This is a genomic window from Sporosarcina sp. BI001-red (genome assembly GCF_003384035.1).
Classification (GTDB): Bacteria; Bacillota; Bacilli; order Bacillales_A; family Planococcaceae; genus Sporosarcina.
This window is the reverse complement of sequence record NZ_QQAK01000011.1, coordinates 1-57,671: the sequence shown is the minus strand read 5'-3', so window position 1 is coordinate 57,671 and position 57,671 is coordinate 1. Positions and strand designations below refer to the sequence as shown.

Below are 57,671 nucleotides of genomic sequence, written 5' to 3'. Positions count from 1 at the left end.
TTCTATTAAGTAACTTAGCAATCTTCTCGAAAATTGATATAGTAAAAGATGCTGATTTACCAATGCTTGCTATTATTAATGACATTTCACCAATCTTGGGCGTTCTGATGGCGGTTGTCTTGTATGGCATGATTTTCAATACGGCAGTCAGTATGTTTTATTCCTTTGGTGCACGATTTACAAAAAGGGGAACACCCCGATTTCGTTCGTTTGTAATCCTTGTCCTCATTATCGGGTTTGGGTTAAGTTTCTTTGGCTTCTCAGCATTATTGGACATCTTGTATCCGTACATCGGTTGTATTGGATTGTTCCTCATGTTGACGCTGTTAATCGCATCGTTCAGAATGCCTAAGAAAGCATTACGAAGTTCAAAATAGAAACAAAAAACAAGCCGTCATCGCAATAACGATGACGGCTTGTTTTAAATTATTAAGCGTTTGCGAGTTCAAGTTGTACTGCAGGACCGAAGAATTCAAAGTGAACTTTTTCTTTGTCGATGCCCATTGCATACAATTCATTAATCACTGCTTGCATGAATGGAGTCGGACCACATACGTAAACGTCGCTTCCTTCTTTAACGTTTTTCTCAAGGAATTCACGGTTGATGAATCCGTCACCTTCTTCAGAGTAAAGCGCTGCATAGCTCGAAGTTGCAAGGGATTCATCCATTTCACGAACGACTTTGTCAAAAGCTTGGTGACTACGAGTCCGAGCAGAGTGTAGGAATGCTACAGGTCGTTCAGGTGTTGTTGTAGCTATTGTTTCGTACATTGCCATCATTGGAGTCACTCCGACACCACCACTGATTAGTGTGACAGGTGTAGTGTTCGCTACGTCTAGGTAGAAGTCTCCTGCTGGAGCGCTAAGTTCTACGATATCTCCAACGTTCAACTGATCATGAAGGAAGACAGATGCTTTTCCATTTGGATTGTTTTCTCCTTCGCGTTTTACAGAGATACGGAATGATTCGCCGTTCGGTGCTTGGGAAAGGCTATATTGACGAATCAACGTATTTTTCTCCCCAGGGATTTCAAGTTTGATACTGATGAATTGTCCTGGTTTGTACGATGGTACATTCCCACCATCAACAGGTTTAAAGTAGAAAGAAGTAATAACATCGCTCTCTTTGATTTTATCAGCAAGGACAAAACCTTTGAACAATTTCCAGCCGCCTTCTTCAGCCTCCATCTCGTCATACATGGATTTTTCTACGCCGATGAATGCATCAGCAATTATTCCATATGCTTCTTCCCATGCTCCTAAGATTTCAGGAGTTGCTGCATCGCCAAGAACTTCTTTAATAGCACCAAGAAGGTACTTTCCAACGATTGGATATTGTTCTGGTACGATGCCAAGTGAAACGTGTTTGTTTGCGATTTGGACAACCGCTGGAATAATTGCTCCCAAGTTGTCGATATGTTTTGCTGCTGCGAGTACAGTATTTGAAAGTGCAGTTTGTTGCCGTCCTTGTGCTTGGTTAACGTGGTTGAACACGTTCAATAGCTCAGGATGCGCCTCGAACATATTTTTGTAGAACACAGTTGTAATTGTTTTGCCATGTTGTTCGAGAACAGGTACAGTGGATTTAATAATATCAATTTTTTCTTGGGATAACATAATTGACACGACCTCTCGTAGTTGATGAATTTATCATAATCCTAATGAATTAAAAAAGCTATATAAAAAATACATCTTTAAAGACAGTTCGAATTTTAGTCACATTTCATTCAAGGATTAGACAAAAATATAGGACCTCATAGAAGGAATGGTGAACGGGATGCGGTTAACGCTCTATACAGACTACTCGTTGCGTGTTTTGATTTTTTTGGCTGCTAAGCCTGAAGGTGAATTATCGACGATAGCAGAAATATCCGAGGCATTCAGGATTTCAAAAAATCATTTGACAAAAGTCGTGCATGAGCTCGGTAAGTCGGGCTTTATTGAAACTGTTCGCGGCAGGGGAGGCGGAATCCGTTTGAAAGTCCTGCCGAAGCATATTAATGTGGGACACGTTGTTAGGAAAACAGAAGACGACTTTCAATTGGTTGAATGTTTTAACCGAGAATCCAATATGTGTGTACTCGCACCCGCTTGTCGCTTAAAGGGCGTATTGCAGGAAGCCTTGCAAGCGTATCTTGCAGTGTTAGACCGGTATACGATTGAAGACTTTGTACAAAATAAAGATGAAATTGGATTGCTTCTGTTTCCGCCACCCTTGCCGTGATGGTAAGATAAGAAAGATGCATTAGGTATAGATATTAGGAGGAATTCACTTATGAACAAAGTACTTGTATTCGGCCACAAAAATCCTGACACGGATTCAATCGCTTCTGCGATCACATACGCTTATTTGAAACAACAAATTGGAGTGGATGCAGAAGCCGTAAGACTTGGCAGTATTTCTGAAGAGACTGCGTTTGCATTGGAAACGTTCGGTTTTGAATCACCGAGACAAATCGACCGAGCAGCGTCTGAATCATCAAAAGTGATTTTAGTCGATCATAACGAAAAGCAACAAAGTGTTGATGACATTGAGGATGTGCAAGTGCTCGAAGTTATTGACCACCACCGGATTGCCAATTTCCAAACAAGCGAACCTCTTTACTATCGTGCCGAACCAGTTGGTTGTACGGCGACAATTTTAAATAAGTTGTTCAAAGAACACGGTGTAACTATTCCGAAAAATATTGCAGGACTTATGTTGTCGGCAATTATTTCGGATTCGTTGTTGTTTAAATCCCCTACATTTACTGAAGAAGATCGGAAAGCAGCTGACGAACTTACAGAAATCGCAGGCGTGGACGCAAATGTTTACGGATTGGACATGCTTAAGGCGGGTGCAAATCTCAGCGACAAAACATTGGAAGAACTCATTTCACTTGACGCAAAAACGTTTGAGGTCAATGACGTGACGATGGAAATTGCGCAAGTAAATGCAGTGGATCTGAATGACGTCTTGAATCGTAAGGATGAGCTGACTGAGCTGTTGACGAAAGTAGTATCTGTGAAGAAGCTTGATTTATTCTTGTTTGTCATTACGGATATTATTAACAATGATTCGATTGCCATTGCAATTGGTGAAAAAGCATTCTCTGCTATGGCTGCGTTTAAAGTAGTACCAGCGAATGATATGGCCATTTTGAACGGAATCGTATCACGGAAGAAACAAATCGTTCCAGTTTTGACTGAAGCATTTAAGTGAGAATAACGAAAAGCTGCCGTATGAGTGATATGTTCACTCTTTCGGCAGCTTTTTTAATTTCATATTGGTCAGAGTTGACGTTTACTTCCGTGGATACGTTCAGGTAGCCTAAGTCTAGTCATCAGATAAGTGGGTTATGCGATAAAATCCATTGAATTGTATGAGAGTGGTGATTCCCTCTTTGAAAGTCCCGATTTCGAATTCCATATTGCCGATACGACTATCCAAATTACCGGTACCACCAGGGCAGTACCAAAAAATCCAAGTCACTCCTTCAAATTGAGTGGGCGTGTGGCCGGACCTTCCAGTACAGAACCATCCTTTCTGAAACGGGACCCATGGCAGGGGCAATCCCAGGTTTCATCACCTGTGTTCCAACGGGTACGGCATCCCATATGCGTACAAATGGGTGCGTTGGTACGAGTCAAGTGACCGCCGGTAAATTCCTTCAATACAAACCCTGTCGTTTTCAAAGCCTGAAGTAAAAGTGTCCCGAAGCCAGTTCGATCAGGTGCATATAGCGAGATGGCAGGGTTCGGTTGACCTGTAATCTGATCAGTGACGATTTGTGCGGCTGCAAGGGAATTTGTCATTCCCCATTTACGAAAGCCTGTACAAATATGAACATAGGGCATCGCAGCTGAAATCGGACCTGCGTAGGGGATTAAATCTGGAGTGGACGGATCTTGCGCAGACCAGCTATGGATCGGTTCGCCTAGATGATAGATAGATTGTAGCTCTTCCGCAAGGCGGTTGTAATGGATATCGGTTTCGCTTGTGACACCTGCTTTATGATCTTCACCCGCTAGTAAAAAATGGGGACGACCGTCAATGAATACTGTCCGGATCGAACGTTTTGGTTCATCCACGGATAAGTACTGGCTTTGCAATGGCATATCAGCAGGTGCAGAAACCAAATAGGAACGTTTTACTTCCAGCTTCATAATGTTCATGCCGCGCAGTGCTTCAATTGGATAATGTGTACACAACAGGAGTTCATCAAAGTTAATGACGATGCCGGATGCGAGTTGGAGAGACTTTTCTTTTAAGTCCATAGACCGGACGTCCGATTTCTCGCACAGCTGCGCTCCTTCAGAAACAGCGAGCTTTGCAATATGCTGACCAAATCGGACCGGATGCAGCTGTGCTTGATCCGTTAGTGTAAGTGTTTCTTTAACGGAGAGTGGTAATTCACAATTCAACCGCCGATCAAATGGGATTCCCAGTGTTTGATAGGCATCCGCTTCTTTCCTTAAAGAGGTCACTCCATTGTCAGTAGATGCAAATAATACAGAATTCGTTGAGCGCAGTTCATCACCTTCAGCAATGGATTGGGCGAACCGAATCGCATCATCGTTCGTCTTATAGTAGAGTTTTGCGGATTCTGCGCCGAATGTCTTTAATATGTCTGCATAGACTAAATCATGTTGCGTCGTTAGTTTACCGGTCGTATTTCCGGAAGCACCTTCAAGAATTCGATCCTTTTCAAGCAATAACACTTTTTTACCGGCTTTTGCTAACAAATATGCTGCGGTGAGGCCGCATAATCCACCTCCTATAATACAAACATCGCATGTTGTATCTGAAGAGGGTGGGAGATACGTATCCCGTGGATAGGCAGTTTCAAGCCAAAGTGAGTTTAGCATAGTGGTATCCCTCCGTGTTCTTTAAGTTCACTTAAGTCCATCTTCGCCAGAAATCATTGGATTTAACGAATGTCTCCAAAAATCCACGGATTCTCACTAATTGTTAATGTAAAGCGAGTACAATGAACCTATATGGAAAACATGTCCGTACCTCTTGTCAAATCACTAGATTCACACCATACTGTTATAAGGTACGTACATTGGAAAGGGTTGGGGAGAATGGCTAAGCAACAATGGCTTACTGATTTACAAACAACGATTACTAAAGGGCAGCTTTTGCTGGATGAATCCCTCTCAAATTATACAAAGACAGAACTAGGCGGACTTGCTGATTTACTGGTGATCCCTGAAACTGTTGAAGAAATGCAAGCAACTGTCCGTTACGCATATGAACAAGATATCCCGATATTGCTACTTGGAAATGGATCTAACATGGTCGTTCGCGACGGAGGAGTTCGTGGCATCGTGTTGCATCCTGTGAAGTTAGATGTGATTACTGTGAACGGAACGCATGTCCACGCTGAAGCCGGTGCGTATATTATTGATGTTTCAAAAGCCGCTGCAGCCGCTGGATTGACTGGAATTGAATTCGCTTGTGGAATTCCAGGTTCTGTCGGAGGTGCTATGGCAATGAACGCCGGAGCATATGGCGGGGAGATAAAAGACATCATCGTGAAGTCCACCCTTATGAATCGTAAAGGGGAAATCTTTGTGTTATCGAAAGAGGAACTGGAACTCGGTTATCGGAAAAGTATTATCGCCGACGAAGGGTATTTCGTTGTGTCTTCAGACTTCGATCTCCAGGTTGGTAACCAAGAGACAATTGATGCGAAAGTGGCAGAATTGACTTTTTTGCGTGAGTCGAAGCAACCGCTTGAGTATCCATCAGCAGGTAGTGTATTTAAACGACCACCCGGGTTTTTCGCGGGTAAACTGATCCAGGATAGCGGACTTCAAGGAAAAGGAATCGGTGGAGCAGAGGTCTCAACCAAACACGCGGGGTTCATCATCAACAAAAATCACGCAACTGCAACTGACTACATTCGTACAATTGAAATGGTTCAAGCAGAAGTGAAAAAGCGTTTCGGTGTAGATCTCGAACGCGAAGTGAAAATTGTAGGAGAGCCTGCTGAGTAAGTTTACTATAGCGACAAAACAAAAAGCAGGGAGCGCCGCGGCACTCTCTGCTTTTACCTATGGTTATACATCAATTTTACAACTGACTAAAGATGGATCTTCTACACGATCATCTGTAATTCTCACTTGACACATCTTTCCATCATGCATGAATTTAAAGATGCCATTATTGAAATCTGTTCCGGTCTCTTTAAAGAAGATCCCTTCAAACCGGGCATCTTTTGTATAGTTGAACGTAATGCGGAACCCGTCCCCATCATCCGTCAGATACGCCCGCAATCCTTTTTCGAACAACCCTTCGACATCATGCTTAATGGAACGTGCGACAGATACGACGTGGAAATCGACGAACGTAATTTCACGCAACAATACGTTCATGAACGAGCCCTTCGTGATTTCTTCCCATCGGCTTTGCGCCGTTTGTCCGATGATGATTTGAGTGACATTCCGATCATGTGCCACTTGTTTGATCACTTTTGCGGTGGGTCTACTTTCGTTATCCCGTATGATGAATTCATCTGCTTCCAATTGATCCGCAAGTTCACGCCATCTGTCAATGTAATCCGATTTAGCTGCATCCATATCATCTAACGGCCGTGGATCGACTGTTAAAATGTAAAGAGGGCAATCCATCGCGCTAGCCATCTGATGACCGCGACGAATGAGCCGCTCTCCGTTAGGTCCGTAATACACACAGACGAGGATGCTTTCATCCATGCGTCCTTTCACTTTCCCCATGTAGTCCTCCACCTCCATAGAATCTGAATACTAGGCAATCTCACACTCGTGCGCACCGCTTCAAGTGCGATTGATGTAAATGTTGTGTATACTTTAGGTTGAAACCAAAAACACAAACGCCATCGCTTGCACGTTCATCCTGAAACTAAAGAATAGTTTCAGGCTTGTTCACTGTACTCACATGGCACTCATTATCGCCGGCTTTTCCATCCGCGTCAAGCCGTCTCAGAAACTTTTCTGCGGATTTTGAAAACCCCGTACAAGTATTGCTGCGACTTTCCAAGCTTTCACCGTCCGTTAGAAGACTCTGATGATAGGACCCGTGTTTTCTTTTTTTTAGGGGGGGTACAACGAATTGATCATTCCGATACTTATATTGGTGCCGTTTCTGGCATCGCTTTTTGTTCCGTTTCTTTATACATATGTACGCAGTAAGAAAATCGGTTGGATGGTATTGCCAGTTCCATTGATTTTGTTTGTTATTCTTAGTCTTCAGGTACCAAAACTAGCTTCAGGCGAGAACCTATTCCACACCATCCGGTGGCTAAATGCCGCCGATATCCACTTCACCACTCATTTAGACGGTCTCAGTATGATTTTGGGATTGCTCATCACAGGCATGGGGACGCTCGTCGTTATGTACTCCATTTATTATCTATCTGAACGAGAAGCACTTGGTCGTTTTTATATGTATTTGTTGCTGTTTATGGGTTCCATGCTGGGGGTCGTCTTTTCAGATAACGTGCTGGTACTCTACGTATTTTGGGAGTTGACGAGTGTGTCGTCATTCCTGCTCATCGCTTTTTGGCATCAGCGGAAAAATTCTCGAGCCGGTGCGAAAAAGGCAATGCTCATCACAGTGACTGGCGGAATCGGCATGCTTATCGGATTCCTGATGATGCACCAAATGACGGGGACTTATAGTATTCAAGAGATGATTGGCATGGCGGAAACGTTACCGACAAATGATCTTTTCATCCCAGCGATGCTTCTCATTCTACTTGGAGCTTTTACGAAATCCGCACAATTTCCTTTCCATATTTGGCTTCCAGATGCGATGGAAGCCCCGACCCCAGTCAGTGCATATTTACACTCAGCAACGATGGTCAAGGCGGGGATTTACCTGGTCGCCCGCTTCATCCCGGTATTCGGTGAAAGTGAACTATGGTTCTATTCGGTGACGTTCATCGGGCTGTTGACCTTGTTGTGGGGCTCGTTCAATGCCGTCCGACAAAACGACTTGAAGGCGCTTCTTGCCTATTCTACGATTAGTCAACTTGGGTTGATTATGAGTTTACTAGGGATCGGTTCAGCCGCCATGCTGGACATACCAGGGGTGGACAAAACGATCTATACAGCTGCAGCGTTTGCAGGACTATTCCATTTGATAAACCACTCTACATTCAAAGGCGCGTTATTCATGATTATCGGAATCGTTGACCATGAACTTGGGACGCGTGATATTCGGAAACTCGGTGGGTTGGCTGTGTTTATGCCTATAACATTCAGCATTGCGCTTGCAGGTAGTTTTTCAATGGCTGGATTACCTCCTTTTAATGGATTTTTAAGTAAGGAACTGTTTTTAGAAGCGAGTCTCGCTGTGCGCCACTTGGGGTTGCCAGGTGTCCACACATGGATTCCGATTGTCGCATGGGTAGCGAGTGTCTTTACTTTCGTATACTGCATGATTATCGTTTTTCAAACGTTTTTCGGTCGCCAGCAGCAACAGCCCGCATGGGTGGACCGAGGCGCGCATGATCCGCGACCTGGGATGCTCGTTGCGCCGTCCATTTTAGGGGCTTTGATTGTAGGGTTGTTCTTCTTCCCGAATCTGCTAGGGAAATGGATACTCAAACCGGCCATGGCTGCGGTCTATCCGTCATTTGGGAATCCGGAATCGCTTGTTGTGCACATTGCTGCGTGGCATGGACTGAATCCGGCACTCTGGATGACGATTGGAATTATCTTCGTTGGAACCATTCTGTATATCTTCTTGCGCCAGTGGAGACGTATCTATACAGTCTCCCCGTTCAGTTGGAAGATTGATAACATCTATACGTTGTTACTTATTCAGCTCGAGGGAAACTCCTATCACCTAACAAATAAGTACATGACAGGACATTTGCATCGCTATTTCACGTACATTCTGCTGTTTTTCATTGCCATGATGGGAACGGCATTGACATTTGTTTGGCGACTTACTTTTAACTTTTCGGAAGATGCGGTTGTAACTATTAATGAGTACATTCTTGTCATGGTCATGATGGCTGCAGCGGTTGCCATTCTTTTCGTGAATTCTCGGTTGATTGCGATTCTATTAAATGGTGTCCTTGGATTTACAGTTGCTTTTCTGTTCGTCGTTTTGCGAGCACCTGACTTGGCACTCACGCAAATCGTTGTGGAAACGGTAACTACTGTGTTGTTCTTACTGACATTCCGCTTCATGCCAGATTGGAAGAAAGAGCGTCCACGTCGTCCGGTGAAAGTATTGAATGCGTTCATCGCAGTTGCAACAGGTCTGATCGTCATGATCACAGCGCTCATCGTACAAGGAAACCGCCTATTCGATCCGATCTCCAAATACTTTGAAGACGCGAAGACGCTTACGGGTGGAGGCAATATCGTTAACGCGATTTTAGGGGACTTCCGTGCGTTTGATACGATGCTCGAAATCGTGGTTCTTCTGATCGGTGGCCTCGGTGTGTATGTGTTGATCAAGTTGAAAGACAAAAAAGGTGGTGACGGCAATGAAAATCAATGACGTCATCTTGCGCACTGTCACGAAAATTATCGTGTTCATCATATTAACGTTCGGTGTCGAGCTCTTCATCTCTGGACATAACGATCCGGGTGGTGGGTTCTCTGGAGGACTCGTCCTCGCTTCAGCGTTGTTGTTGCTGTACATGACATATGATATTGAAACAGTACACAAAGGAATTCCGTTCGATTTCAAGAAAATTGCTGGGCTCGGCGTATTTCTGGCAGTGGCTAGTAGTGCAGTTCCCATGCTGTTTAGCAATCAATTCCTGACGCAAGAAAAAGGGGACTTTGCATTACCCGTTTTCGGGTTGACGGAACTCTCGATGGTGTTGGTGTTTGAAGCAGGTGTTGCGTTAACCGTTGTGGGCGTTGTCGTGACGATTCTGTTGACGATCAGTGAGGATGTGAGTTGAATGGAGACCTTAATTACATTACTGGTAGGCGTTCTCGTCATGGTGGCGGTCTATTTACTGCTGTCTCGCAATTTTGTGAGGATCATTTTAGGGACTGCCATCCTTTCTCACGCCATACACTTACTGATTCTTACGATGGGCGGTTTAAAAAAGGGAGGCGCTCCATTGCTGACAGAAGAAGGTTCAACGTATTCGGATGCACTTCCACAGGCGCTCATCCTTACCGCAATCGTCATCAGCTTTGCTGTCACTGCTTTTCTCTTAGTGCTCGCATACCGGATCTACAGAGAAACGGGTGCTGACAATTTGGATGACGTAAGGAGAGAATCCGATGACTAATGCACTCGTTCTGCCCGTCCTTATTCCTCTACTCACTGCAATCGTGCTGACATTCTTCCGCAATTCGTTCGTTTTGCAACGTATACTGAGCTTTTTAGCGACTGCAAGCTCTGCAGGAGTCGGTGTGTACTTGTTACTACGGATTCAATCTGAAGGAATTTTACGACTGGATTTTGGAGGATGGCAGCCACCATATGGCATTCTATTTGTGGGAGACTCGTTCGCATTGTTGCTAGTTACAGCTGCTGCGACCGTTACAAGTATTATTCTGCTTTACGCATTTTCAACAATTGGAGAATCGTTCGAGAAGATGTATGTCTATCCTTTTATGCTGTTCTTGCTAGCTGGCGTTAACGGTTCATTTTTAACAGGAGATGTCTTCAACTTATTCGTCTGTTTTGAAGTGATGCTACTTGCTTCGTATGCACTCCTCATACTAGGAGGACGCAAAGTCCAGCTCGTTGAAGCATTTACGTATATTACAATTAATGTACTAGCCTCATGGTTTTTCCTACTCGCAATTGCGTATTTGTATGGCGCAACAGGTACGCTTAACATGGCGCAATTAGCGGTACGTGTTACTGAAAATGGTCAAGGCCCTGTGTTGACGATTATTAGCTTAATCTTTTTACTCGTCTTCAGTTTGAAAGCCGGATTGTTGCTGTATTTCTGGCTGCCCGGATCCTATAGCGCGCCTCCTGCAGCAATCGCGGCGTTGTTCGGCGCATTGCTTACCAAAGTGGGGATTTATGCACTAATTCGTATGTTCACACTTGTGTTCCATCATTCTCCAGAAATTACGCAGTCGATTATTGGGATCATGGCTGCATTGACATTAATTGGCGGGAGTATTGGAGCGCTTTCATCGAGAGATATCCGACAAATCATATCTTACAACGTAGTGATTGCGGTGGGGTTCATCCTCGTTGGATTTGCAGCAGGAAATGAAGTTGCGCTGCAAGGTTCGATCTATTACGTATTACATGACATGGTCGTAAAAGCGATGCTATTTTTAGCAGGGGGTTTGATGATTTCGTTGACAGGTAAGGCGAAAATCGGAGAGATCAGTGGGTTGCTACGGAATTATCCTACGCTCGGATGGTTGTTTTTCATCGCAATGCTATCGCTTACTGGGATTCCTCCGTTCAGCGGATTCATCGGAAAAGTGTTGCTTGGTGAAGGTCTGATTGAGGCGGAAACGTATGTGTTGCTGACCTTAGCATTTGTATCGAGTTTGTTCGTGTTGTATTCGTTATTGCGCATCTTCCTCAACTGTTTCATGGGGGAAGCAATCATCAGTAGTGAAGAGCAAGTCGTGTTGAAAAAACGCACGCTGCTACCGATTGTGTTACTTGGCGTCTTGACGCTGGCAATCGGAATCGGTGCAGATGTGCTTGCACCCTTCGTGAATGACGCGGCGTCGACGTTGATCGACCCACAAACATATATTGAAGCAGTATTGGACAAAGAAGCGTTGCTGAAACGATAGCTCAGAGGAAAGGGGACGGGAGAATGCCGGGTCAACTGTTATTGAACTTGTTCATTGCATTTCTATGGATGCTGCTCATCGATGAAGACGAATTGCGTTTTTCCACGTTCTACGCAGGCTTCCTCGTAGGAATAGGAATCCTATTCTTCATGCACCGTTTCTTCGGCACACGCTTCTACTTAAGGCGCGTCTACGCGGTCGTAAGATTACTGTTCATATTCGTCTGGGAATTGATCCAATCGAGTGCAGTCGTCTTGAAGCAGATTTTAAGTCCACGTTTGAAGATTGAACCAGGAATCTTCAAGTATGAAACCATATTGCGTAGTGATGTGGAAATTACGATGCTCTCGATGTTGCTGACATTAACTCCAGGGTCTGTTGTAATGGAAGTAACGCCGGAAAGTGATGCCCTCTACATCCATGCGATGGACGTCCAAGAATCCCGTGATGGGTTGATCAAACAATTAAAGAACTTTGAAAAAGCGATTATGGAGGTGACCCGATAATGATTCAAACTATGCTTGCAATATCTGTTGTACTGTTCGCAATTACGATAGCGATAGCTGTCATCAGACTCATAATCGGCCCCTCCATGCCGGATCGAGTCATTGCAATGGATGTCATCGGTGTCAACTTGCTCGCAACAATCGGAGTTGTATCGATCATTTACGGAACGAAAGCGTATTTGGAAGTCATTCTGATCCTTGGGATTCTATCGTTCATCAGCACAATAGCCTTTTCAAAATATATCGAGAGGGGGGTTATCGTTGAACGAAAACGAGATCGGTGAATTCATTGCCGCCCTGCTCATCCTCTCCGGAAGTATTTTTAGTGTCATTAGTGTGTTCGGAATCATCCGCTTGCCCGATGTGTATACACGCTCCCATGCAGCAACGAAAAGCTCCACGTTGTCAGTCTTGTTGACGCTAATCGGCGTGTTCCTATACTTTTTGTTCCATGACCATTTCGTTAGTGTCCGCGTATTGCTCGGTATCGTTTTCGTATTCCTTACAGCACCAGTGGCAGGTCATCTAATCATACGTGCCGCCTACCGCTCGAAAGTGGGACTCGCAGATATTTCAGTGGAAGATGAACTGTATGAAGTCATCCATGGCAATCAAGATACAAAGATTGAGGAGAAGGCCAAGAATGAGGCTGAGCACTCATAAACCTGTGTGGATGTTAGTGGAAGCTGGAAGCTGGAAGTGCTAGAGAAGTGGTCATAAAAGTGGAGAAGTGCTCATAAAACTAGGGAAGTGCTCATAAAGTTAGAATAGTGATCATAAAAGGTGGAAAGTGCTCATAAAGCTAGAGAAGTGATCATAAAAGGTGGAAAGTGATCATAAAACTAGAAAAGTGCTCATAAAGCTGGGAAAGTGCTCATAAAGCTAGAGAAGTGATCATAAAAGGTGGAAAGTGATCATAAAGCTAGAGAAGTGATCATAAAAGGTGGGAAGTGCTCATAAAGCTAGAAAAGTGATCATAAAAGCTGGGAAGTGCTCATAAAGCTAGAGAAGTGATCATAAAAGGTGGAAAGTGCTCATAAAGCTAGAGAAGTGATCATAAAAGCTGGAAAGTGCTCATAAAGCTAGAGAAGTGATCATAAAGCTGGGAAAGTGCTCATAAAGTTAGAAAAGTGATCATAAAAGCTGGAAAGTGATCATAAAAGCTGGAAAGTGATCATAAAGCTAGAAAAGTGATCATAATCCCCATCAGTTTACTCACACAGGACACGCAATCCCTTTCATTTTGAAAGGGATTTTATAGTGTGGCAACGAATATAGATAAGTACTGTGAAAATTAGGAATGGGGGAGAGATCCGTGGCAAAACATGCCCAGCATAAAAAGAGAATGGGGAAACCAGCGAAGATTATTCTATGGATCCTATCGACACTTGTCGTAGTTGCCGCAGCTGCGCTTATTTTTGTAAACGTTTACATAGGGGAATCAAAAGCAGTGATTGAAGGAAATGTTCAGCTCACTGTACTGGATGAAAACGTAACTGTCACTCGGGATGAAAACGGCGTCCCACATTTGGAGGCAAAGTCCGACGCCGATTTGTACCGCGCACAAGGCTATGTCCATGCGCAGGATCGGCTGTTTCAAATGGATCTCGCTCGTAGACAGGCGAGTGGAAGGTTGGCCGAAGTCGTGGGTGCGAAAGCAATCGATACTGACAAACAGTTCCGCACATTCAGCTTGAGAAATGCTGCGGAGAAATCGTTCGACACATATAGCAATGACGCGAAGCAAGTGTTGGAGTGGTATGCAGATGGCGTGAATGAATTCATAGAAGAAGTAAAAGACAATGGAAAGTTGTCCTATGAATTCAAGTTGCTCGGTTACGAGCCTGAACAGTGGACACCGATCGACTCGCTCACAATCGGAAAATATATGGCGTATGACCTTGGTGGAAAGTGGACGCCGCAAGCCATGCGCCACTGGGCACTCAATAATTATTCTGAAGAGAAAGCACAGGATTTGTTCATTACGTATCCGGAGAATGCAGAATCCATTATGGAAGCGAATCTGAAAAACCCAGTCCAAGTGACAGGCCAGTTTGACCCTGGATTACTGCCACACGAATTCAACGGGAGTAACAACTGGGTTGTCTCCGGAGACAAAACAAAGTCAGGGATGCCGCTACTCGCGGATGATCCGCATTTAGGACTGAGCACACCTTCGATTTGGCATCAAATTCACTTGAAGTCACCAGAACAGAATGTAAGTGGAGTCATTTTTGCAGGAATTCCTGGTATTATCCTCGGGCATAACGAAAAAGTCGCATGGGGAGTAACGAACGTCGGGCCGGACGTCCAGGATCTCTATATTGAAATCCCAAACCCGGATGATCCGACTCAATTCCAATATGACGACGAATGGGAACAAGCTGAAGTGCGCGATGAGACAATCAGCGTTAAGGGTGAAAAAGATGTGCCTTTCGAAGTATTGGTCACTAGACACGGTCCGATCATTACAGATGTCATTTATAAAGATGAAAAGCCGGACGCAGTGTTTTCGATGCAATGGACGGCACTTGAGCCGAGCAATGAACTTGAAGCCATTATGGATCTAAACAAAGCAGACGATTGGAAATCATTTGAAACGGCATTGGAAGCATTCAGCGCACCTGCACAGAATTTTGTCTTCGCTTCAACGGATGGTACGATTGCGTTCAAAGCAAACGGGAAAATTCCGATTCGTAAAAAAGGTGATGCCCAGCTACCGGTTCCAGGGAATTCCTCTGAATACGGATGGGACGGATATATTCCGTATGATGAATTGCCGACTGTTGTGAATCCTAAAGAGGGATTCATCGCTACGGCGAACAATGAAGTAGTAGATGAAAAGTATCCATATCACATTACAAAGTTTTGGGCACAACCCTATCGCTATGAACGGATTGCAGAAGTACTTCGTGAGGGTGATGAGTTTACAGCTGACGATATGATGGATTTACAGATGGACCAAAAGAATTTACATGCTGGTGAATTTTTGGAATCCCTAATGGGGTCCATTGAAAAGATGGATCGAAAAGGGAGTTACAATGAGATTTTAGCTCTGCTTAAGGACTGGGATCAGGTGGATTCAGTGGATGCACCACAACCTCTTGTGTTTCATAAGCTCATGAAACAATTGCCAGTGACGATGTTTGCCTCGGATATGCCTGCAGACGTCTATGAATTCATGCCAGGAAAGCCGCAATTGACGGATCAGTTTTTGCGCAATGCGTATAACGGAGATCCTTCTACCTGGGTGGAAGAATACGGTGGAGTTGACCAATGGGTGTTCGATGCATTTGAAAAAACGGTTGCGGGCCTGAAAGAAGATTATGGGGATAAATATGAAAAGTGGCAGTGGGGCGACTTCCATCAGCTCGTATTCCCGCATCCTTTATCGAGCGCTTCACCAATTTTAGCCCGCTTCTTGGATCCGAAAAAGCAACCTGTAGGTGGATCTGGCATTACAGTTCAGGCCGCATCATTCAAAGACGATGGCAGTGCAAATCACGGAGCCTCATGGCGCTTTGTTGCGGATCTGAATGACCTATCAAAGGCATACCATATTGTTGGCCCAGGTCAAAGTGGACACATGAAGTCACAATGGTTCCACGACCAAGCAGATGATTGGGTCCGCGGTGATTTCCATGAGACTATCTTGGAAGGTGACGTGAAAGACGGGCACGTGTTGACGTTGGAAGCGAAATAAGTACATGAAGCAGGGGTGCTAGTTGAGGCCTCTGCTTTTTTGCTCGCTTAAATCGTGACAAATGACAAAATGACCAGCAAATGTTGCCTATCATGCTACGGATGCTCATAAAATCCACAAAACGCTCATAAATCGGGGGAAGTGCTCATAACTCACAAAAAGTGATCATAACCCGTGGAATCTGCTCATAACTCACAAAAAGTGATCATAACCCGAGAAAACCGCTCATAAAACTCAAAAAGTGATCATAAACATCCCACCACCACCTCACGCGGTTCAAGTCCTGTCCGCCAACTCTCCCAATCGTGCAAAAAAGTGCACTTCCCCAATCAAAACCAAAACTTAATTGGTGTGCTTCGCCTTGCGAAGCATGTAGTGCCCTTCATTCAAACGATCGTTTGATAATAGTTGCAAGTCGTCAGAAAAACGCATATACTAGCCATACAATCAAACAGGCATTTGAATGATGAGGAGGCGGATGAAATTGAAAATGGTTGATACGTGTGATGAACAGATTATTCACGATGCGCTTGTAGTTGAAATTCAAGAAGAATTGCCCCGAGTTGGGGGGATGGTGCAACTATTTAAAGCGCTCGCAGATGAAACGAGACTCAAAATTGCGTATTCATTAACATTAAAACAAGAGCTCTGTGTATGTGATGTCGGTGCTATTATTGGGTCATCCAATGCGACAGCTTCTCATCATTTACGATATTTGAAAGAAAACGGATTAGCTCGCTCGGAACGAAGAGGCAAGATGGTCTATTACTCACTTGCAGATGATCACGTCCTACAACTTGTGAAAATTGCACACGAACATACGATGGAAGGTGAAGTGAATGGCTGAAACGAACAGGACTGAATATCGTCTCGAAAACTTAAGCTGTGCCAATTGTGCCATGAAATTCGAAAAAAACGTCAGCAGACTTCCGAACGTTGAAGCAGCTAGTGTCAACTTCGGTGCGAGTAAATTATCGTTTGCAGGTGATGCAACAGTAAATGAACTTGAATCTGCAGGCTCATTTGACGGCATTCGTGTCGTCCCAGTTTCTCAGCGAAAACCTACCGAGAAAATACCGTTCTTCAAACGGAAAGAAAACATCGTCTCACTCATTTCTCTCATATTTCTAGCAGCAGGTCTTTTCACCTCAACTAAATACGGAGAAACCAATATAACAGCAATCGTCTTATTCGCAACGGCAATCATCGTTGGAGGAACTTCAATTTTCATCGATGGACTCAAAAACTTAGTCCGTCTTGAATTCGATATGAACACACTTATGACGATTGCGATTATAGGTGCCGCAATCATAGGGGAATGGCGGGAAGCCGCTGTTGTTGTCCTCCTGTTTGCAATTAGTGAAGCACTGGAATCCTACTCCATGAACAAAGCTCGTCAATCCATCAGTAGTTTAGTGGATATTGCACCGCCTTCAGCAACTATCCGAAGAAATGACGAGATGTTCGAGCTGCTGACTGAAGACATTCGAATTGGAGATGTCTTAATCGTCAAGCCAGGGCAAAAGATTGCGATGGACGGAACGGTACGCTCAGGTTACTCAACCGTGAACCAAGCTGCGATCACCGGTGAATCCGTTCCTGTCGCCAAGCAAGTAGAAGACACTGTGTTTGCTGGGACACTGAACGAAGAAGGTTCACTTGAAGTCACTGTTACCAAATTAGTCGATGACACGACAATCGCTAAAATCATTCATCTTGTGGAAGATGCGCAGGCTGAAAAAGCACCTTCGCAAAAATTCATCGACAAGTTTGCTAAATACTATACACCAGCCATTATCGTCATCGCTGCGCTAACAGCTATAATTCCGCCACTTCTCGGTGCGGATTGGCAAACCTGGATTTATCAAGGACTCGCTGTTCTTGTCGTTGGTTGCCCTTGTGCCCTCGTTGTATCCACACCTGTTGCAATCGTCACTGCAATCGGGAACGCAGCACGTCAAGGTGTGCTCATAAAAGGCGGTGTCCATTTGGAAGAAATGGGGCATATCAAAACCATTGCATTCGATAAAACCGGAACGTTGACGAAAGGCTATCCTGAAGTGACAGATATCATTACTGCAAATGGAGTAGAGGAAGCACAACTCCTACAGTCAGTCGCAGCAGTCGAGCGTCTCTCTCAGCACCCGTTGGCCCGAGCACTCGTTAATGCATCTGAAGCGCACACCCTAGAAGTTGTACCAGCGGAAAATTTCCAGTCCGTCACAGGGAAAGGGGCAGTTGCCGACGTTGAGGGCAAACGTGTTTCGGTCGGAAGCCTACGATGGATGGGAGAACTCACTGAACTCTCGGAATCAGCGAAGATACAAGCAGCAGACATGCAGAACGAAGGGAAATCCGTGATGGGCGCTGTCATAGATGGCGCATTTGCAGGACTCTTTGCAGTAGCAGATCCGCTTAGAGAGGAATCTAAACGCGTTCTTGATCGCTTGAAAGAAATCGGCGTTGACACCACAGTTATGCTGACTGGCGATGACCCCAAAACTGCACAAGTGATTGCTGCTCGTTTAGGTATTGACGACGTGCGTGCTGGACTCATGCCAGAAGACAAACTCAATGCCATCCGCGAATTGAGCGAAGGCAAGAAACGTGTCGCAATGGTTGGAGATGGCATTAATGATGCACCAGCGCTTGCTGCGGCATCCGTCGGAATCGCCATGGGAGGCGCTGGAACTGACGCAGCTCTCGAGACTGCAGACATCGCATTGATGGCTGATGATCTTGAACAATTGCCCTATACCGTGAAATTAAGTAGAAAAACGTTGCGTACTATCAAAGAAAACATTATGTTTGCAGTAGGACTAAAAATTGCTGCACTGCTTCTCGTCATCCCAGGCTGGCTGACGCTATGGATTGCAATCTTCGCAGATATGGGCGCAACACTGATAGTGGTGTTGAATTCACTTCGATTAATGCGCAACCAAAAGTAAGAAGTGGTCGTTTGGAGGAACTTCCTAATGCAACTTAAAGAATGGACAATGGTGGAGCAAGAACAGTTGATCCACTTCATGACAACGAATACTTGGCCATTTCACATGCAAGAAAACTCGGGTCGGGAATTGATCGAAAAAGCGATCCGAGAAGGTGGATATGAGTCAGATGAAGTTAAAACGTTTTGGTTAGTCAATGACACCGGTGAAAAGGTGGGCATCGCAAAGATCCATGACCTACAAGACGATGTCCCTCTGTTCGATTTACGTATCGCAGACCATTACCGGGGCAGAGGGTATGGAGCAAGCGCGTTACGACTGATGGCGGACTATGTGTTTGGATTGCCGGAAGGGAAGAACCGTCTGGCGGGACATACGCGTCATGATAATTTAGCGATGCGTAAGACATTTGAGCGCTCAGGTTTTGTAAAAGAAGGCCATTTGAGACAAGCGTGGTTTTCCCCGGAAGAAGATCGGTACTACGACGCCATTACGTATGGAATCACACGTGAAGATTATATGGCAGGAAAGAAAACCCCAGTAGTTTGGGAAGATAACGAAGATTCCGGAACGGTTCAAGGAATTCCCGATTTCCCTGACCAATTTGAATCTGAACGATTACTCATTCGTATGCCATCATTAAGTGATGTTTCTGACGTAAACAACGCAATCCTTCAGACATTACCTACTTTACGGCAATGGATGCGATGGGCGCATCAGCCGCAAAATCTGGCGGATACAGAACAACGCATTCGTCAAGCGATTGCAGATTTCATCATGAAAAAGGATTTAAGACTCCACTTGTTCGAGAAACAGACTGGAGACTTCATAGGCTCAGCTGGATTGCACCAGATTGATTGGTCGATTCCTAAATTTGAAATCGGCTACTGGCTAGCCGGCGAATCGGTAGCAAAAGGATACATGACAGAGGCTGTAGAACGAATAACGGAGTTTACATTCGATGAATTAGGTGCGCGACGCGTGGAGATACGATGCGATGAGCTCAACAAAAAAAGCCGTGCCGTTGCAGAACGGGCAGGCTTTGAACAGGAAGCTGTTTTAAAAAATGATGATCGATCCGCAGATGGAACGCAGTTGAGAAACACGGTCATATATGCCAAAATCAGTGATTAAAGCAAAAAAGGGATGTCGGAGAAAAAACCGACATCCCTTTATTTAAACTGACCGTCTACCGGAAATCATATTAAGAATGAATACGATTAATGCGATGACGAGCAAGATATGAATGAGGCCACCACCGATTTTGAAAACTAGGCCGAGCACCCAGAATGCAATTAGTGCTACAATGATAATCCAAAGTAATCTACCCATATGTTGTTCACTCCTTTCGAGGTTGTGCTTGAATTGGTTATGTTGTTTAGATACCCGGGAACAAATAGAGTTAAACATAACCAAAAGTTAAATGAGTAGACTGGGCTACAAAATGCTACTGGAGGTGCTTGTATTGGCAACACCGAGTATGGAAGACTACATTGAACAGATTTACTTGCAAATTGAGGCAAAAGGTCAGGCACGAGTTTCGGATGTCGCAGAATCGCTTTCCGTACTTCCATCGTCAGTTACGAAGATGGCGCAACGGCTTCATAAGGAAGGCTACGTCATTTATGAACGATATAAAGATATCAGCCTAACCGTCCGCGGACGTAATTTTGGGGAACGGCTCGTGCAACGCCATGAACTGCTGGAACAATTTTTACGAATTATCGGTGTGAAAGAAGAAAATGTTTACGGAGACGTAGAAGGAATAGAGCATCACTTGAGCTGGGATGCAATGGATCGAATTACTGACCTTGTACAAGCAATGAATGAAGACAAAAATTTCGTCATTGCGCTCAAACAACGCAACGAATAAGTTTACTTACAATTAATTAAGGAAATGGGAGAATAAGATGACAAATATACTTGCAGGAACAATTCAAAACGTTCGAGTACTAGAACGGGACGGATCGCGCTGGTCACTTGATTTAGATGGAACGGATTTGTATATGAATGCTTCAGAAGCACCGGAAACTTTACAAGTAGGAGATACAGCTGATGTCTTCTTATTCATGAATCGACGTGGTGAACTAGCAGCATCGATGCAACTGCCACACATGAACATGGGAACGTACGGCTGGGCACGGGTGTTAAGGGTAGATGACAAATTCGGAGCATATGTTGATATCGGCGCTGCATTCGAAGTACTCGTAAACAAAGCAGATCTACCACATGTCCGAAAGTTATGGCCAAAGATTGATGATGCGTTGTATATGACACTTCGAACAGATCCAGCTGGCACGATCTTCGGGCGACTCGCAACGGAAGAACGCGTTTTAAATGTCATTGGAGTAGCAGAACAATGGCGCATGAACGATAATCTAACAGCACGTCCTTACCGCTTGCTACCAGTAGGAGCATTCTTGCTAAGCATTCCTGATAATTACCGGATCTTTATCCACGCGAGCGAAATGGCTGCAGAGCCTCGTCTTGGAGAAGAGCTTACAGTCCGAATCATAGATGTACAGGAAGACGGGACGCTAAATGGCTCTCTACTTCCTCGTAAGCAGGAACGATTGGATGACGATGCGGAAATGATTTACGCATACTTGCAAGAAACAAATGGAAAAATGCCATTTACCGATAAGTCGACTCCAGAGGAAATAGAGGAAATGTTCAGCCTAAGTAAAGGCGCGTTCAAACGTGCACTCGGCAGATTGATGAAAGACAGTAAGATAGAACAGCGTGATGGCTGGACGTCTCTCAAAGATTGACGGGAACCTTTTACCTGAAAATTTCGTATGTATTGGAAACAAGGAGGTAAGAAGATGAAACGAACGCTTACTGCTAGTCTTGCATTGATGCTCTCTGTGGGACTACTATTACCAAACATTGCATCAGCAGATTCATCCATTAATGAAAAGCTAGGAGTACCAATTGTAGTTTATGGCGCAAACCTTTCCGATGACGAACGAGCTAGTGTGAAAAAGAGCCTGAAAGTGGATGAAGAAGCAGAGGTAGAAGAAATTGAAGTGACAGGGAAAGATCTCGTTACGTATATTAAAGACGGCGATCCGAATGCACGCATGTATTCTTCAGCGAAAATCATGCGGCAAGATGCAGGCAAAGGGCTCGTGATTTCGATTGTCACGCAAGACAATATAACTCAAGTAACCCCAGATATGTATGCAACAGCGATGCTGACTGCAGGTATTGAGGATGCTAAAGTAGAAGTGGCTGCCCCTAAAAAAGTAACAGGGCATTCTGCGCTAGTCGGTATATACAAAGCCTATGAAGTAAGCGGTGAAACGCTGGATAAAGATCGTACAGATGTGGCCAATGATGAACTGGACGTTGCAACGACTCTTTCCGAAAAAGGTGTAGACAAAGACAAAGTTGCCGAACTATTGACGGATATTAAACAGCAAATTTCAGACAAAAAGCCTGCGACTAAAGAAGATGTAGAAAAGATTGTTAAAGAACAATTAGAGAAACACAAAATCGAGCTAAGCGATGCGGATCGTCAATTACTGATTGACCTGATGGACCGGATTAGTAAACTCGATATCGATTTCTCAAAATTCTCGCAGCAACTGGACGATATGGCTTCTAAAGTTAAAGATAAATTAGGTGAAATCGATCCTGGTTTTTGGGATAACGTCAAAGAATTCTTCAAAGGTCTTGTAGATTCTGTGAAATCCATATTTCAATAATTAAGTAAATAGCGTTGAACTATCTAAATACGTAACTATCCAATTAAAGGGAGGCAGTTCTCATGGAATTCGAATACAAAGATCTTGGCGGAGATGCCTATGCATTTCGCAATGAGCAAGATGGTGAAACGCTAGCTGAAATTACGTGGACACTTCTCGGAGATGTCATGGTGATGGATCACACTTTCGTTTCGGAAGAACTTCGTGGTGGAGGCGTTGCAAAAAAACTTCTAGACCGTGCTGCTGACTATGCTCGGGAAAACAATTTGAAGATGGAAGCGGTTTGTTCATACGTAGTAACCGCGTTCAACAGATACGAAGAATACAACGATGTGAAAGCGTAACGAAAAATAAAAGCGGAACGCAGTGTTGAGGCGCTCCGCTTTTTTTTAGGAAATACTCTAAAATTGAAACGTTTTGTGAATTCGTTCGTATAGTAACCTATCAACTAGAAAAAGTGAGGCGATGTAAATGAATCGAACAGCAGAAAAGGTATTGGGAGTTATAAGTTTAGTATTTACAGCATTAGGAGTTATAGCATCCATTTTTGGCGCGGTTTTTTACAATATGATTAGTTCGAACGCGGACTTCCGTACAGAAATGGAAATGGAGTTTTATTCAGATCCTTCCATGACACCTGCAGATATAGATATGATTTTTAAAATCATTGATGGATTTGGAGGCTTCTTATGGCTTGGAATTGTGTTTCTAGTTATAAGTTTAGTATTGACGATTATCGGTTTAGTAAACATTTGGAAAAACAAAAATCCTAAACTTGCAGGAATCATGTTCATACTCGGAGGGTTAACGGGAGGTATTTTATCTCTTACTTCAATCTTGCTCTATATCGCAGGTATTCTTTCATTGACTAAGAAACCTAAAACCATGTATCCAGATGATCAGATCATAACGGATACCCCTCCTGACGATGGCGGAATGCGCCCTTTGTAAAACGATAAAAAACGTCCCATTCGGTATTTGCCGAATGGGACGTTTTTGTATTAGATGCATAAAGCGGATTGCTGAATCATATAAACATATTGTGCTGTTTCGACCGGAACCCCTTCGAAGTCTTCATCAAAAACTTCGAGCAACTCAAAACCGAGCTTCTCGTAGAATGATTTTGCTGGATCATTCAAATCGTCAACGTACACAAATAGCTTCATAGCATTATTCAATAGTGTTAAAGCACCTTCAAATAACTCTATCCCGATACCTTGTCGCTGGTAGTTAGGAAGAATATAAAGCGCGGTCAGTTCAGCATCTCCATCTTCGTCAATTCGTGTCATATTAAAAAAACCAACAGCTCGTCCATCACGTTCGGCGATTAAAACCTCGGTCTTTTCCATACGCTTTATCAGCATCGGTGTTGAATAAGCGCTATCGAGAAATTTCTGTTGGACAGTTTCGGGCAAAAGTTCTGTATACGTAGCTTTCCAAGTCTCACGGGCAATGTGTTGAACGGCAGCAATATCTTCCTCAATCATTTGTCGAATCATTGCGCTTTCACCTCATTAATCTTTCTCTCATCATAACAAATGCACGTATTGAAAACTAGCGATAGTCAGACTTGTCATGAAAATGAAATGTTAACTGCGTTTGGTGAAGAAGAAGTGGGGTATACTTGTTACATGGACCCATACTAAAATATAAGTACAAACTTGGAGGTTTGATTTTCATGGCTAAAAAACGTAATGGTATTTTACTTGCAACACTTGCAGCTGGAGCTTATGCGTATTTCAGCAAGAAAGAAAACCGTGACAAAGCACAAGTAGCTGTGAATAATTTAGTTACGAAAGTCGATTCTTTTGTTCAATCCAAAAAGGCGGACTACTCAGATGATACAAAGCGAGGTATGTCCGATCCCTATGATTTCCAGGACAATAAGATGGTGAGTGAAGGAGCTCAGACAAGCGTTCACTACTACAACCAAGAAGTAGAAGATAAAGGCAAAGGTGCAAAAGAAGACGGCCTTTATCACAAAAAGATAGATAAAGAAATTACGGACAAGCTGGAGTCTAAAGAAGCGAAATCAGATTCGGACAAATCCAAATCCACAGCAAACTAATCGACTTATTTCAAGAACAGCCGAATCCTAACACCTAAACTAAAGTTCTTGTGAATGTTTACCTATTCAAAACCTGCAAAGTGACTAAATTGTCACTGAATGCAGGTTTTTTTGTATTGTACAGATGAAATAGAACTTTTCATAATAGGTTTCATTGTAATTGTGAAGGGGATTAGGGTATACTTTTTGAAGAGACGATGACCGTCTGTTTTTGAAAAAATCCCGTTAGCCATTCTAAGTTTTTCTATAGAAATAGGGTTGCTAATAGTTTGAAAAATAGTGAAGGTGGATTTCGTGAAAAAAAGAATTGGATTTATAACGATGTTGGCAACTGCCGCCGTTTTGCTGAGTGGTTGTACGAGTGTTCAAGAACAAAGAGGAACGTTCTACGGATTATTTGTTAAACCGATGGAATGGTTGCTTCATACTTTAGGAGAAGCATTTGGCGGAAGCTATGGACTCGCAATCATCGTCATCACGATGGGGATCCGTTTAATCCTAATGCCACTTATGTTGAAGAATTACAAATCACAGCAAGAAATGAAAGTAAAAATGGATGCGTTGAAACCTGAAATGGAAACGATCCAAAAACAGATGAAAACAGCTAAAGAAGCAGGCAACAAAGAAGAACAAGCGAAGCTACAACAAGAAATGATGGGTCTCTATTCAAAACATAATGTGAATCCACTTAATATGGGTTGTCTCCCATTAGTGATTCAAATGCCAATCATCATGGGTCTATACTTTGCTATTTTGTATGCCGATGATGTCGTGAAAAGCCATAAGTTTCTATGGTTTGAGCTTGGTAAACCCGATATTATTATGATGCTCGTTGCCGGTGCTGTGTATTTTGTCCAAGCAAGAGTTTCACTATGGACAATGCCAGAAACGCAGAAAGCACAGATGAAATTATTCGTCTACATTTCACCGATTATGATTATGTTCATCTCGTACCGGGTTGCTGCTGCACTTCCTCTTTACTGGGCAGTAGGTGGTCTGTTCATGATTTTCCAAACGTATCTTGGACGTAAATTCTACTATAAACACACTGCAGCAGAACTAGCGGTAGAAGCTGACGGTCATGTTGATGTAGAAATCATCGATCCGGAAGATGAGAAACCTAAGAACGACAAGAAAAAAGGGAAATAACTTTTATAGCTAAACCAGCCGGAGAGCTTACTCCGGCTTCTTTTTTAACTATAGAACATCAGCCTGACTGTGAAATGGAGGTTTATGCTGATGAACACTAAGTGGATTTATGGAATAAGTATTGTCTTAGCTGGCGTGTTTTCGCTCTATTTTATCGTCAAGTTAGACTTACAAAATGCACTGATTGGCATGGTTGCTCTGTTTGCTCTAACGAATAGTGCACGAGCGAAGCAATTCAAGAGCCAGGGGATGATTCGTGAGTCTCGGTGGATGCAAGGGCTCTCCATGTTGTTTGCAATTGCTCTTGCAGTCATCTTGTTTTTAAGATTACTAGGATGAAAAAAGGAAACGGCGTTGCGCAAAGAGCGCTGCCGTTTCCTTTTTTAGTATTCAAACTTTCGTCGAGTACCGAGAACGATAAAGATAGCAGGAATTGTACATACCGCCATTCCTAAAAATGCGAGTCCAGGAGAAATATCGTATAAATACCCTGCAGGAATCGTCAAAAATGCGGTACTTAAGCTCATAGCAAACGCCGCATACATGCCTTGTGCAGAGGCGATTTGCTGCTTTGGAAGGCGAGTGGATATGTATTGGATGAATGCATAATGTGCAATCCCGAAAGAAATGGCATGCAACATTTGCGTAACAACAAACACGGCTGTAATGGGAAAGAGGAAAACAACGATCCACCGAACGGTTGAACCAATTGCGGCAATTAAGAACATCGTTGAAATCTTTACATTTGATAGCATTCGGTCCGAAACGCGGAAGAAAAGAATCTCAAACAACACTGCAACGTTTAAAATAACCCCAATCCAAAACCCAGAAACATTCAGGTCATCCAGGTAAATGAAACCGAAGCTATAATACGCAGCATGAGCCCCTTGAAGCAAGACGGCTAATATTGTGACAACTAGAAACCCTTTTGTTTGGAACAACGTCCTTAACTTAGTCTGAGAGACTTGTGAAGAAGTTCGTTCAGGTGCCATGTTCAGAACTGCAGGTGCGCCCTTCATGAAAAAAAGAACCGTAACACTAAGTCCAGCAATCATTAAATACAAAATCGATTGCTCGCTCCAAATAGACGTTGCCACACCGACGAGCAGTAAAGCAACTGTATATCCAATTGATCCAAATGAACGGCTTTTCCCATAATGGATGCGCTCAGACTGCATTAATAGAGTAGCGCCACTCTCGACAGCGGGCAACACCATAGGATAGACGGCGCTGAAAAGGATTGTGATCGCTCCAAGTACCCATATTGGAGAATCAGGCAAGTATAGAATGACGAGCAGCAGGGAGAGGATCGATAACACTTGAACGACTCTTCGTAAAGAGGCTCTATTTGTTAATACAGGGAATACGAGAAAGGTAGTGAGCGCTCGTGCGGCCATTCCGATTCCCATGATGACACTCGCTGTTGAAACCGTGAGACCTTTTTCAATGGTCAACCATCCGGTCCAATAAGGAAGAAAGATTCCCCACGTAAAAAAGAATACAAAAAAACTAGCAGAAAGCCATCGTTGGTTTGCCAATAGAATCATCCTTCATCAAAAAAATCAAGCTGAAAAAGTAATCATAGCATACACTTTAAAAAAGGCACAGTAGTCCTAAGACAGAAATGATGGTAGACTATGAACTGGACACTTTGTAATGATCCTGTAATATTCAAGAAACTGAAAATAGATTGCAAGAGACACTATGAAAGAAGGCAATTTTCTAATGAAACGAAGACAAGACAGAAGGCGAAAGAGCAAGAAACAGTCTACGGGGCTAAAAGCGATGTTACTAATTGTCGTTGCCGCGATAGTCGGACTGATTATATGGATGGGTACGAATGATTGGGACGTTGAGAAAACGTTAGAACAAGCGGGTTTATCAAATGCGGATAATGAATTACCAGAAGCCTCCCCCGACTCTGAAGACAAAGCACCTGAAAAGAGTCTTGAAAAGGGCGAAGAGGATGAACAAAATCTACCTCCTGCAGAAGTAGAGCCAGAGGAACCAAGCAAGGAAGAACAACCAAGCAAGGAAGAACAATCTTTTGATGGAGGATACGTGGAGGGACAGAAATTGCCAAGCAAACCGACCTATGTAAAAAACATCTTAATCGCCAACAAAAAGTATCCACTACCAGAAACTTTTGCACCTGGGGAAAACAAAGAAGCTCGCGCTGCATTTGAGGAAATGGCTGCGGAAGCACAACTTTCCAGTTACAACTTAACGGCGTTTAGCACATATCGATCGTATGACTATCAAGTGACGCTTTATAATCGTTATGCGGATCGAGATGGAGTCGAAGCGGCAGATCGCTACAGTGCACGACCCGGTTATTCGGAACACCAAACGGGTCTTGCGTTCGATATCGGTGAAGTGAATCATGAAAAGCATTGGGCATCATCTTCGTTCGGTACAACTGAAGCAGGCAAATGGTTGCTCGCAAATGCTCACCGCTACGGGTTCATTTTGCGCTACCCGAATCACAAAGAACAAATCACAGGATATATGCATGAAGCGTGGCACTACCGCTACGTTGGAAAGCCAATAGCTGAGGAAATCTTCAAGAAAAATATCACACTCGAGGAATACCTCGGAGTGGAGTGAAAAGGAAAGGGGCTGCAACTGCAGTCCTTTTTTCTTTGTCTTCATGGCCAAAATGAGCTTCTCCGTTTCTAGGATTCTAGTCGATCTGCTCAAGCAAGCCGGGAATCCGCTCAAGCGGGCCAGGAATCCGCTCAAGTAGGCCGGGAATCCGCTCAAGCGGGCCAGGAATCCGCTCAAGCGGGCCAGGAATCTGCTCAAGCAGACCAGGGATCCGCTCAAGCAAGCCGGGAATCTGCTCAAGCGGGCCGGGAATCTGGTCAAGCGGGCCGGGAATCTGGTCAAGCAAGCCAGGAATCTGCTCAAGCAAGCCAGGAATCTGCTCAAGCGAACTCAAGCGGGCCGGGAATCCGCTCACGGCTTGGAATCCGCTCAAGCAAGCCGGGAATCCGCTCAAGCAAGCCAGGAATCCGCTCAAGCAAGCATGGAATCCGCTCAAGCAGGCCGGGAATCCGCTCAAGCAAGCCGGGAATCTGCTCAAGCGGGCTGGGAATCTGCTCAAGCAGGCCGGGAATCCGCTCAAGCGGGCCAGGAATCTGCTCAAGTAGGCCGGGAATCCGCTCAAACACCCCCCAATCCCACAAAAAAAGAACACCCCCAAATAGGAGGTGTCCCGATACGCAAAGACATTATAAAATAGGTGACAACAATCGTGATATTGATTCTTTAATCTTAATCGTTCGTGAGCGATTCAAATACATATCATACGTCAACTCGGTCGATAACTGAATGTCTTGTTCAAACAGCTCCGCAAGTTCACGTGACTTTTCTCGATCGTAGATGAACGCATTAATCTCGAAATTGAGACGGAAACTACGCTCATCGATATTAGCTGTACCAACGGTTGATAATTCATCATCCACAACAATCTGCTTCGCATGTATGAACCCGTTCTCGTAAATGTAGACGCGCGCTCCAGCTTTCAGCAACGTTCCGATATTCGAATAAGTCGCCCAGTAGACAAACATGTGATCCGGCTTATTCGGGATCATAATCCGTACATCTATCCCGGACAAGCATGCAATACGCAATGCGTCCAAGAAACTGACATCAGGAATGAAATAAGGCGTTTGAATGTAAATGTATTCTTTCGCGATGAAAATCATCTTTAAATAGCCGTCCTTGATCTGTTCCCATTCTGCATCGGGTCCGCTTGAAACAATTTGCATGCCGACCGAACCTTTACGAGGAATAACAGGGAAGTAGCGATCGTTGTATTGAACTTCACTCGATGCCAATGCCTGATTCCAATCTAACAAGAAACGGGTCTGCAACGGATGCACAGCACTGCCTTCAATTCTCAAATGCGTATCCCGCCAATAGCCAAACTTCTTGCTCAATCCGAGATACTCGTCTCCAACGTTGAATCCGCCAACATACCCGATCCTGCCATCGACCACGACGATTTTACGGTGGTTCCGGTAATTCATACGCGGATTAATGAGCGGTAACACAGCCGGGAAGAAGGATACAGCTTCTCCGCCTGCATCTGTCAACTCTTTCAGGTGTTTTACGTGTAATCCACGCGATCCTATATCATCAAAGAGCACACGGACCTTTATACCTTGCTTAGCTTTTCTCACGAGGACTTCCATGATTCTACTACCAAGCTTGTCGAGTCGCATAATGTAATACTGGAAATGGATATGATCCTTGGCATTTTCCAAGTCCTCAATAAGTGCTTCAAACTTAGCAGCACCATCATTAAAGATTTCTACATCATTATCTTGCGTTAACACCGCATGGTTATTTCTTAAATGTAAATAAATCATATCGTGGTAATGTGCGGTATCATCAAGTTGGAATTCAAAGGTTTCATCTTCAATCGCTTCCATTTGGTAGTCGATCAAAGTCTCAATCCCAATGCGATCTCGACCTGACCAGCGAAACAAGTGACGCTTCCGAAGCTGTCTTCCGAAAAGTAGATAGATAATGAAGCCAAAGAGAGGAATGAAAAATAGGACAAGTAGCCAAGCCCATGTAGATGCTGCGTCACGCCGTTCCAAGAATATTAGAACTCCCGCAAGCAGGATGTTTAGAATAAGTAATGCGATCGTAAGAAAGCCGATTAATCCTGCCATTGTATGCCGCCTTTCTGGAAATGGTTTGTATTTCTATAGTATACATGAACAAAGGAATTTGTCCTTGAAAACAAAAACACATCCAACGCCACAAAAAAACTGAAAGAAGTGGAAATGGCCCATTTCTTTCAGTCTCTCATGAAATTGTGATTATGAACGTAACTTCACGCGCTGCAATCTGAGTGCATTCAATACAACAGATACGGAACTAAACGCCATGGCAGCACCTGCTACCCAAGGGGCTAATAAGCCAGAAGCCGCAATCGGAATGCCGATTGAATTGTAGGCAAGCGCCCAGAACAAGTTCTGTTTAATGTTCCTTACAGTCAGTCGGCTCATCGCAAGCGTATCTGGAACACGCAACAAGTCACCATGCATCAAGGTAACATCAGCTGCTTCCATCGCAACTGCAGTTCCTGTGCCCATCGCTATTCCGATATCCGCTACTGCTAGCGCGGGAGCATCGTTAATGCCGTCACCTGCCATTGCAACCCGTTTTCCTTCAGCTTGCAATTGCAATATCGTTTGCGCTTTTTGGTCAGGCAGGACACCGGCGAAGACTCTGTCAATTCCAACAGCCGCTGCAATCGACTTCGCGGTTCGTTCCTGATCGCCTGTCAGCATAATGACTTCTAACCCAAGTGCATGCAATTCTTTCACGGCCTGAGCAGACGTCTCTTTCACTGTATCCGCAACAGCAATCATCGCAACATGATTGCCGTCTGCCGCCATATACATCACCGTTTTCCCATCATTTTCAAGGGAAGCTACGTCTGCAACTCCTTCATCGACCGAAACGCCAAAGCGCTCCAATAATTTCAGGTTTCCGAGCAACACTTCAGCGTCATCGACCTTACAGTGGATCCCATGTCCAGGAATCGATTCGAACTTTTCAACTGTCCCAACTTGAACACCAAGTTCCACTCCATAATCAGTAATTGCACGAGCAACCGGATGTTCAGAATCATTTTCCGCCGCAGCTGCTAAAGCAATTAACCTATTTCTATTTGATGAATCCGAAGTGAAGAAGTCCGTCACTTCAGGTGTCCCTTTGGTAATCGTACCCGTTTTATCAAACACAATCGTATCAATCGATTTCGTCTGTTCCATCGCTTCCGCAGTTTTGAATAGAATCCCGTGCTCTGCGGCCCGACCAGACCCAGCCATGATCGATGTCGGAGTCGCAAGTCCAAGTGCACATGGACAGGCAATTACCAATACCGCAATCGTACTCGTCAGCGCTTCAGCGAAATTGCCAGGCGTTACAAAGAAGTACCAAACGAGAAAAGTGATAACAGCGATTCCAACAACGACTGGAACGAACACGCCAGAGATTTTATCAGCTAAGCGCTGTATAGGCGCTTTCGATCCTTGTGCTTCTTCAACAACTCGAATGATTCCGGAGAGCATCGTATCTTTGCCTATGTTCTTCGCGCAAACCCGCAAGGAACCGTTTGCATTGACAGTAGCAGCATACAACAGATCTCCCGCTACTTTATCGACAGGTAGGCTTTCACCAGTCAGCATCGATTCGTCTACTGCGGACGAACCAGAAAGCACTTCCGCATCTACTGGAACTGAAGCACCTGGGCGAATCACAAGCACATCGCCTACTTGAACATCGGAAATCGGAATTTCTGAAGCGACACCATCACGCTCTACGATTGCCATCGTTGGTTGCAGTCCCATCAGTTTTTTTATAGCATCCGATGAATGCCCTTTGGCACGTGCTTCAAATAGCTTTCCGAGTAAAATCAGTGTAATCAGGACAGCGCTTGTTTCAAAATACAAGCCATGACCCGAGCCTGAGAGGACCAAGAAAACGGAATAGAAATAAGCTGCGGACGTTCCGAGCACAACGAGCACGTCCATATTGGCACTCCCATTTCGAAGTGCAGAATACGCACCTTTATAGAATATGGAGCCAATCCAGAACTGGACCGGCGTGGCAAGTATCCACTGGAAATACGGATTCATAAGCAAGCTTGGTACATACATCCAACTAGTAAAAGAGAAATGAGCGAACATGGTCCATAAAAGTGGCAGAGAAAGTACGGCAGAAATCAAGAATGTTCTCGTTTTTTTTCGTATTTCCGTTTTTCGAGGGTCTCCATCAGTCGTAGTGTCTCCACCTTTAACAAAAGCACCATAACCAATCTTTTCTATCTTTTCGATAATCTCATCTATAGAAAGTGTGGTCGGATCATACGTGACGTGACCTGTCTCAAGTGCTAAATTCACATTCACACTGAAAACACCCGGCATCCGGGAAAGTACTTTTTCAATCCGGGCAGAACACGCTGCACATGTCATACCTGTCAGCTGTAAATCAACTTGGCGTTCAGTCACATCATAGCCGAGTGACTGAATTTTAGCGCGGATGGCAAGTAAATCGGCAGCATCGGTGTCGACCGTCACAGCAGCTTTTTCAGTTGCAAAATTAACAGCAACTTCTTGCACCCCATCCATGCGGGAGAGCCCTTTTTCAATCCGGTTTGCACAAGCTGCACAAGTCATTCCGGTGATGGGAATATCTATTCGTTTCTCACTCATCATACTCGACCTCCTCTATGTACCTCATGGGGGTATAAATTCATGAAAATAAAAATGGCATTTGCCATAGTGTTTCAGGATAATATGAAAAAAACCGCATAGCGTTGGCATGCGGTCTCAGTAAGAATTACTGAACGACGTCGTACCCTTGGTCTTCAATCGTTTCTTCGATTACTTTCCGATCGGCTGTAGTTGCATCATGCGAAACTTGCACAGTTCCTGCATCTAGGTTAACGGAAACGGATTCAACACCCGTAAGTTTGCCCACACTATCTTCAACCGCTTTTACACAATGTCCACAAGACATGCCTTTGACTGTTAATGTTGTTTGTTCCATTTTAAATTCCCTCCTTTATTTTCTCATCAATTTTGAAATGGTAATGAGTAATTCATCCAGAACGGCATCATCGCCTTCAGCTAGCCGATCTTTCACACACCCTTTTAAATGTCCGTCCAATAATACTTTGGCAGCGCCATTCAAAGCAGATTGTGTAGCCGCGAATTGAGTAATAATGTCATCGCAATACACATCGTTCTCAACCATTTTACGAATACCGCGTATTTGACCTTCTACACGATTCAAGCGATGAATAAGATTTGTTTTGACACTTTCGGGGTGGTGACTTTTGCGACAAGAGAATTCCTCGTCAACTAAAAGTTCATTTTCATTAACCATGTTCGTCACCCCTTCCTTTTTTAAAGCGTAATGTACCAGTAGGGGGTATGTCAACTTTTTAAGACTGTGCAATAAAGTTTACGAAGAAAGTGATTTTGTAACATAATTGAAAGGTTAAAAACTTGACAATCGTGGTATAATAAAGTTAGACAAAGAAAACATCACGATTTGAACATAATAGAACCTTACATCCAATTTGTGCGTCCTGCACTATAGAAAGGTTGAGGTGGAACCAGATGGCGAAAGAAATCGATTTGAAGAAGATCATCACAAACTTAGCGAAGTTAGGTGTTTCCGCTACAATGACAAAATCGCGTCTAGATATGCTGAAGGCTCTTACACCGCCCGCTCAGCAAGACCCGCAAATCCAACCATAACTAAAAAACACGTCCACAGGATTTTCTGTGGACGTGTTTTTTATTCTTCTTCATCTGATTTAAACATATACGTCCGATGGTGGAACTTCATACTGAAAATCAGACCGATAGCGAGCATGTTACCCATCAGCGAACTTCCTCCATAGCTGATAAATGGAAGAGGAATACCCGTAATCGGAAGGAGTTGAATCGTCATACCAATATTTTCAAATACGTGGAATGTGATCATTGCGATAATCCCTGCAGCAATATACGTACTGAAAGGATCTTTTAACTCCAACGCGATCTTCGTCAAATGATAAATAAGGAAAAAGTATAGACAAATGACGACGCATGCACCGAAGAATCCCCACTCTTCCCCAATTACACTGAATATGAAGTCCGTATGACTTTCTGGGACATACACTTCGCGGGCTTTAAACCCCTTTCCAAAAATCTCACCGGATCCGATTGCATTCAAAGAAGTGATGAGATGCAACCCTTCGTTTGATGAGTACGAATAGGGATCGAGCCATGAATAGATTCTTTGGAACTGATACGTTTTAAAACCAAGTGACGTTAAGAAATCTTGGGCATATAATGCCATGAAGAGCATCGTACCGCCAATTGATGCACCTCCTAAAAAAATCGGGAGGAGGATTTTCCACGTAATCCCTGCTACTACGGCAAGAGCTGCAGTGATTGCAAGGAAAACTAGCGCGGTACCAAGGTCAGGCTGCATCATGATGAAAAATAACGGCACAATTAGTACGACACCAATTTTTAGAAGTAACATAAAATCGGTCTGTATCGTTTTCTCTGTAAACTTTTCGTGGTGTTTTGTAATGACGCGTGCAAGTCCGATGATGAAAAATGTCTTCATAAACTCGGCAGGCTGGATACTACCGATACCTGGTAAGTGGAACCAACTTTTTGCTCCATTCTTAGGGGCGACGAGGTCCAGACCTCCTGGTAGGATGTACAACACGAACAACGCAAATATTCCGGCACCGTAAATGAGCCATGCTGCTTTCTTATATTGTTCGGGTTCGAAGTACATCGTAGCCGCAATAATAATCGAACCTACGACATACCATTGAATTTGCGATGGTATGAAGTTAATGCCATATTGTCCTGTGGTTTGAGCAGAGGAAATGGCAACCAAACTGATTGCTCCAAACATAAGCAAGAGAAATGCTAGCGGCCAATCGAATCGGTCCGCAGATTTTTGTTCTATTTTCATATAATGTCACCTTTGTCGTTTCATAAGAGTTACAGTCACTCATTATAACCGAAATCGTACCCATCTCCACAAGAGGAAATTTTCCTGTTTTGTCCGGTTACTCTTCATCTGTTTCAAACAAGTAATTTTGTTGGTGGAATCGCATGCTGAAAACCAACCCAATCGCAAACATATTACTAAACAAGGAACTTCCTCCGTAACTAATGAAAGGGAGAGGGATTCCTGTTATCGGCAACAGCTGAATATTCATCCCGATATTTTCTAACACATGGAAAGCTAACATAGCAATCACACCGGCTGTCACATATACACTAAATGTATCTTTCAGTGTCAATGCAATTTTTGTTAAATGATAAATAAAGACGAAGAACAGTGTAATCAGTAAACTCGTTCCGATAAAACCCCACTCTTCTCCAATGACACTAATGATGAAGTCTGTGTGGTTTTCGGGGATATAGACAACGCTTTCTTTGAAGCCTTTTCCTGTGAATTCTCCAGAACCAATCGCCGTCATCGCCTGGATTAAATTATACCCTTCTTCACCAGGGTACGAATAGGGGTCTAGCCACGAATAGACACGTTTAAATTGATAAGGGTCAAAACCGAGCTTTTGCAAAAAGTCTTGTGCGTAAATCGCCATCCATAATAGAGTTGCTCCTAGCGTTACGCCGACTGCCATCAATGGAGCTAACAGTTTCCAGGAGATCCCAGATACGATGACGACGGCAATTGTAATCGCAATGAATACAAGAGATGTTCCGAGATCTGGTTGCTTCATAATGAAAGCAAGTGGAACAAGCAACATCGCGCCCACTTTTCCAAGCAACAACATATCCAACTTAAGTGATTTACCTGGATGACGTTCATGGTGAACACTAACAGTTCGTGCTAATCCTAGTATGAAAAAAGTCTTAATGAACTCTGAAGGTTGGATCGTTCCGATGACAGGTAAATGTAACCAACGCTTCGCACCTAGGCGGATTTCGGCGATTTGGTCTTGTCCTCCAGGTGCCAACATTAGAAATACCAATAAGAAGATTCCAAAGCCGTAAAGAGGCCATGCCAATTTTTTATATTGCTGTGGTTCGAGCTGAATCATAACAAAAATGATAAATGCACCAAGGACATACCACCTGATTTGCAGTGGAATGAAGTTTGTTTGGTATTGTCCAGAGTTTTGAGCAGAACCGATTGCGGTCAAACTAACGATACAAAATAATAAAAGATAAAAGGCAAGTGTCCAGTCAAATCTGTCTGTCCACTTGGTTGAAAGTTTCAAGGCGATACTCCTCCCTAAGGAAATGATTGGTAAAGTATAGCGTAGTTAGGTCAAAGAATCACGTGGTTCATAAGACGTGATTGTGGAATCAGAAGTTTCTTCATTGAAAAACTTATTACTCTAACAATAGATGAGGAGGAAGGTTTTTTCTAGCTTCATCCGCGGTTCATGGTAAACTAGTGAGACGAAAACTAACGGATTGAGAGGGATTATTATGAAAAAAAAGCTAGGATTAGTTTATGGAGGAAAGTCAGCAGAACATGAGGTTTCCTTGTCTACAGCGCGCGCTGCTACACAGGCAGTCAATTTTGACACATACGAAGTGATGCCGATTTACATAACGCCTGAAGGGGAGTGGCGTACTGGCACATCACTTATGGCACCTGTGGAAACCATCGAACAATTGCGTTTGGACGGAAATGGAATAAGTGAGCCGGATAGTATCGCCCAATTCCTTCAACTCGAAAGTAAGCCGGATGTCATCTTGCCACTATTGCACGGAACCAATGGGGAAGATGGGACGGTTCAAGGACTTTTCGAAGTGATGAACATCCCATACGCAGGCAATGGTGTCCTCTCCTCATCAGCAGGGATGGATAAAGTTGTCATGAAACAACTATTTGCTCAAGCTGGTCTAGCTCAAGTACCTTATGTTCACTTCATACGCTCAGAATGGGAAAAAGAAGAAACCCGCTTACTGGACGCGGCAGAACAAACACTTGAATACCCGGTGTTTGTAAAACCAGCTAACTTGGGCTCTAGTGTTGGCATTAGTAAAGCTGACGACCGGGATGGATTGAAGCAAGCAATTGCATTTGCACTGAAATTCGATCGAAAGATTATTGTGGAGCAAGGTGTCACTGCGCGTGAAATCGAAATGGGTGTACTGGGAAATGATGAGCCTGCATGTTCAGTTCCCGGGGAAATTAAGCCAGTTGCAGCATTTTACGACTACGAAGCGAAATACCAAGACGGGAACACAGAATTAATGATTCCTGCGCAAGTACCGGATGCCGTTGCAAACCATATGAAAGACATGGCATACCGTGCATTCAAAGTACTCGACTGTGCTGGACTCGTTCGAGCAGACTTCTTTGTGACAGAGAATGACGAAGTGCTCATCAACGAAGTCAATACGATGCCTGGATTTACACCGACAAGTATGTTCCCACTACTTTGGCAACATACCGGCGTTAGCTATCCGGAATTGATTGACCGCCTAATAGAGTTGGCCGTTGCGCGTCATGCAGAAAAACAACAGATACAATACACAATGGATTGAGTGGGATAACTAATGAAACGAAAACTGACTGAACTCGCTAACTGGTTGGATGCTTCTGGACAACTTTTAGAAGGAATTATAGTGACGGGTGCAACGATTGACTCGAGAAACATCAAGGAAGGGGAGCTATTCATCCCTTTCCGTGGAGAACATGCAAATGGGCATACGTATGTCCGATCTGCTATCGAAAATGGGGCGTCTGCTTCACTTTGGCTTGCCGATGAACCGAATCCACCTGAAGACATTCCACTCCTATTTGTTGAGAATGCGGAACTCGCACTGCAGCAACTTGCCCGTAACTATCGTGAACAGCTGACATGTAAAGTGATCGGTGTTACCGGTTCGAACGGGAAGACATCGACAAAAGATTTACTGGCAAGTGTTTTAGGTGACTCATTCGCAGTACGTAAAACAGAGGGGAACTTCAACAATGAGCTCGGCATGCCGCTGACAATTCTTTCTCTTGAAGAAGATACTGAAGTCGCTGTTCTGGAAATGGGGATGAGCGGCTTTGGGGAAATTTCATTCCTTTCTCAATTAGCGAAGCCGGATATTGCCATCATTACGAATATCGGTGAAGCTCACATGCAGGATCTTGGAAGTCGAGAAGGGATTGCGAAGGCGAAATTCGAAATTATAGATGGGCTTTCATCAAACGGAGCATTTTACTATGATGGCGACGAGCCACTTTTGACAGCACTTGTGAATGAGCATCCAGAACTTGATGCGCGAGCTTTTGGATATGGGAGTACGAGCGACCTTCTTGCGAAAGACATTCAAGTCACTGAGCAAGGAAGTCGATTTACAGTAGCAGGTCAGTTGGAAGGCCAATTTGTCATCCCGGTATTCGGAGAGCACCAAGTGAAAAATTCACTCGCAGCCATGCTGGTCGCAAAAAAACTCGGTATGACTGAGGAAACGATCCGGAGAGCGCTGTTGAATGCGGTCTTAACGCCGATGCGTATGCAGCCAGTCACAGCAAAAAGCGGAGCATTGTTCATCAATGACGCGTATAACGCCGCACCTACATCGTTGCATGCTGCTTTGACCTTTATTGGCCAGACAGAACTTCGCCGTGATAAGTGGATAGTACTGGGGGATATGCTGGAACTTGGACAAGATGAACGACATTTCCATGAATCAGTTGCCGACCAACTTGCCAACCTACAGTTGAAGGGAATCGCCCTATACGGACCTAGAATGCATTGGTTATATGACGAACTTCGCAACCGAAATACGACTGCAGAACTGATTTGGACAGAAAAAGATTATGCACCTATTATCGAGAAACTACTTGAATCCATTGACGACCAATCCATTATTCTGTTGAAAGGATCTCGTGGGATGGCGCTTGAAAACGTGTTGAAAGGTGTATTGGAAACGGAGGAGTAATCCGTGAAAACAGGTGTAATTATTCTGCATGGATTTACGGGCGGATCTTTTGAAGTGCGCCCGTTCATTCAGTTTTTAAAGGACAAGACGAACTGGATGATCGATGTCCCCGTATTACCGGGGCACGAACCAGGGGGCAGACTTGCTGAAATCACTGCAGAAGCCTGGCTCATGGAAGCAGAACTCGCTTATAGACGACTAAGTAAACGTACAGATCGCATTTTTGTCGTTGGTTTTTCGATGGGGGGCTTAATTGCCCTGTACCTTGCGCTTCGCTATCCTGTCGAACGGCTCGTCTTACTGAGTGCTGCTGCGAAGTACATCTCCCCAAGATTATTAGTGGCAGATGCGGCGATTTTACTGACGGAGCCTGTCATTCGACACTTTCCACCGAACACTTTTTACCACTTGTATCGCTATAAACTGGCGAATACACCCATCCGTTCAGCTTATCAATTTACCCGGATTGTTCAGCAAATTGAGCCGTATTATGACAGAATCACTGTGCCCGTTTGTATTGTACAAGGCAAGCAGGATGGGATTGTTCCATATTCAAGTGCCCACTTGCTGTATCATTCGCTAGGTTCCTCTTTGAAACAGCTGATCTTCTCGGAAAATGGAAAGCACCATATTTGTTACAGTGATGATTGTGCGGAGTGGTTTGACAAGGTGATCGCATTCATGCGCTCAGAAGACGAACAGGAGACATGTTCAAGTTGAGTGTATAGCTTGCGATGTTGTCTTTAGTGTGGTAAACTAGCCTGAGCATTGGATACATTTACGCAGAACTCTTCCTCTTGTGAAGAGTGCTTTTTTTTGAATAAAACGGTTTGACGGCAATGCCGCTAAAGAGGAGAATCCTCTATCGAACCGCTCGGCAAAGACCGGGCTTTCCTTTCATCCACTACATCTAAGTGGTCGGGATCATATGATGATTTCCTACATTAGATTTGTATACGTTCGGAAACATACCCAAAGCATAAGGCTCCGATTTGCCGCGCTTTCATTTGCAAATGTAACCAATTGTCAAATGGAAAACACAAAGGAGATTGAGAAGTTTGACGAAATTTTCAGAACTTAACATCAGTAAATCTACACAAGACTCTCTAAAGAAAATGGGCTTTGAAGAGGCGACTCCAATTCAAGAAGGTACAGTTACTTTTGGAATGGAAGGTAAGGACGTTATCGGTCAAGCACAGACGGGAACTGGTAAAACAGCAGCATTTGGTATCCCTATGATCGAGAAAGTAGATACAAGCAACCCTGCAGTTCAGGCACTTGTCATTGCTCCAACTCGTGAGCTTGCGATTCAGGTTTCTGAAGAAATCTACAAAATCGGTTATGGAAAACGTGCTCGTATTCTTTCTGTATTTGGTGGACAAGAAATTTCACGCCAAATCCGTGCATTGAAAAATAATCCACAAATCGTTGTCGGTACACCGGGACGTATTTTGGACCACATTAAGCGTAAAACATTGAAACTTGACGGCGTACAAACACTTGTATTGGACGAAGCGGATGAAATGTTGAACATGGGCTTCATCGAAGACATCAACGCGATTCTTGAGAACGTACCTGCAGAACGTCAGACATTGTTATTCTCAGCTACAATGCCTGGACCGATTCGTAAAATTGCAGAAACATTCATGAAGAACCCGGAAATGGTCAAGATTAAGTCTAAAGAAATGACAGTCGAAAACATCGAGCAGTTCTTCGTGAAAGCACAAGAACGCGAGAAATTCGATGTATTGTCTCGTCTATTAAACGTACAACAGCCGGAACTTGCGATCGTATTCGGTCGTACAAAGCGTCGCGTTGACGAACTTTCACATGCACTTAATATTCGCGGATACATTGCTGAAGGAATCCACGGCGATTTGACACAAGCGAAGCGTATGTCTGTTTTGCGTCAATTCAAAGAAGGTAAAGTTGACATTTTAGTTGCAACCGATGTTGCTGCGCGTGGTCTTGATATCTCTGGTGTCACTCACGTTTACAACTTTGATATTCCACAAGATCCTGAAAGCTACGTTCACCGTATTGGCCGTACAGGCCGTGCAGGTAAGAGTGGTATGGCAATCACGTTTGTAACACCACGTGAAATGGGTTACCTTCGCATCGTTGAAGAAACAACGAAAAAGCGTATGACTCCACTTCAGCCACCAACGTCTGACGAAGCACTTCTTGGACAACAAAAAGTGGCAGTTGAAACACTTGGAGAAGCTGTTCAAAAGAACGAGTTGAATGACTATGTTCAATTTGCAACAGATCTTCTTGCGAAATACGATGCAACTGACCTAGTTGCTGCAGCATTAAAGCACTTAACAAACGAGCCAGACGCAACTCCTGTATCTATTACAGAAGAGCGCCCATTACCATCACGAGGTGGCAATGGTGGCGGCGGTGGCCGTGGCGGATATAAAGGCAATCGTAGTGGCGGCACTCGTTCACACGGTGGCGGTCGTGGATTTAGCGGTGGCCAACGTCGTAGTGGCGGTGGAAGCCGTGACGGTCGTAGCAGTGGCGGAAGTCGTGAAGGCGGAAACCGGGATCGCTCACGTGGCGGACGGTCTGAACGTTAATCACTAAACGTACACAACGAGAGCTCGGGATGTGCACATGAAAATGTGCATTTCCCGAGCTTTTTGTTATGGATATTTGAAACATCTACCGTCTCCAATCGTATACACTAGTAATAGAGAGGGAGGAATCGACTTGAGAAAAGAACCGGCGAACAGGTTATCGAGTAAAGGTCTCACTGTGTGGCGCCTATATGGATGGTTGCAAACTGCTGTTGTGCTACTTTTGGCAATAGGGGCGGGGACACTAACATTTCTCTTTGATTGGCCGTGGTGGGTATACATAATTGCTATTGCAGTCGTCTTAATATATGGATGGCTATTCATCTACCTATTCCCTAAGATCAGATGGTCCCGATGGCGCTATGAAGTAAGAGAATCGGAAATAGAGTTGCAACACGGGATTTTCATCGTCACTCGGACGCTCATTCCGATGGTGCGTGTTCAACACGTCGATACGGCGCAAGGACCGATTTTAAAGAAATATGATTTGTCCGCAATATCGATTTCTTCAGCGGCGACCGTGCACTCAATCCCTGCGCTAGCGGCCGAGGAAGCGGATGAACTTAGAAATCGGATTTCAGCGCTTGCGAAGGTGGCGGAAGACGATGTCTGAGCCGCGGTACAAACTGCACTGGGTTACAGTCCTGGTCGAAAGTCTAAAAGCCTTAAAGGAAGCAATCTTACCTCTAGTGATCGTGTTGATTTCTGGTAGGCGAAACAATGACTCCGGAATTTGGATTCTGGACAATTGGTCTTTACTATTAGGGATTATTTTAGTCGTCTATTTAGTTTCCAGTGGGTTCATCAAATGGAGAAGGTTTACTTACTGGTTTGAAGACGGGGAATTGCGGATCGAATCGGGATTGTTCGTTCGGAAAAAAAGGTATATCCCATTTGAACGTATACAAAGTTTGAATTATACAGAAGGAATCTTTCATCGCCCGTTCGGCCTTGTGAAAGTACAAGTGGAAACTGCCGCTTCATCCGCAGGAGAAGCTGAGGCGGAGTTGACAGCTGTTACCCGTGATGATGCAGATTTAATTAAAATACGGATTGCAGAGGGTAAGAAACGTAAAATGCAAGAAACAGGAGACCCGTCTGAAGTTGAGATGGATGGTGTGGGGTCGGTAGAGACGGAACCTGAAGAGAAGCGAGTGTTTTCGTTGAACCCAAAACAGCTCGTTTTACTGGCGACAACGTCTGGCGGGATCGGTGTTATTTTTTCAGGGGTTGCCATATTTCTATCCCAGTTCGGTGAATTTTTGCCCCTTGATAAAGTGAGCGACGAGCTTGCTGGCCTCATTGAGTTCGGTGTATTTATTATTGTCTTATTAGTTTTAGTGGGATTATTTGTCGCATGGTTACTATCGGTGGCAATGACGTTCTTCTCATATTACGGGTTTACCGTTCGCGTTTCAGATGAAGAGCTGATTATTACACGCGGATTGATCGAGAAAAAGCGCACAACGATCCCGCTTAGCCGCATTCAGAGTGTGAGTTTCGTGGAAAATCCTGTTAGACAGTTATTCGGATATGGACGTGTACTTGTCCATAGCGCAGGTGCTGCGGACGATGGGTCTAAGATACAACTTTTCCCGCTTGTGAAAAAGAGAGCGCTATATGAGCCCCTTCAAGAAATTTTTCCTGAGTTAGATTTGCGTGAGCCATTGGAGAAATTACCTAAACGAGGACGAAAATTTTTCTATCGAATTGACTTCATCTGGATGATTCCAGTTATAGGAGTTGTCGGTTGGTTTTTCTATCCGTACGGACTGTTGGCGCTCCTAATTGTGCCTCTAGTGATGGGATTTGGCATCTGGCAACATCGCTCGGCGGCGTATCGGGTGAGTGGCAATCAGGTTACCATGCGCTCGCGTGGTATTAGTTTGGAAACTTCCTACACAATGCGCAAGAGGATCCAATCTGCACACATGCGTCAAACGATTTTTCAACATCGTCAACGTGTCGCATCCATCCATTTGAACGTGAAGTCGGGCATGGGCGTTCACAACGTACGACTAAGACAAATGGATGTGGAGGAAGCGGAGGATCTACTAAATTGGTATGAACCTTCACGGGAGAGTGGATGTGAATAAAACTTAGCGAAGCGCTTATAAACCTGTGGAAGTGATCATAAACCACGGAAAGTGATCATAAACCTGAGGAAGTGATCATAAACCATGGAAAGTGATCATAAACCACGGAAAGCGCTCATAAACCTGGGAAAGTGATCATAAACCACGGAAAGCGCTCATAAATCTGTGGAAGTGATCATAAACCATGGAAGGTGATCATAAACCTGTGGAAGTGATCATAAACCACGGAAAGCGCTCATAAACCTGGGAAAGTGATCATAAACCACGGAAAGCGCTCATAAATCTGTGGAAGTGATCATAAACCATGGAAGGTGATCATAAACCTGTGGAAGTGATCATAAACCACGGAAAGCGCTCATAAACCTGGGAAAGTGATCATAAACTACAGAAAGTGATCATAAACCTGTGAAAGTGATCATAAACCTCAAAAAGTGATCATAAATCAAAAGGAAAGTGTCCTCAATACAAAAAAAGACTGTCAGAAAGTCAGCAACACTGACTTTCTAGCAGTCTTTATCTCTTCTGAACAACTTTGAGCTTCTTTTTGCGCCAGCTAATGATTCGCTTCGGATGGAAAAAGCCTAATCCGATCAGGAATCCAACCACCAGACCAGCAATATGTGCAGCTGCGTTAATGTTAGGACCGACAAAGGTCATGACAACACTAAGTGCGATGATGGGTAAGATGATTTGACGAAGCTGAGGTAACATCTTTTTTGTATAATACACAAGCGCTCCAAATGCACCAAAGATCCCGAAAATCGCACCACTAGCGCCAACGTGTAAAAAACTGGAATCGTACACGAAGAAAGTCGCGATGTCCCCGAAGACACCCGCTAATAAATAGACAGTCAAAAATCGTGCTTTTCCGGTCATCTTTTCTAACTCGGGCCCGAAGATGAATAAGGAAAACATGTTGAATAATAGATGCATGATCCCAGAGTGTAAAAACATGGGTGTAACCAGACGCCAATACTCTCCTTGTTCGATCATGTAATTCGAGCCTACTCCAAAGTTCCAAATGGAATCCCCTATGATGGGTAGAAATGTAAGTAGATGAATCAGGACGTTAAGTGCGATAAGCGTGGACACCACAGGGTATTGCCGAATGTATTGAGAAAAACTTTCAGTGCGGATAAACATGACTCTCCCCCGATCTTTGTTTTAGTATACAAGTTTTCGACTCTATATGGAAAGAAGGTGACCGAATGATCTCAGGAATTGGTTTGGATATTACAGAACTTGATCGAATTGCGGAGCTGGACAACAAATCTGATAAATTCCGCAATCGAATTCTTACAACGGAAGAACAGCAATACTACCAGAAACTTTCAGGCCACCGTCGCGTTGAATTCCTTGCGGGGCGGTTCGCGGCGAAAGAAGCCTATGCAAAAGCGCTGGGAACTGGCATTGGTCCGACATGCAGTTTTCTTGATATTGCGATCTTGCCGAATGAAAAAGGTGCACCTTTCCTATACTTTAAGGGGAAGGCTGTGGATGGGTTTGTTTCCATTACGCATACGAAAAAAGTAGCCGCGGCACAAGTAATTCTTCAAAAAATGTAACGCTTCTAAACAGCTTTGCATAAATGACTGTCCCTCTTCATAAGATGACCTACCCGATTGAAATAGGAGAGGATGACCTGAATGCGAAGCAAAATTGGATTACTGTTGTTGGGTGCGGTTCTTTTGTTACTAACTGCTTGCGGAGCACCATCGAAAGAAGATGTCGTCAAGAAATTGAGTGGAAAGTGGAATGATTCCAATGGGTACGATCTTCAAGCAACGATGGAGATTAAGACCGGTGAAGAACCACGTCTTTATGACGTGACGGTTTGGCATACGAAACCTGATTTCTACAAAGTGGATGTTTCACAAAAAGAGAAAGATGAGTCTCAGATGATCGTCCGTAACGAAGAAGGGGTTTTTGTTGTCACGCCATCATTGAACAAGACGTACAAATTCCAAAGTGATTGGCCTGCACAAAACAGCCAGGCGTACTTAATCAGTACTTTATCTGATGATATTAAAGCAGATAAGAAATCAACGATGACTGAGAAGGATAAGTCGTATGTATTTGAAACGGCAACACGCAATAATCATAAAGCAGTTCTGCCGACACAACAGATTCATATTGACAAGAAGACAATGCTTCCAACTCACGTTTCCTTATTAGATGAAAATAAGGAAGAGAAAATCCGTGTGACATTCCAGAAAATCACTTTAGGTGTAAAGCGTAAAGCGGATGACTATAAAGTCGAGACGGAAAATATGGACCATGAGAAGAAAGACGAAAAACCGAAGGACAAAAAAGCGGCACTTGAAACTTTCTATCCTACTGCTGCATTTGAAGGTGTCACATTGTTAAGTGAAGAACCAGTCGCATCAGAAACTGGAACGCGTCTCTTCCTATCTTATGGCGGAGCGGGAAAAGAGTTCGTCGTTGTTCAAGAACCGGCGGCTGCAGTGGAAAGCCAAGTGGCGGTATCCATTGAAGGGGATCCAGTTGACCTAGGATTCGCCGTAGCAGCACTTTCAGGAAATGCGATTCGCTGGGAACAAGATGGAATCGCATTTTACGTGGCATCAGAGTCTCTCAGTAAGGGAGAACTCATTCAAGTGGCAAGTTCCATGCAACCGAACGTAGTCAAGTAAATCAAACACAACAAGCGGGTGCCGAACAATCCGGTACCCGCTTGTTATCTAGATTGACGTGCGACGCTCTTCAGGATGATAATGAGAATACTTATTCTGAAGAGGTGATCCGCGTGACAGGCACATTTAACTATCGACCGACCCGTGCCATCGTTGATGTAAGAGCGATTCGGGCGAACGTTAGAAACTTAAATAAGATATTGCCATCTGAAACAGGCGTAATAGCAGTCGTGAAAGCTGACGGTTATGGACATGGAGCGACTGAAAGTGCTCAAGCAGCATTCCAAGAAGGAGCCATAATGGCAGCTGTCGCAACACCTGATGAAGCCTTAAGTTTACGGGATTCAGGTATACATCAACCGATTTTAGTGCTTGGACCAGTACCGATAACTTTTTTAAGAGAAGCGATACGGCAAGACATTATCGTAACGATTCCAGGAGTCCAATGGGCGCAATCTGCGGCTGATGAACTACAGGGAATTAAAGAATCTTTGAAGACCCATGTAAAAATTGATACAGGAATGGGTAGGATAGGAGTACGAAGTGAAGAAGAAATACTTAAATTACTTGAAATTCTTGAAGGAACTTCAGCCATCAGAGTGGAAGGTATATTTACGCACTTCGCTACTGCTGATGAACAAGATACGAAAAGAACTGAGGAACAATTCCGGAAGTTTAATCGGCTAGTAGAATACTTCCCAGAACGACCAAAACTCGTTCATGCTGCAAATAGTGCAGCAGCTCTTCGATTTCCGAACTTTGCACTCGATGCAGTTCGTTTCGGAATCGGGATGTATGGCATTGCCCCTTCTGAGGTGGTTGCCCAAGAACTACCATTTCAACTAGAACGTGCTCTTCAACTAGAAACGGAGATTTCATTTGTGAAGCAAGCACAAACGAAAGAACCAATTAGCTACGGAGCTACTTATGAGACGGAACCTGGTGAATGGATCGCAACGCTACCGATTGGTTATGCTGATGGTCTGAAGCGAGGATTGCGTAATCAGCAAGTACTTATTCGCGGCAGGCGCATTCCGATTGTCGGAACTATTTGTATGGACCAATGCATGGTGCGCTTACCCGAACGACTTCCTGAAGGGGAGCCGGTTGTGTTATTGGGAAAACAAGGGGACGAAGAAATCACAATGGAAGAATGGGCAACTCGTATCGGCACAATTCCCTATGAAATTGCCGTAACGATTGCCAGACGTGTACAAAGACAGTATTTTGGGGATTAGTTGGCACCTTCTACTTCTCGCACTTTCGACAAACTACCAAACCTGACTGCACAACTTGTCGCTATATTACCTAATTTGTCTTTTCATTGTCGAACTCCAATGGTAAGATAAATAAGTATAGAAATGAGGATCGGGTTTTGTCGGAGGTGCTAGAGTTGGATGCTAACCAAAACAAAAGAGAACTACTTATGGAAATCCCCACAAAAATGCTGAAACAAAATGAACAGACGATCGTCCATCAGGAGCAGCAGGGAGATTTCGTATATTACTCGGCTACGCGGTACAAGACTGATTGTGAGTTGAATGCAATCAGAGAAGAGATGATGCGCGGATATGTGGAAATGTCCCAGATCAATCTTGGAATTGCCGCTGAATGTCTGCATGCGGAATTCGAAGCTCAGCATACGGTGGAACGAATCGTAAGCGGAGGATGAAAAGTTGGCAATTAAACGCGGAGATGTCTTTTTTGCGGATTTGTCGCCTGTCGTAGGCTCTGAACAAGGCGGCACACGACCTGTTCTCGTTATACAGAACGATATCGGGAATCGGTTTAGCCCAACAGTGATTGTGGCGGCCATCACTGCCCAGATACAAAAAGCAAAATTGCCGACACATGTCGAAATTGATGCGGCCCGTCATGGATTCGAGCGGGATTCTGTAATCCTGCTCGAGCAAATCCGCACACTCGACAAATCGAGGCTAACAGATAAGATCACCCATTTAGACCATCACGTCATGCAGAAAGTAGACGAAGCATTAGAAGTCAGTTTTGGCCTCACTAACTTATAGGCATACATAGCAAAGAAATCCATTCTGTCCTCCGACGGAATGGATTTTTTGTACAGAAAAGATGCTGAACGTCCACTAATCCGTTATACTAGAGTACAAAGTGTATCGTGTATTCATCATAAGGAGGAAAGACATAATTATGAACAGTAAAATGAGGATAGTAGTTAACGAACATATGGACACCATTATTGCGGAATGGATTGAACTAATGAAAGAAGAAAAGGGAGAGCGTTTCTTCCACTTCATGCCGCAGCACCTTGTTGAAAAGACTAGCCGTGAATTTACGACGCTAATGACTTCTAACATCAACGAAGGGGAAAACGCGGTGAACAACGAACGACTGGATGATTTCACGGAGAAAGTGATTCGCTTTGGTTGGTCAATCAAATTTGTGAACAAAGCAATTGATAATTTTGCCGCTGTTGTATTTGAACTTCTGGAAGACGTGGAAGTCATTACAGAACAAAATCTCAGAATCTTTATGGGTGTATTCACTGGATGGATCAACCCTTTGCGAGAAAGTATCATAGAAGCGTATTCCATCAAATGGGAGCAGACGGACACGTTGCAAAAAGTAGCATTGCAGGAACTTTCCGCTTCGTTAATCCCAGTAGTTGACAAGGTATCCATCATGCCGTTAGTTGGCACCATCGATACAGAACGAGCGAAGTTGATTATGGAGAATTTACTTGATGGTGTTGTTCAGCAACGAGCTGAAGTTGTATTGCTCGACATTACTGGGGTTCCTGTTGTTGACACAATGGTTGCACATCACATCATCCAGGCAGCAGATGCAGTACGCCTCGTAGGTGCGAAATGTATGTTAGTTGGAATTCGACCTGAAATTGCACAAACTATCGTTGCACTGGGCATAAACTTAAGTGATTTCACGACGACAAGCACGCTTCGCAGAGGAATGCAGGAAGCGTTAAGCTTAACGAACAGAGAAATAGTGGAGGTAGAGTAATATGAATGTACGTATACCTATATTGAAGTTAGATGAAGTACTTATTGTTTCCATCCAATGGGAGCTGGATGACCAGACTGCGATTCAATTCCAAGAAGATCTATTAAATAAAATGCACGAAACAACAGCTAGAGGCGTCGTCATCGACTTGACCTCTATTGATTTTATCGATTCATTCATCGCAAAAGTACTGGGCGACGTAATTAGTATGTCAAGTCTCATGGGAGCTAAAGTGGTCATAACAGGAATCCAACCTGCCGTTGCAATTACACTAATTGAACTCGGCATTCGTTTGGAGAATGTTAGGACAGCCCTTGATCTTGAAAACGGACTTACGAAGCTACGCAGAGAATTGGAGGCCTAAATATGAGTAATCGGTCTTCTGTAGAGATTTTCACGGAATGGGATATTGTTGCTGCACGTCAGCTTGGTCGTAATGAAGCGAAAAACTCCGGGTTCGGAACAGTGGACCAAGCACGAATCACAACCGCAATTAGCGAACTGGCACGTAATATTTACTTGTATGCAGGTAAAGGAAAGATAGAAATTGAGCGCGTTTCGACAGATGGCATGAAAGGAATGACCATTATCGCTTCGGACGAAGGACCGGGTATTCCAGATTTACGTAAAGTGATGGAAGATGGATTTTCAACATCTGGAGGACTTGGCGCAGGAATGCCAGGTGTAAAACGCTTGATGGATGATTTTAAAGTCGAATCAGAGGTTGGCAAGGGTACCACAATAACCGCTACAAAATGGCTGCGATAAGGAGAGTAACATATGCCGCAAGAAGTTGGAAAGCAATACTCTGAATTGCTTCGAAAATATGTCGCCCATGAGAATGAAACCGATTTATATGCTGCTCAGCAAGTCAGTCGGAAATTCATCGAAAAAAAGATTTCACCCGAAGAAGTGATTAGTCTTCATAAAACATCTGTGGAGAAGATCTTTCCTGATCTCGCTTCCCGAATCGGGCCCTCTTACGATTTTTTAATAGAGATGATGATTCATTACGGATTGGCGCTCATGGAGCATCAAAGTCTTGTACGTAAGCAAGAATCGATGGAAATCGAAATGGATGTCGCTGTAAAAGTACAGGATATGCTCCTTGAGACGACTGTACCGAAAGTGGGCGGTTTGGATATAGGTATCGTAAGTAAGCCTGCGAACAAAATGAGTGGCGACTATGTCTACTTCATCGAGTCTGGACATGAGGAAGCGTGTGTTGCAGTGGCAGACGTGATGGGTAAAGGAATCCCTGCTGCGCTGTGTATGTCGATGATCAAGTTCGGGATGGACAGTTTGCGAGAAAAAGCGAACGATCCACGTCATGTACTTGAAGTTATTAACCAAATTGTCGAAAAAAGTATGGATGATTCGATGTTCATCTCCATGTTCTATGGAAAGTACGTTGCAAGCACAAGCACCTTTACTTTCGGCTCTGCGGGCCATGAACCAGCACTGCTCTATCGGGCTGCAGAGGATCGCTTTGTTGAGTTGGATGCAAAAGGACTTTTACTTGGGATCAGTAAAGACGTAGATTTCCAGCAGGAATCAGTAGAGTTATTGTCAGGGGACTTCATTGTCATGTTGACGGATGGCGTTACTGAAGGTAGAAATGCGGAAGGATTCATCGAGGAAGATGTCATTTTGGACATGTTGCGTGATGTAAAAAACTTACCTGCACAGCAAATCGTCGACCATCTTTATACAGAACTGTTCAAAATGCAAAATTACATGCTACATGACGACTTTACTCTTGTCCTTTATAAGAAAGAATAAAAATGTTTAGTTCACACTAAAATTGGGTAAACACAGCTTAAGAGCTCTAAAATTAGTTTACAACAGAAAATATGGGGTGTGAATAGATGAATTTACAAGTTGATGTACAAGAGAAGGACTGTGTCCATGTATTTAAAATCATTGGGGAGATCGATGCGTTTACTGCCCCGACATTAAAAGAACGACTTGAAAAAGTTGCAGACCAACCGGAATGTCAAGCTGTGCTCGACTTTAAAGAAGTGAATTATATGGATAGTACAGGGTTAGGTGTTTTTGTAGCTTTTTATAAGAGAGTGAAAGCTGTGAACGGCTCAGTTAAAATCGTGGGATTGAACAAACGTCTGAAGCGTCTATTTGAAATTACAGGACTTGATGATGTGGTTGAGATTGAAATGGAAAGTGGGGACCCTAATGGCACCGTTTGATTACATTGAAATAAAAGTTCCTGCTAAGGCACAGTACGTTGGCGTCGCGAGGTTAACGATTTCAGGGCTAGCAAGCCGCCTTGGTTTTACATACGACGAAATTGAAGACTTGAAAATTGCTTCCAGTGAAGCGATTACAAATGCAGTACGCCATGCTTACGATGAAGACGAAGAAGGTGAAATCATCGTAGGTTGTGCATTGTACGAAGACAGATTAGAAATCATGGTGGCCGACCACGGTCAAAGTTTCGATTTTGAAGAAACTAAAAAACGGGTCGGACCTTATACAGAGCAGGAGTCTGACGTTCAACTTTTACGTGAAGGAGGACTTGGACTCTATTTAATGGAAACGCTTATGGATGACGTGAAAGTCCATCATGAAAAAGGAGTTACTGTTTTCATGACCAAGTACCTGGGCAGAGAGCGGGGCGAAGCGGATGTCAAGCAAACAGCCTACTCGTGATCCGCTAATTCAGGAACAAGTTTTAGAATGGATTCGTCGATACCAAGAAAATGAGGACGATGAGGCACAGACTCAACTCGTCATTCATTATGAGCGTCTTGTTCAGTCAATTGCTCGCAAATACTCTAAAGGTAAGTCGTATCACGAGGACATCGCGCAAGTTGGAATGCTTGGTCTACTCGGTGCTATACGCAGGTATGATCCCGAATTTGGACGTAGTTTTGAAGCGTTCGCAGTCCCTACGATTATTGGAGAAATTAAACGATTTTTGCGTGATAAAACATGGGCAGTCCATGTACCACGTCGTATTAAAGAGCTAGGACCACGTATTAAAGCGACTGTCGAAACGCTTACTACAGAACTCCAGCGATCTCCGCTAGTCAGCGAAATTGCAGAGTACTTGGAAGTGGACGAGGAATCAGTGCTGGAAGCAATGGAAATGGGACGTAGTTACCAGGCACTCTCTATGGATCATACTCTTGAAGCAGATTCTGAAGGTGGTACGGTCACGTTATTCGATATCATCGGGTCAAAAGATGATGGATACGAAAAAACGGACCAACGGTTACTTGTTGCAAATGCCTTGAATGTTTTGTCGGACAGGGAGAAACAGATTATCCAATATACATATATTGAACAACTTAGCCAGAAGGAGACCGGTGAGCTTCTTGGCATCTCTCAAATGCATGTGTCCAGACTTCAACGTAAGGCAATTAAGAAATTACAGGAAGCCATAGTGGCTGCAGGCGGAGTCTCCTGATGGAAGCATTCAAAAACGATCATATCGAGGCATATATCTATCAGCAGGCCAAAGGTGGAAATCATGATTCTGGGGACGTGTACTTTCTACACGCGGAAGAGGATTATTTTATATGTGCAATCGCAGATGGACTTGGTAGTGGAATTGTTGCTCGCCAGTCTGCGGAAGTCATGCCACGTATATTAGAGGAGCATCATTACGAATCGATTGAAGAGCTACTCAGTCGTATTAATGAGCATATGGTACAAAAACGTGGTGCGGCGGTAGCAATTGTGAAGGTTGACTATGTAAAACATACCATTCAACATAGCTGTGTTGGAAATGTCCGATTATATATCCGGCAACAAGACGGCAAGATGCTTTATCCACTTCCCGTGATGGGGTACTTATCCGGTCGCCCTCAAAAAATGAAGACACAAGAGTATGTCTATCAAAATGGAGATCTGTTCTTCATGCACTCAGACGGTGTCGAACTAAGAAGTCCTAAAGCTTATTTAAGCCAAAGTGATGATCCGCTTACGCTATCTGAAATGGTGCGCGCAACGGTCAAACCTGGCGACGATGCGACGTTCATCGCAGGAACCCTGCTTCTATAACTTAGAAGTGGGATTTTTTGTGTGCACTTTCATGGTAAACTAAGAAGTAATGAATGGGGGAATGGAAATGTCGGAACGAATTTTAGAATTGACCGCAAAACGTGCAGCACTTCCGTTAAAACAAACTAAACAAGTCATTGCGTTGTTGGATGAAGGGAATACGGTACCATTCATTGCGCGGTACCGTAAAGAAGCAACCGGATCGTTAGATGAAGTTCAGATTAAAGACATTGAAGACGCGTACCAATACAGTAAAGGCTTGGAACAGCGGAAAGAGGAAGTCCTTCGTCTGATCGGCGAACAAGACAAGCTAACTCCTGAACTGGAACAGCAAATAGAAACAGCAGACGTTTTACAACGGCTTGAAGACTTATATCGTCCTTATAAACAAAAGCGTCGGACTCGTGCCATGATCGCGATTGAGAAGGGATTGAATGGTCTTGCAGACAAACTTCTTCAATTTACAAATGAAGCCGTTGAAACGTTGGCTAAAGAATTCATTAATGAAGAAAAAGAAGTGAATACAGTTGAGGACGCGTTAATAGGCGCACAAGACATTATTGCAGAACGTATTGCAGATGATGCCGCGTTACGAGAAAAAATTCGTAAAATTAGCTGGTCCAGCGGGACACTCGTATCATCCAAACGCAAAGGCGCTGAAGATGAAAAAAGTATTTACGAAATGTATTACGAGTATGAGGAGCCGTTGTCCAAGGTGGTTCCGCATCGCGTACTCGCTTTAAATCGAGGAGAAAAAGAAGAAGTACTCCGCGTTACCGTTGGATTCCCTGCAGATAGAATTGTCGGAGATTTGGAGAGAAGTGTCATTAAACGGGAATCTTCTCCAGCTTCAAATTATGTGAAAGAAGCATTGGAAGATTCGTTCAAGCGCCTAATCGCACCTTCCGTGGAACGTGAAGTCCGCGCTTCGTTATCGGAGAAGGCAGAGGCGCAAGCGATTCATGTATTTGCGGAAAACTTGAAGAGCTTATTGCTGCAGCCACCATTAAAAGGACGTATGGTACTTGGAGTCGATCCTGCCTTTAGGACAGGTTGTAAATTGGCTGTAATCGATGAGACTGGGAAGAACCTTGAAATATCGGTTATTTACCCACATCCACCGAAACCTCAAAAAGAGGCGTCGAAACAAACAGTGTTACAACTTCTTAAGAAATACGATATTAAACTAATCGCAATTGGAAATGGAACTGCTTCTAGAGAAACAGAGAAGTTCATTGCAGAGACGATTAAAGAAGTCGATTCAGATGTATCGTATGTCATTGTCAATGAAGCTGGGGCTAGTGTTTACTCAGCATCTGCAGCAGCTCGTTCTGAATTCCCTGACTTACAAGTGGAACAAAGAAGTGCCATTTCGATTGCGCGTAGACTGCAGGACCCTCTGTCAGAGTTAGTGAAAATTGATCCTGAATCAATAGGGGTCGGCCAATATCAGCATGATGTGGCGAAGAAGCAGTTAGCAGAGTCTCTCTCCTTTGTCGTTGAAACCGCTGTTAACCGAGTGGGTGTTAACGTAAACACCGCTTCTGCATCACTGTTGCAATATGTCGCAGGGTTGTCTAAAACAGTTGCAGAAAATATTGTGAAGAAACGTGAAGAAGACGGTCAGTTTGAAAAAAGAACGCAGCTGAAAAAGATACCACGACTGGGTGCGAAAACCTATGAACAGGCAATCGGGTTTTTACGAGTGCCGAATGCAAAGGAATTATTCGATGCAACAGGCATACACCCGGAGAGTTATGCACTCGCTGAAGACATTTTACGAGAAGCAGGTATTTCAAAGGAACAAACCGGATCGCCTGAAGCAATTGCTGCACTTACTAATTTAAATAGTGCTGAGCTAGCACGTAAGCTGGATGTTGGGACAGTGACAGTTAACGATGTAATTGAAACGTTGAAACGACCAAATCGTGACCCTCGTGATGAGTACCCGCAACCTTTACTGAAGGCAGATGTTCTTGATATGAAAGACCTTCATGAAGGCATGGAAATGCAAGGGACTGTCCGAAATGTCGTAGATTTCGGTGCATTTGTCGATATTGGTGTTCATGAAGACGGACTGGTCCATATTTCTAAACTGAAAAAAGGGTTTGTAAAGCATCCATTGGATGTTGTAGCTTCGGGGGACATCGTAACGGTTTGGGTAGAGTCTGTAGATAAGGCAAAAGGTAGAATCGCCTTGACGATGCTGACGCCTGCCCGTAAATGACAGTGAAGGGTACCAATCTTTCGGTTGAAGATTTGCAATCACTTACTGAAAGTCTATCTGTACAGTGGTTTCAAAAACCATTTCTTCATGATGCTGTCTACAACAGTCGTCTTCAAACGACTGGCGGCAGGTATATGCTTTCGGATCACTCCATACAGGTGAATCCAAGAGTTGAACAGATATATGGAATGGAAGAAATGGAAGGTGTCTTGAAACACGAGTTGTGCCATTATCATCTTCATATAGAAGGTAGAGGGTACAAGCACGGTGATCGTGACTTTAAAGACCTTCTGCTAAAGACGGATTCACCAAGGTTTTGTAAACCACTCAAGAACCGTAAAACGTCTATCAGGAAGATCCGTATATACATTTGTACAAATTGCGGGCTTCAATATAATCGGAAACGACGAGTAGATACTAAGCGATTCCGATGCGGAAAATGTCACGGTAGCCTTAAAGAAGCTTAATAGTGCTAGCTTTTCAAGACGTTCAACCCCAGTTATATCAAGGGGTTGAACGTTTTTTAAAAAACTTTCTTAAAAACAGTTGACGAATAGTGAAAGAGTGTCTATAATAATAAAAGTCGACAAGGAACAACGACGACAAACGACAAAGTAATACATTATAAATGGCCCCTTGGTCAAGCGGTTAAGACACCGCCCTTTCACGGCGGTAACACGGGTTCGAATCCCGTAGGGGTCACCATGTTCTTTCACTTAATAATAATGGGGTATAGCCAAGCGGTAAGGCAACGGACTTTGACTCCGTCACTCGTTGGTTCGAATCCAGCTACCCCAGCCAAGTTTTTCAAACAGTGTTTGAAAAACTTAGCGAGAGACATCACGAGGTGTTTGGAGTTAATCTGAACATTAACTGATCTCGAAATTGTACGAGCCATTAGCTCAGTTGGTAGAGCATCTGACTTTTAATCAGAGGGTCGCAGGTTCGAATCCTGCATGGCTCACCATTTACTACTTAAATTATTTTTTTGAAACTTAAGTGTTGACAAACTTTACTTATCGTGTATAATAAGGGATGTCGCAAAAATAATAAATAAGCGGTAGTGGCGGAATGGCAGACGCGCTAGGTTGAGGGCCTAGTGGGTGAATAACCCGTGGAGGTTCAAGTCCTCTTTACCGCACCAAACACATTTTAAATCTCATCGAGCGCCCGTAGCTCAATTGGATAGAGCGTCTGACTACGGATCAGAAGGTTGTGGATTCGACTTCTGCCGGGCGCGCCATAATATAATAATAATATCGCGGGTGTAGTTTAGTGGTAAAACCTCAGCCTTCCAAGCTGATGATGAGGGTTCGATTCCCTTCACCCGCTCCATAATTTTTAACCATATGAACCTTGAAAACTGAACAGCAAAATGTCAACGAAATATCGTTTGGGAAACCGGTTCTGCCGGTGGAACAAACACAAACAGATCTTAACTGATCTGATAGACATCTTAAATGATGCCAGTACGAATTGAGCAATCAATTCTCTTTTATGGAGAGTTTGATCCTGGCTCAGGACGAACGCTGGCGGCATGCCTAATACATGCAAGTCGAGCGAATCACTAGGAGCTTGCTCCTAGTGATTAGCGGCGGACGGGTGAGTAACACGTGGGCAACCTGCCCTGCAGATGGGGATAACTCCGGGAAACCGGGGCTAATACCGAATAATCAGTTCCTTCGCATGAAGGAACTCTGAAAGACGGTTTCGGCTGTCACTGCAGGATGGGCCCGCGGCGCATTAGCTAGTTGGTGGGGTAATGGCCTACCAAGGCAACGATGCGTAGCCGACCTGAGAGGGTGATCGGCCACACTG

The 57,671-nt window shown here is 44.0% G+C and carries 61 protein-coding genes, 6 tRNA genes and 1 rRNA gene (1 of these 68 running past the window's edge); 53 read left to right on the top strand and 15 right to left on the bottom strand.

Features of this window, described 5'->3' with window-relative positions; translation table 11 throughout:
* Window positions 1-377, top strand: partial view of a YkvI family membrane protein gene (locus tag DVB69_RS07370; RefSeq protein ID WP_116018829.1) — the 3' end only. Its footprint begins 670 nt before the window's first position; the window shows 377 of its 1,047 coding nt (coding positions 671-1,047); the start codon falls outside the window, past its left edge; its stop codon occupies window positions 375-377.
* Between the two features lie 52 nt (window positions 378-429).
* Here DVB69_RS07370 and hmpA read toward each other — a convergent pair whose 3' ends face one another.
* Window positions 430-1,617, bottom strand: coding sequence for an NO-inducible flavohemoprotein (hmpA, locus tag DVB69_RS07365; protein ID WP_116018140.1), 1,188 nt, complete (start codon window positions 1,615-1,617; stop codon window positions 430-432).
* 160 nt (window positions 1,618-1,777) lie between these two features.
* On the opposite strand from hmpA, the gene DVB69_RS07360 reads away from it, so the two are divergent.
* Both DVB69_RS07360 and DVB69_RS07355 read left to right on the top strand, forming a co-directional pair.
* On the top strand, window positions 1,778-2,224 hold the full coding sequence (locus DVB69_RS07360) for an Rrf2 family transcriptional regulator (RefSeq protein WP_116018828.1): 447 nt from the start codon (window positions 1,778-1,780) through the stop codon (window positions 2,222-2,224).
* Between the two features lie 51 nt (window positions 2,225-2,275).
* Window positions 2,276-3,202: a manganese-dependent inorganic pyrophosphatase gene (locus tag DVB69_RS07355; RefSeq protein ID WP_116018138.1), complete on the top strand. Its 927-nt coding sequence runs from the start codon at window positions 2,276-2,278 to the stop codon at window positions 3,200-3,202.
* Window positions 3,203-3,468: 266 nt separating this feature from the next.
* Here DVB69_RS07355 and DVB69_RS07350 read toward each other — a convergent pair whose 3' ends face one another.
* Window positions 3,469-4,848, bottom strand: a complete 1,380-nt coding sequence (locus tag DVB69_RS07350; protein WP_116018136.1) for an FAD-dependent oxidoreductase — start codon at window positions 4,846-4,848, stop codon at window positions 3,469-3,471.
* A 219-nt stretch (window positions 4,849-5,067) separates the two neighbouring features.
* Between DVB69_RS07350 and murB the strand changes: the two genes are divergently transcribed.
* Window positions 5,068-5,985, top strand: a complete 918-nt coding sequence (gene murB, locus DVB69_RS07345) for a UDP-N-acetylmuramate dehydrogenase (protein ID WP_116018134.1) — start codon at window positions 5,068-5,070, stop codon at window positions 5,983-5,985.
* A gap of 63 nt (window positions 5,986-6,048) precedes the next feature.
* Here the strand turns inward: murB and DVB69_RS07340 are convergent, their stop codons facing one another.
* Window positions 6,049-6,723 carry a universal stress protein gene (locus DVB69_RS07340; protein WP_116018132.1) on the bottom strand — a complete coding sequence of 225 codons (675 nt, stop codon included), beginning with the start codon at window positions 6,721-6,723 and terminating at the stop codon, window positions 6,049-6,051.
* A 355-nt stretch (window positions 6,724-7,078) separates the two neighbouring features.
* Between DVB69_RS07340 and DVB69_RS07335 the strand changes: the two genes are divergently transcribed.
* From DVB69_RS07335 to DVB69_RS07285, 11 genes are all read left to right on the top strand, one after another.
* Window positions 7,079-9,484: a Na+/H+ antiporter subunit A gene (locus DVB69_RS07335; RefSeq protein ID WP_116018130.1), complete on the top strand. Its 2,406-nt coding sequence runs from the start codon at window positions 7,079-7,081 to the stop codon at window positions 9,482-9,484.
* Window positions 9,471-9,896, top strand: a complete 426-nt coding sequence (locus tag DVB69_RS07330) for a Na(+)/H(+) antiporter subunit B (RefSeq protein WP_116018128.1) — start codon at window positions 9,471-9,473, stop codon at window positions 9,894-9,896. The genes DVB69_RS07335 and DVB69_RS07330 overlap by 14 nt, the downstream gene beginning before the upstream one ends.
* Window positions 9,897-10,235 (top strand): Na(+)/H(+) antiporter subunit C, encoded by a 339-nt coding sequence (locus DVB69_RS07325; protein ID WP_116018126.1) that lies wholly within the window; start codon window positions 9,897-9,899, stop codon window positions 10,233-10,235. It abuts the gene before it with no gap.
* A complete protein-coding gene (locus DVB69_RS07320; RefSeq protein WP_116018124.1) occupies window positions 10,228-11,724 on the top strand; it encodes a Na+/H+ antiporter subunit D in 1,497 nt (498 codons plus the stop codon). Before DVB69_RS07325 ends, DVB69_RS07320 begins: the two co-directional genes overlap by 8 nt.
* A 23-nt stretch (window positions 11,725-11,747) precedes the next feature.
* The gene (locus DVB69_RS07315; protein ID WP_116018122.1) at window positions 11,748-12,230 is read left to right on the top strand and encodes a Na+/H+ antiporter subunit E; all 483 of its coding nucleotides are present in this window, start codon (window positions 11,748-11,750) and stop codon (window positions 12,228-12,230) included.
* Window positions 12,230-12,514 carry a Na(+)/H(+) antiporter subunit F1 gene (locus tag DVB69_RS07310; RefSeq protein WP_116018120.1) on the top strand — a complete coding sequence of 95 codons (285 nt, stop codon included), beginning with the start codon at window positions 12,230-12,232 and terminating at the stop codon, window positions 12,512-12,514. Before DVB69_RS07315 ends, DVB69_RS07310 begins: the two co-directional genes overlap by 1 nt.
* The gene (locus DVB69_RS07305; protein ID WP_116018118.1) at window positions 12,492-12,893 is read left to right on the top strand and encodes a Na+/H+ antiporter subunit G; all 402 of its coding nucleotides are present in this window, start codon (window positions 12,492-12,494) and stop codon (window positions 12,891-12,893) included. Before DVB69_RS07310 ends, DVB69_RS07305 begins: the two co-directional genes overlap by 23 nt.
* Before the next feature lie 682 nt (window positions 12,894-13,575).
* Window positions 13,576-15,933, top strand: a complete 2,358-nt coding sequence (locus DVB69_RS07300) for a penicillin acylase family protein (protein WP_199562833.1) — start codon at window positions 13,576-13,578, stop codon at window positions 15,931-15,933.
* Window positions 15,934-16,411: 478 nt separating this feature from the next.
* The gene (locus DVB69_RS07295) at window positions 16,412-16,780 is read left to right on the top strand and encodes an ArsR/SmtB family transcription factor (RefSeq protein WP_370452930.1); all 369 of its coding nucleotides are present in this window, start codon (window positions 16,412-16,414) and stop codon (window positions 16,778-16,780) included.
* A complete protein-coding gene (locus tag DVB69_RS07290; RefSeq protein WP_116018114.1) occupies window positions 16,773-18,881 on the top strand; it encodes a heavy metal translocating P-type ATPase in 2,109 nt (702 codons plus the stop codon). The genes DVB69_RS07295 and DVB69_RS07290 overlap by 8 nt, the downstream gene beginning before the upstream one ends.
* Window positions 18,882-18,908: 27 nt before the next feature.
* A complete protein-coding gene (locus DVB69_RS07285; RefSeq protein WP_116018112.1) occupies window positions 18,909-20,015 on the top strand; it encodes a GNAT family N-acetyltransferase in 1,107 nt (368 codons plus the stop codon).
* 42 nt (window positions 20,016-20,057) lie between these two features.
* On the opposite strand, the gene DVB69_RS07280 is transcribed toward DVB69_RS07285, so the two are convergent.
* On the bottom strand, window positions 20,058-20,213 hold the full coding sequence (locus tag DVB69_RS07280) for a lmo0937 family membrane protein (RefSeq protein WP_116018110.1): 156 nt from the start codon (window positions 20,211-20,213) through the stop codon (window positions 20,058-20,060).
* 133 nt (window positions 20,214-20,346) lie between these two features.
* On the opposite strand from DVB69_RS07280, the gene mntR reads away from it, so the two are divergent.
* The 5 genes from mntR (at window position 20,347) to DVB69_RS07255 (ending at window position 23,542) form a co-directional block, all read left to right on the top strand.
* Entirely contained in the window at window positions 20,347-20,754 is a 408-nt protein-coding gene (mntR, locus tag DVB69_RS07275) for a transcriptional regulator MntR (RefSeq protein WP_116018108.1), read from the top strand.
* A 37-nt stretch (window positions 20,755-20,791) separates the two neighbouring features.
* Window positions 20,792-21,652: a CvfB family protein gene (locus DVB69_RS07270; RefSeq protein WP_116018106.1), complete on the top strand. Its 861-nt coding sequence runs from the start codon at window positions 20,792-20,794 to the stop codon at window positions 21,650-21,652.
* Window positions 21,653-21,706: 54 nt separating this feature from the next.
* The gene (locus DVB69_RS07265) at window positions 21,707-22,591 is read left to right on the top strand and encodes a DUF1002 domain-containing protein (protein ID WP_116018104.1); all 885 of its coding nucleotides are present in this window, start codon (window positions 21,707-21,709) and stop codon (window positions 22,589-22,591) included.
* Between the two features lie 62 nt (window positions 22,592-22,653).
* Entirely contained in the window at window positions 22,654-22,935 is a 282-nt protein-coding gene (locus tag DVB69_RS07260) for a GNAT family N-acetyltransferase (RefSeq protein WP_116018102.1), read from the top strand.
* Window positions 22,936-23,062: 127 nt separating this feature from the next.
* Window positions 23,063-23,542: a DUF4064 domain-containing protein gene (locus DVB69_RS07255; RefSeq protein WP_116018100.1), complete on the top strand. Its 480-nt coding sequence runs from the start codon at window positions 23,063-23,065 to the stop codon at window positions 23,540-23,542.
* A 50-nt stretch (window positions 23,543-23,592) separates the two neighbouring features.
* On the opposite strand, the gene DVB69_RS07250 is transcribed toward DVB69_RS07255, so the two are convergent.
* A complete protein-coding gene (locus tag DVB69_RS07250; RefSeq protein ID WP_116018098.1) occupies window positions 23,593-24,090 on the bottom strand; it encodes a GNAT family N-acetyltransferase in 498 nt (165 codons plus the stop codon).
* A gap of 179 nt (window positions 24,091-24,269) precedes the next feature.
* On the opposite strand from DVB69_RS07250, the gene DVB69_RS07245 reads away from it, so the two are divergent.
* From DVB69_RS07245 to DVB69_RS07235, 3 genes are all read left to right on the top strand, one after another.
* Window positions 24,270-24,659 (top strand): hypothetical protein, encoded by a 390-nt coding sequence (locus DVB69_RS07245; protein ID WP_116018096.1) that lies wholly within the window; start codon window positions 24,270-24,272, stop codon window positions 24,657-24,659.
* A 294-nt stretch (window positions 24,660-24,953) separates the two neighbouring features.
* Window positions 24,954-25,808, top strand: coding sequence for a membrane protein insertase YidC (gene yidC / locus DVB69_RS07240; protein WP_116018094.1), 855 nt, complete (start codon window positions 24,954-24,956; stop codon window positions 25,806-25,808).
* A gap of 90 nt (window positions 25,809-25,898) precedes the next feature.
* Window positions 25,899-26,147 (top strand): hypothetical protein, encoded by a 249-nt coding sequence (locus DVB69_RS07235; RefSeq protein ID WP_116018092.1) that lies wholly within the window; start codon window positions 25,899-25,901, stop codon window positions 26,145-26,147.
* A gap of 44 nt (window positions 26,148-26,191) precedes the next feature.
* Here DVB69_RS07235 and DVB69_RS07230 read toward each other — a convergent pair whose 3' ends face one another.
* Window positions 26,192-27,355: an MFS transporter gene (locus DVB69_RS07230; RefSeq protein ID WP_199562822.1), complete on the bottom strand. Its 1,164-nt coding sequence runs from the start codon at window positions 27,353-27,355 to the stop codon at window positions 26,192-26,194.
* Between the two features lie 178 nt (window positions 27,356-27,533).
* On the opposite strand from DVB69_RS07230, the gene DVB69_RS07225 reads away from it, so the two are divergent.
* A complete protein-coding gene (locus tag DVB69_RS07225) occupies window positions 27,534-28,415 on the top strand; it encodes a M15 family metallopeptidase (RefSeq protein ID WP_233505350.1) in 882 nt (293 codons plus the stop codon).
* Between the two features lie 76 nt (window positions 28,416-28,491).
* Here DVB69_RS07225 and DVB69_RS07220 read toward each other — a convergent pair whose 3' ends face one another.
* From DVB69_RS07220 to DVB69_RS07195, 6 genes are all read right to left on the bottom strand, one after another.
* Window positions 28,492-28,722, bottom strand: coding sequence for a hypothetical protein (locus DVB69_RS07220; RefSeq protein ID WP_147300764.1), 231 nt, complete (start codon window positions 28,720-28,722; stop codon window positions 28,492-28,494).
* Between the two features lie 13 nt (window positions 28,723-28,735).
* Window positions 28,736-28,996 (bottom strand): hypothetical protein, encoded by a 261-nt coding sequence (locus DVB69_RS17465; RefSeq protein ID WP_147300763.1) that lies wholly within the window; start codon window positions 28,994-28,996, stop codon window positions 28,736-28,738.
* A 45-nt stretch (window positions 28,997-29,041) separates the two neighbouring features.
* Entirely contained in the window at window positions 29,042-30,493 is a 1,452-nt protein-coding gene (gene cls / locus DVB69_RS07210) for a cardiolipin synthase (RefSeq protein WP_116018084.1), read from the bottom strand.
* Window positions 30,494-30,643: 150 nt separating this feature from the next.
* Window positions 30,644-33,046, bottom strand: a complete 2,403-nt coding sequence (locus DVB69_RS07205) for a heavy metal translocating P-type ATPase (RefSeq protein WP_116018825.1) — start codon at window positions 33,044-33,046, stop codon at window positions 30,644-30,646.
* A 127-nt stretch (window positions 33,047-33,173) separates the two neighbouring features.
* Window positions 33,174-33,383, bottom strand: a complete 210-nt coding sequence (copZ, locus tag DVB69_RS07200) for a copper chaperone CopZ (RefSeq protein WP_116018082.1) — start codon at window positions 33,381-33,383, stop codon at window positions 33,174-33,176.
* Between the two features lie 15 nt (window positions 33,384-33,398).
* Entirely contained in the window at window positions 33,399-33,722 is a 324-nt protein-coding gene (locus DVB69_RS07195) for a metal-sensitive transcriptional regulator (RefSeq protein ID WP_116018080.1), read from the bottom strand.
* Window positions 33,723-33,958: 236 nt separating this feature from the next.
* On the opposite strand from DVB69_RS07195, the gene DVB69_RS17680 reads away from it, so the two are divergent.
* Complete coding sequence (locus DVB69_RS17680; RefSeq protein ID WP_172643597.1) at window positions 33,959-34,099, top strand: Lmo0850 family protein; 141 nt, start codon at window positions 33,959-33,961, stop codon at window positions 34,097-34,099.
* A 40-nt stretch (window positions 34,100-34,139) separates the two neighbouring features.
* Here DVB69_RS17680 and DVB69_RS07190 read toward each other — a convergent pair whose 3' ends face one another.
* Both DVB69_RS07190 and DVB69_RS07185 read right to left on the bottom strand, forming a co-directional pair.
* Window positions 34,140-35,321, bottom strand: coding sequence for an FtsW/RodA/SpoVE family cell cycle protein (locus tag DVB69_RS07190; protein ID WP_116018078.1), 1,182 nt, complete (start codon window positions 35,319-35,321; stop codon window positions 34,140-34,142).
* A gap of 97 nt (window positions 35,322-35,418) precedes the next feature.
* The gene (locus DVB69_RS07185; RefSeq protein ID WP_116018076.1) at window positions 35,419-36,600 is read right to left on the bottom strand and encodes an FtsW/RodA/SpoVE family cell cycle protein; all 1,182 of its coding nucleotides are present in this window, start codon (window positions 36,598-36,600) and stop codon (window positions 35,419-35,421) included.
* A gap of 214 nt (window positions 36,601-36,814) precedes the next feature.
* Between DVB69_RS07185 and DVB69_RS07180 the strand changes: the two genes are divergently transcribed.
* From DVB69_RS07180 to DVB69_RS07155, 6 genes are all read left to right on the top strand, one after another.
* The gene (locus DVB69_RS07180) at window positions 36,815-37,882 is read left to right on the top strand and encodes a D-alanine--D-alanine ligase (protein ID WP_116018074.1); all 1,068 of its coding nucleotides are present in this window, start codon (window positions 36,815-36,817) and stop codon (window positions 37,880-37,882) included.
* 12 nt (window positions 37,883-37,894) lie between these two features.
* Entirely contained in the window at window positions 37,895-39,274 is a 1,380-nt protein-coding gene (locus DVB69_RS07175) for a UDP-N-acetylmuramoyl-tripeptide--D-alanyl-D-alanine ligase (RefSeq protein WP_116018072.1), read from the top strand.
* Window positions 39,275-39,277: 3 nt separating this feature from the next.
* Window positions 39,278-39,994, top strand: coding sequence for an alpha/beta hydrolase (locus tag DVB69_RS07170; RefSeq protein ID WP_116018070.1), 717 nt, complete (start codon window positions 39,278-39,280; stop codon window positions 39,992-39,994).
* A 338-nt stretch (window positions 39,995-40,332) separates the two neighbouring features.
* Window positions 40,333-41,856 (top strand): degradosome RNA helicase CshA, encoded by a 1,524-nt coding sequence (cshA, locus tag DVB69_RS07165; RefSeq protein ID WP_116018068.1) that lies wholly within the window; start codon window positions 40,333-40,335, stop codon window positions 41,854-41,856.
* A 133-nt stretch (window positions 41,857-41,989) separates the two neighbouring features.
* A complete protein-coding gene (locus DVB69_RS07160) occupies window positions 41,990-42,469 on the top strand; it encodes a PH domain-containing protein (RefSeq protein ID WP_116018066.1) in 480 nt (159 codons plus the stop codon).
* The gene (locus tag DVB69_RS07155; RefSeq protein ID WP_158541058.1) at window positions 42,462-43,952 is read left to right on the top strand and encodes a PH domain-containing protein; all 1,491 of its coding nucleotides are present in this window, start codon (window positions 42,462-42,464) and stop codon (window positions 43,950-43,952) included. The genes DVB69_RS07160 and DVB69_RS07155 overlap by 8 nt, the downstream gene beginning before the upstream one ends.
* 513 nt (window positions 43,953-44,465) lie before the next feature.
* Here the strand turns inward: DVB69_RS07155 and DVB69_RS07150 are convergent.
* Entirely contained in the window at window positions 44,466-45,095 is a 630-nt protein-coding gene (locus DVB69_RS07150) for a rhomboid family intramembrane serine protease (protein WP_116018062.1), read from the bottom strand.
* Window positions 45,096-45,160: 65 nt separating this feature from the next.
* Between DVB69_RS07150 and acpS the strand changes: the two genes are divergently transcribed.
* The 22 genes from acpS to DVB69_RS07040 form a co-directional block, all read left to right on the top strand.
* On the top strand, window positions 45,161-45,517 hold the full coding sequence (gene acpS, locus DVB69_RS07145; RefSeq protein WP_116018060.1) for a holo-ACP synthase: 357 nt from the start codon (window positions 45,161-45,163) through the stop codon (window positions 45,515-45,517).
* Between the two features lie 81 nt (window positions 45,518-45,598).
* Complete coding sequence (locus DVB69_RS07140; RefSeq protein WP_116018058.1) at window positions 45,599-46,606, top strand: LolA family protein; 1,008 nt, start codon at window positions 45,599-45,601, stop codon at window positions 46,604-46,606.
* 113 nt (window positions 46,607-46,719) lie between these two features.
* A complete protein-coding gene (alr, locus tag DVB69_RS07135; protein WP_116018056.1) occupies window positions 46,720-47,844 on the top strand; it encodes an alanine racemase in 1,125 nt (374 codons plus the stop codon).
* A 146-nt stretch (window positions 47,845-47,990) separates the two neighbouring features.
* Entirely contained in the window at window positions 47,991-48,278 is a 288-nt protein-coding gene (locus tag DVB69_RS07130) for a transcriptional regulator (RefSeq protein WP_370452938.1), read from the top strand.
* Window positions 48,279-48,282: 4 nt separating this feature from the next.
* On the top strand, window positions 48,283-48,633 hold the full coding sequence (locus DVB69_RS07125; protein WP_116018052.1) for a type II toxin-antitoxin system PemK/MazF family toxin: 351 nt from the start codon (window positions 48,283-48,285) through the stop codon (window positions 48,631-48,633).
* A 139-nt stretch (window positions 48,634-48,772) separates the two neighbouring features.
* Window positions 48,773-49,600 carry an STAS domain-containing protein gene (locus DVB69_RS07120; RefSeq protein ID WP_116018050.1) on the top strand — a complete coding sequence of 276 codons (828 nt, stop codon included), beginning with the start codon at window positions 48,773-48,775 and terminating at the stop codon, window positions 49,598-49,600.
* Window position 49,601: 1 nt separating this feature from the next.
* The gene (locus tag DVB69_RS07115) at window positions 49,602-49,964 is read left to right on the top strand and encodes an STAS domain-containing protein (protein WP_116018048.1); all 363 of its coding nucleotides are present in this window, start codon (window positions 49,602-49,604) and stop codon (window positions 49,962-49,964) included.
* 2 nt (window positions 49,965-49,966) lie between these two features.
* Complete coding sequence (locus tag DVB69_RS07110; RefSeq protein ID WP_116018046.1) at window positions 49,967-50,368, top strand: anti-sigma regulatory factor; 402 nt, start codon at window positions 49,967-49,969, stop codon at window positions 50,366-50,368.
* Between the two features lie 12 nt (window positions 50,369-50,380).
* The gene (locus DVB69_RS07105) at window positions 50,381-51,382 is read left to right on the top strand and encodes a PP2C family protein-serine/threonine phosphatase (RefSeq protein WP_116018044.1); all 1,002 of its coding nucleotides are present in this window, start codon (window positions 50,381-50,383) and stop codon (window positions 51,380-51,382) included.
* An 86-nt stretch (window positions 51,383-51,468) separates the two neighbouring features.
* On the top strand, window positions 51,469-51,807 hold the full coding sequence (locus DVB69_RS07100) for an STAS domain-containing protein (RefSeq protein WP_116018042.1): 339 nt from the start codon (window positions 51,469-51,471) through the stop codon (window positions 51,805-51,807).
* Complete coding sequence (gene rsbW / locus DVB69_RS07095; protein ID WP_116018040.1) at window positions 51,794-52,270, top strand: anti-sigma B factor RsbW; 477 nt, start codon at window positions 51,794-51,796, stop codon at window positions 52,268-52,270. Before DVB69_RS07100 ends, rsbW begins: the two co-directional genes overlap by 14 nt.
* Window positions 52,245-53,030 (top strand): RNA polymerase sigma factor SigB, encoded by a 786-nt coding sequence (sigB, locus tag DVB69_RS07090; RefSeq protein ID WP_116018038.1) that lies wholly within the window; start codon window positions 52,245-52,247, stop codon window positions 53,028-53,030. Before rsbW ends, sigB begins: the two co-directional genes overlap by 26 nt.
* A complete protein-coding gene (locus tag DVB69_RS07085; RefSeq protein ID WP_116018036.1) occupies window positions 53,030-53,626 on the top strand; it encodes a PP2C family serine/threonine-protein phosphatase in 597 nt (198 codons plus the stop codon). Before sigB ends, DVB69_RS07085 begins: the two co-directional genes overlap by 1 nt.
* Before the next feature lie 67 nt (window positions 53,627-53,693).
* Complete coding sequence (locus tag DVB69_RS07080) at window positions 53,694-55,853, top strand: Tex family protein (RefSeq protein ID WP_370452929.1); 2,160 nt, start codon at window positions 53,694-53,696, stop codon at window positions 55,851-55,853.
* Window positions 55,850-56,320: a SprT family protein gene (locus tag DVB69_RS07075; protein ID WP_116018032.1), complete on the top strand. Its 471-nt coding sequence runs from the start codon at window positions 55,850-55,852 to the stop codon at window positions 56,318-56,320. Before DVB69_RS07080 ends, DVB69_RS07075 begins: the two co-directional genes overlap by 4 nt.
* A 163-nt stretch (window positions 56,321-56,483) precedes the next feature.
* Window positions 56,484-56,558 (top strand) — tRNA-Glu (locus DVB69_RS07070).
* Between the two features lie 21 nt (window positions 56,559-56,579).
* A tRNA-Gln gene (locus DVB69_RS07065) sits at window positions 56,580-56,654 on the top strand.
* 90 nt (window positions 56,655-56,744) lie between these two features.
* Window positions 56,745-56,820 (top strand) — tRNA-Lys (locus tag DVB69_RS07060).
* Between the two features lie 90 nt (window positions 56,821-56,910).
* Window positions 56,911-56,997, top strand: a tRNA-Leu gene (locus DVB69_RS07055).
* A 22-nt stretch (window positions 56,998-57,019) separates the two neighbouring features.
* Window positions 57,020-57,096 (top strand) — tRNA-Arg (locus tag DVB69_RS07050).
* 18 nt (window positions 57,097-57,114) lie between these two features.
* Window positions 57,115-57,188: transfer RNA gene (locus DVB69_RS07045), tRNA-Gly, on the top strand.
* 159 nt (window positions 57,189-57,347) lie between these two features.
* A 16S ribosomal RNA gene (locus DVB69_RS07040) occupies window positions 57,348-57,671 on the top strand; the annotation flags it as partial.

Bases quoted from the DNA above. Each gene is read 5' to 3' on its own strand.
- hmpA (WP_116018140.1), bottom strand. From the start codon at position 1,617: ATGTTATCCCAAGAAAAAATTGATATTATTAAATCCACTGTACCTGTT.
- DVB69_RS07360 (WP_116018828.1), top strand. From the start codon at position 1,778: ATGCGGTTAACGCTCTATACAGACTACTCGTTGCGTGTTTTGATTTTT.
- DVB69_RS07355 (WP_116018138.1), top strand. From the start codon at position 2,276: ATGAACAAAGTACTTGTATTCGGCCACAAAAATCCTGACACGGATTCA.
- DVB69_RS07350 (WP_116018136.1), bottom strand. From the start codon at position 4,848: ATGCTAAACTCACTTTGGCTTGAAACTGCCTATCCACGGGATACGTAT.
- murB (WP_116018134.1), top strand. From the start codon at position 5,068: ATGGCTAAGCAACAATGGCTTACTGATTTACAAACAACGATTACTAAA.
- DVB69_RS07340 (WP_116018132.1), bottom strand. From the start codon at position 6,723: ATGGGGAAAGTGAAAGGACGCATGGATGAAAGCATCCTCGTCTGTGTG.
- DVB69_RS07330 (WP_116018128.1), top strand. From the start codon at position 9,471: ATGAAAATCAATGACGTCATCTTGCGCACTGTCACGAAAATTATCGTG.
- DVB69_RS07325 (WP_116018126.1), top strand. From the start codon at position 9,897: ATGGAGACCTTAATTACATTACTGGTAGGCGTTCTCGTCATGGTGGCG.
- DVB69_RS07320 (WP_116018124.1), top strand. From the start codon at position 10,228: ATGACTAATGCACTCGTTCTGCCCGTCCTTATTCCTCTACTCACTGCA.
- DVB69_RS07315 (WP_116018122.1), top strand. From the start codon at position 11,748: ATGCCGGGTCAACTGTTATTGAACTTGTTCATTGCATTTCTATGGATG.
- DVB69_RS07310 (WP_116018120.1), top strand. From the start codon at position 12,230: ATGATTCAAACTATGCTTGCAATATCTGTTGTACTGTTCGCAATTACG.
- DVB69_RS07300 (WP_199562833.1), top strand. From the start codon at position 13,576: ATGGGGAAACCAGCGAAGATTATTCTATGGATCCTATCGACACTTGTC.
- DVB69_RS07295 (WP_370452930.1), top strand. From the start codon at position 16,412: ATGAAATTGAAAATGGTTGATACGTGTGATGAACAGATTATTCACGAT.
- DVB69_RS07290 (WP_116018114.1), top strand. From the start codon at position 16,773: ATGGCTGAAACGAACAGGACTGAATATCGTCTCGAAAACTTAAGCTGT.
- DVB69_RS07285 (WP_116018112.1), top strand. From the start codon at position 18,909: ATGCAACTTAAAGAATGGACAATGGTGGAGCAAGAACAGTTGATCCAC.
- DVB69_RS07280 (WP_116018110.1), bottom strand. From the start codon at position 20,213: ATGGGTAGATTACTTTGGATTATCATTGTAGCACTAATTGCATTCTGG.
- DVB69_RS07270 (WP_116018106.1), top strand. From the start codon at position 20,792: ATGACAAATATACTTGCAGGAACAATTCAAAACGTTCGAGTACTAGAA.
- DVB69_RS07265 (WP_116018104.1), top strand. From the start codon at position 21,707: ATGAAACGAACGCTTACTGCTAGTCTTGCATTGATGCTCTCTGTGGGA.
- DVB69_RS07260 (WP_116018102.1), top strand. From the start codon at position 22,654: ATGGAATTCGAATACAAAGATCTTGGCGGAGATGCCTATGCATTTCGC.
- DVB69_RS07255 (WP_116018100.1), top strand. From the start codon at position 23,063: ATGAATCGAACAGCAGAAAAGGTATTGGGAGTTATAAGTTTAGTATTT.
- DVB69_RS07250 (WP_116018098.1), bottom strand. From the start codon at position 24,090: ATGATTCGACAAATGATTGAGGAAGATATTGCTGCCGTTCAACACATT.
- DVB69_RS07245 (WP_116018096.1), top strand. From the start codon at position 24,270: ATGGCTAAAAAACGTAATGGTATTTTACTTGCAACACTTGCAGCTGGA.
- DVB69_RS07235 (WP_116018092.1), top strand. From the start codon at position 25,899: ATGAACACTAAGTGGATTTATGGAATAAGTATTGTCTTAGCTGGCGTG.
- DVB69_RS07230 (WP_199562822.1), bottom strand. From the start codon at position 27,355: ATGATTCTATTGGCAAACCAACGATGGCTTTCTGCTAGTTTTTTTGTA.
- DVB69_RS07225 (WP_233505350.1), top strand. From the start codon at position 27,534: ATGAAACGAAGACAAGACAGAAGGCGAAAGAGCAAGAAACAGTCTACG.
- cls (WP_116018084.1), bottom strand. From the start codon at position 30,493: ATGGCAGGATTAATCGGCTTTCTTACGATCGCATTACTTATTCTAAAC.
- DVB69_RS07205 (WP_116018825.1), bottom strand. From the start codon at position 33,046: ATGAGTGAGAAACGAATAGATATTCCCATCACCGGAATGACTTGTGCA.
- copZ (WP_116018082.1), bottom strand. From the start codon at position 33,383: ATGGAACAAACAACATTAACAGTCAAAGGCATGTCTTGTGGACATTGT.
- DVB69_RS07195 (WP_116018080.1), bottom strand. From the start codon at position 33,722: ATGGTTAATGAAAATGAACTTTTAGTTGACGAGGAATTCTCTTGTCGC.
- DVB69_RS17680 (WP_172643597.1), top strand. From the start codon at position 33,959: ATGGCGAAAGAAATCGATTTGAAGAAGATCATCACAAACTTAGCGAAG.
- DVB69_RS07190 (WP_116018078.1), bottom strand. From the start codon at position 35,321: ATGAAAATAGAACAAAAATCTGCGGACCGATTCGATTGGCCGCTAGCA.
- DVB69_RS07180 (WP_116018074.1), top strand. From the start codon at position 36,815: ATGAAAAAAAAGCTAGGATTAGTTTATGGAGGAAAGTCAGCAGAACAT.
- DVB69_RS07175 (WP_116018072.1), top strand. From the start codon at position 37,895: ATGAAACGAAAACTGACTGAACTCGCTAACTGGTTGGATGCTTCTGGA.
- DVB69_RS07155 (WP_158541058.1), top strand. From the start codon at position 42,462: ATGTCTGAGCCGCGGTACAAACTGCACTGGGTTACAGTCCTGGTCGAA.
- DVB69_RS07150 (WP_116018062.1), bottom strand. From the start codon at position 45,095: ATGTTTATCCGCACTGAAAGTTTTTCTCAATACATTCGGCAATACCCT.
- acpS (WP_116018060.1), top strand. From the start codon at position 45,161: ATGATCTCAGGAATTGGTTTGGATATTACAGAACTTGATCGAATTGCG.
- DVB69_RS07140 (WP_116018058.1), top strand. From the start codon at position 45,599: ATGCGAAGCAAAATTGGATTACTGTTGTTGGGTGCGGTTCTTTTGTTA.
- DVB69_RS07120 (WP_116018050.1), top strand. From the start codon at position 48,773: ATGAACAGTAAAATGAGGATAGTAGTTAACGAACATATGGACACCATT.
- DVB69_RS07115 (WP_116018048.1), top strand. From the start codon at position 49,602: ATGAATGTACGTATACCTATATTGAAGTTAGATGAAGTACTTATTGTT.
- DVB69_RS07110 (WP_116018046.1), top strand. From the start codon at position 49,967: ATGAGTAATCGGTCTTCTGTAGAGATTTTCACGGAATGGGATATTGTT.
- DVB69_RS07105 (WP_116018044.1), top strand. From the start codon at position 50,381: ATGCCGCAAGAAGTTGGAAAGCAATACTCTGAATTGCTTCGAAAATAT.
- DVB69_RS07100 (WP_116018042.1), top strand. From the start codon at position 51,469: ATGAATTTACAAGTTGATGTACAAGAGAAGGACTGTGTCCATGTATTT.
- rsbW (WP_116018040.1), top strand. From the start codon at position 51,794: ATGGCACCGTTTGATTACATTGAAATAAAAGTTCCTGCTAAGGCACAG.
- sigB (WP_116018038.1), top strand. From the start codon at position 52,245: ATGTCAAGCAAACAGCCTACTCGTGATCCGCTAATTCAGGAACAAGTT.
- DVB69_RS07085 (WP_116018036.1), top strand. From the start codon at position 53,030: ATGGAAGCATTCAAAAACGATCATATCGAGGCATATATCTATCAGCAG.
- DVB69_RS07080 (WP_370452929.1), top strand. From the start codon at position 53,694: ATGTCGGAACGAATTTTAGAATTGACCGCAAAACGTGCAGCACTTCCG.
- DVB69_RS07075 (WP_116018032.1), top strand. From the start codon at position 55,850: ATGACAGTGAAGGGTACCAATCTTTCGGTTGAAGATTTGCAATCACTT.